The organism is Luteimonas panaciterrae (assembly GCF_020511115.1).
In the GTDB taxonomy this organism is placed as follows: Bacteria; Pseudomonadota; Gammaproteobacteria; order Xanthomonadales; family Xanthomonadaceae; genus Luteimonas; species Luteimonas panaciterrae.
The window spans coordinates 57,672-104,144 of the sequence record NZ_JAJAVH010000002.1; the positions used below are offsets into that span (position 1 = coordinate 57,672).

Annotated in this window: 41 protein-coding genes, 1 tRNA gene and 1 pseudogene; 36 read left to right on the plus strand and 7 right to left on the minus strand. The window is 64.9% G+C overall.

Translation table 11 applies throughout. From position 1 onward, the window contains the following. Position 1: 1 nt before the first annotated feature. The 3 genes from ybaL to LG367_RS04450 all read right to left on the minus strand — a co-directional run bounded on the left by ybaL (position 2) and on the right by LG367_RS04450 (position 6,820). On the minus strand, positions 2 to 1,678 hold the full coding sequence (ybaL, locus tag LG367_RS04440; protein WP_226468025.1) for a YbaL family putative K(+) efflux transporter: 1,677 nt from the start codon (positions 1,676 to 1,678) through the stop codon (positions 2 to 4). Between the two features lie 149 nt (positions 1,679 to 1,827). Next, positions 1,828 to 4,227: a TonB-dependent receptor plug domain-containing protein gene (locus LG367_RS04445; RefSeq protein ID WP_226468026.1), complete on the minus strand. Its 2,400-nt coding sequence runs from the start codon at positions 4,225 to 4,227 to the stop codon at positions 1,828 to 1,830. A gap of 199 nt (positions 4,228 to 4,426) precedes the next feature. Beyond that, positions 4,427 to 6,820, minus strand: a complete 2,394-nt coding sequence (locus LG367_RS04450; RefSeq protein WP_425490908.1) for a TonB-dependent receptor plug domain-containing protein — start codon at positions 6,818 to 6,820, stop codon at positions 4,427 to 4,429. Positions 6,821 to 6,961: 141 nt separating this feature from the next. On the opposite strand from LG367_RS04450, the gene LG367_RS04455 reads away from it, so the two are divergent. Further along, a complete protein-coding gene (locus LG367_RS04455) occupies positions 6,962 to 8,830 on the plus strand; it encodes an ABC-F family ATP-binding cassette domain-containing protein (RefSeq protein ID WP_226468028.1) in 1,869 nt (622 codons plus the stop codon). Between the two features lie 89 nt (positions 8,831 to 8,919). On the opposite strand, the gene LG367_RS04460 is transcribed toward LG367_RS04455, so the two are convergent. Continuing rightward, positions 8,920 to 11,241 (minus strand): glycogen debranching protein, encoded by a 2,322-nt coding sequence (locus LG367_RS04460; RefSeq protein WP_226468029.1) that lies wholly within the window; start codon positions 11,239 to 11,241, stop codon positions 8,920 to 8,922. A 267-nt stretch (positions 11,242 to 11,508) separates the two neighbouring features. On the opposite strand from LG367_RS04460, the gene LG367_RS04465 reads away from it, so the two are divergent. The 3 genes from LG367_RS04465 (at position 11,509) to LG367_RS04475 (ending at position 14,113) form a co-directional block, all read left to right on the plus strand. Further along, positions 11,509 to 11,844, plus strand: a complete 336-nt coding sequence (locus LG367_RS04465; RefSeq protein ID WP_226468030.1) for an FmdB family zinc ribbon protein — start codon at positions 11,509 to 11,511, stop codon at positions 11,842 to 11,844. 153 nt (positions 11,845 to 11,997) lie between these two features. Further along, positions 11,998 to 13,770, plus strand: a complete 1,773-nt coding sequence (gene aspS, locus LG367_RS04470) for an aspartate--tRNA ligase (RefSeq protein WP_226468031.1) — start codon at positions 11,998 to 12,000, stop codon at positions 13,768 to 13,770. A gap of 103 nt (positions 13,771 to 13,873) precedes the next feature. Next, positions 13,874 to 14,113 (plus strand): DUF6289 family protein, encoded by a 240-nt coding sequence (locus tag LG367_RS04475; RefSeq protein ID WP_226468032.1) that lies wholly within the window; start codon positions 13,874 to 13,876, stop codon positions 14,111 to 14,113. A 55-nt stretch (positions 14,114 to 14,168) separates the two neighbouring features. Here the strand turns inward: LG367_RS04475 and LG367_RS04480 are convergent, their stop codons facing one another. Then, the gene (locus tag LG367_RS04480) at positions 14,169 to 15,101 is read right to left on the minus strand and encodes an AraC family transcriptional regulator (protein WP_226468033.1); all 933 of its coding nucleotides are present in this window, start codon (positions 15,099 to 15,101) and stop codon (positions 14,169 to 14,171) included. 257 nt (positions 15,102 to 15,358) lie between these two features. On the opposite strand from LG367_RS04480, the gene LG367_RS04485 reads away from it, so the two are divergent. The 8 genes from LG367_RS04485 to LG367_RS04520 all read left to right on the plus strand — a co-directional run bounded on the left by LG367_RS04485 (position 15,359) and on the right by LG367_RS04520 (position 25,154). Beyond that, on the plus strand, positions 15,359 to 18,589 hold the full coding sequence (locus tag LG367_RS04485; protein ID WP_226468034.1) for an efflux RND transporter permease subunit: 3,231 nt from the start codon (positions 15,359 to 15,361) through the stop codon (positions 18,587 to 18,589). Further along, positions 18,586 to 19,731 carry an efflux RND transporter periplasmic adaptor subunit gene (locus LG367_RS04490; RefSeq protein WP_226468035.1) on the plus strand — a complete coding sequence of 382 codons (1,146 nt, stop codon included), beginning with the start codon at positions 18,586 to 18,588 and terminating at the stop codon, positions 19,729 to 19,731. The genes LG367_RS04485 and LG367_RS04490 overlap by 4 nt, the downstream gene beginning before the upstream one ends. 152 nt (positions 19,732 to 19,883) lie before the next feature. Then, the gene (locus tag LG367_RS04495) at positions 19,884 to 20,456 is read left to right on the plus strand and encodes a GNAT family N-acetyltransferase (protein ID WP_226468036.1); all 573 of its coding nucleotides are present in this window, start codon (positions 19,884 to 19,886) and stop codon (positions 20,454 to 20,456) included. Next, complete coding sequence (locus LG367_RS04500; protein WP_425490909.1) at positions 20,453 to 21,124, plus strand: esterase/lipase family protein; 672 nt, start codon at positions 20,453 to 20,455, stop codon at positions 21,122 to 21,124. Before LG367_RS04495 ends, LG367_RS04500 begins: the two co-directional genes overlap by 4 nt. Before the next feature lie 104 nt (positions 21,125 to 21,228). Continuing rightward, a complete protein-coding gene (locus LG367_RS04505; RefSeq protein WP_226468037.1) occupies positions 21,229 to 21,960 on the plus strand; it encodes a YebC/PmpR family DNA-binding transcriptional regulator in 732 nt (243 codons plus the stop codon). A gap of 117 nt (positions 21,961 to 22,077) precedes the next feature. After that, positions 22,078 to 22,614, plus strand: a complete 537-nt coding sequence (gene ruvC / locus LG367_RS04510) for a crossover junction endodeoxyribonuclease RuvC (RefSeq protein WP_226468038.1) — start codon at positions 22,078 to 22,080, stop codon at positions 22,612 to 22,614. 4 nt (positions 22,615 to 22,618) lie between these two features. Continuing rightward, on the plus strand, positions 22,619 to 23,206 hold the full coding sequence (ruvA, locus tag LG367_RS04515) for a Holliday junction branch migration protein RuvA (protein WP_226468039.1): 588 nt from the start codon (positions 22,619 to 22,621) through the stop codon (positions 23,204 to 23,206). 25 nt (positions 23,207 to 23,231) lie between these two features. Further along, positions 23,232 to 25,154, plus strand: coding sequence for a potassium transporter Kup (locus LG367_RS04520; RefSeq protein WP_226468040.1), 1,923 nt, complete (start codon positions 23,232 to 23,234; stop codon positions 25,152 to 25,154). Positions 25,155 to 25,328: 174 nt separating this feature from the next. On the opposite strand, the gene LG367_RS04525 is transcribed toward LG367_RS04520, so the two are convergent. Beyond that, complete coding sequence (locus LG367_RS04525; protein ID WP_226468041.1) at positions 25,329 to 25,949, minus strand: hypothetical protein; 621 nt, start codon at positions 25,947 to 25,949, stop codon at positions 25,329 to 25,331. Between the two features lie 81 nt (positions 25,950 to 26,030). On the opposite strand from LG367_RS04525, the gene pdxR reads away from it, so the two are divergent. The 18 genes from pdxR to LG367_RS04615 all read left to right on the plus strand — a co-directional run bounded on the left by pdxR (position 26,031) and on the right by LG367_RS04615 (position 39,619). Further along, positions 26,031 to 27,455, plus strand: a complete 1,425-nt coding sequence (gene pdxR, locus LG367_RS04530; protein ID WP_226468042.1) for a MocR-like pyridoxine biosynthesis transcription factor PdxR — start codon at positions 26,031 to 26,033, stop codon at positions 27,453 to 27,455. Positions 27,456 to 27,596: 141 nt separating this feature from the next. After that, positions 27,597 to 28,589: an LLM class flavin-dependent oxidoreductase gene (locus LG367_RS04535; RefSeq protein ID WP_226468069.1), complete on the plus strand. Its 993-nt coding sequence runs from the start codon at positions 27,597 to 27,599 to the stop codon at positions 28,587 to 28,589. A gap of 42 nt (positions 28,590 to 28,631) precedes the next feature. Continuing rightward, positions 28,632 to 29,669, plus strand: coding sequence for a Holliday junction branch migration DNA helicase RuvB (gene ruvB, locus LG367_RS04540; protein WP_226468043.1), 1,038 nt, complete (start codon positions 28,632 to 28,634; stop codon positions 29,667 to 29,669). Between the two features lie 88 nt (positions 29,670 to 29,757). Continuing rightward, positions 29,758 to 30,180, plus strand: coding sequence for a tol-pal system-associated acyl-CoA thioesterase (gene ybgC, locus LG367_RS04545; RefSeq protein WP_226468044.1), 423 nt, complete (start codon positions 29,758 to 29,760; stop codon positions 30,178 to 30,180). A 6-nt stretch (positions 30,181 to 30,186) separates the two neighbouring features. Next, positions 30,187 to 30,981 carry a protein TolQ gene (tolQ, locus tag LG367_RS04550; protein WP_226468045.1) on the plus strand — a complete coding sequence of 265 codons (795 nt, stop codon included), beginning with the start codon at positions 30,187 to 30,189 and terminating at the stop codon, positions 30,979 to 30,981. A gap of 92 nt (positions 30,982 to 31,073) precedes the next feature. After that, a complete protein-coding gene (tolR, locus tag LG367_RS04555; protein WP_425490915.1) occupies positions 31,074 to 31,517 on the plus strand; it encodes a protein TolR in 444 nt (147 codons plus the stop codon). After that, positions 31,517 to 32,473 (plus strand): cell envelope integrity protein TolA, encoded by a 957-nt coding sequence (tolA, locus tag LG367_RS04560; protein ID WP_226468047.1) that lies wholly within the window; start codon positions 31,517 to 31,519, stop codon positions 32,471 to 32,473. Before tolR ends, tolA begins: the two co-directional genes overlap by 1 nt. Before the next feature lie 180 nt (positions 32,474 to 32,653). After that, positions 32,654 to 32,917 (plus strand): TonB C-terminal domain-containing protein, encoded by a 264-nt coding sequence (locus LG367_RS04565; protein ID WP_226468048.1) that lies wholly within the window; start codon positions 32,654 to 32,656, stop codon positions 32,915 to 32,917. Between the two features lie 156 nt (positions 32,918 to 33,073). Continuing rightward, complete coding sequence (gene tolB / locus LG367_RS04570) at positions 33,074 to 34,393, plus strand: Tol-Pal system beta propeller repeat protein TolB (RefSeq protein WP_226468049.1); 1,320 nt, start codon at positions 33,074 to 33,076, stop codon at positions 34,391 to 34,393. Between the two features lie 64 nt (positions 34,394 to 34,457). Beyond that, complete coding sequence (gene pal / locus LG367_RS04575; RefSeq protein ID WP_226468050.1) at positions 34,458 to 34,979, plus strand: peptidoglycan-associated lipoprotein Pal; 522 nt, start codon at positions 34,458 to 34,460, stop codon at positions 34,977 to 34,979. Positions 34,980 to 34,996: 17 nt separating this feature from the next. Further along, a complete protein-coding gene (gene ybgF, locus LG367_RS04580) occupies positions 34,997 to 35,848 on the plus strand; it encodes a tol-pal system protein YbgF (RefSeq protein WP_226468051.1) in 852 nt (283 codons plus the stop codon). 51 nt (positions 35,849 to 35,899) lie between these two features. Next, on the plus strand, positions 35,900 to 36,577 hold the full coding sequence (gene queE / locus LG367_RS04585) for a 7-carboxy-7-deazaguanine synthase QueE (RefSeq protein WP_226468052.1): 678 nt from the start codon (positions 35,900 to 35,902) through the stop codon (positions 36,575 to 36,577). A 56-nt stretch (positions 36,578 to 36,633) separates the two neighbouring features. Beyond that, positions 36,634 to 37,317 (plus strand): 7-cyano-7-deazaguanine synthase QueC, encoded by a 684-nt coding sequence (gene queC, locus LG367_RS04590; RefSeq protein ID WP_226468053.1) that lies wholly within the window; start codon positions 36,634 to 36,636, stop codon positions 37,315 to 37,317. A 94-nt stretch (positions 37,318 to 37,411) separates the two neighbouring features. Beyond that, a tRNA-Lys gene (locus LG367_RS04595) sits at positions 37,412 to 37,487 on the plus strand. A 433-nt stretch (positions 37,488 to 37,920) separates the two neighbouring features. Beyond that, entirely contained in the window at positions 37,921 to 38,073 is a 153-nt protein-coding gene (locus tag LG367_RS04600) for a hypothetical protein (protein WP_226468054.1), read from the plus strand. Between the two features lie 8 nt (positions 38,074 to 38,081). Continuing rightward, on the plus strand, positions 38,082 to 38,528 hold the full coding sequence (locus LG367_RS04605; RefSeq protein WP_226468055.1) for a hypothetical protein: 447 nt from the start codon (positions 38,082 to 38,084) through the stop codon (positions 38,526 to 38,528). Further along, positions 38,500 to 39,189 (plus strand): rolling circle replication-associated protein, encoded by a 690-nt coding sequence (locus LG367_RS04610; RefSeq protein ID WP_425490913.1) that lies wholly within the window; start codon positions 38,500 to 38,502, stop codon positions 39,187 to 39,189. The genes LG367_RS04605 and LG367_RS04610 overlap by 29 nt, the downstream gene beginning before the upstream one ends. A gap of 139 nt (positions 39,190 to 39,328) precedes the next feature. Further along, positions 39,329 to 39,619 carry a hypothetical protein gene (locus LG367_RS04615; protein WP_226468056.1) on the plus strand — a complete coding sequence of 97 codons (291 nt, stop codon included), beginning with the start codon at positions 39,329 to 39,331 and terminating at the stop codon, positions 39,617 to 39,619. Between the two features lie 47 nt (positions 39,620 to 39,666). On the opposite strand, the gene LG367_RS04620 is transcribed toward LG367_RS04615, so the two are convergent. Next, positions 39,667 to 39,813 (minus strand): hypothetical protein, encoded by a 147-nt coding sequence (locus tag LG367_RS04620; RefSeq protein WP_226468057.1) that lies wholly within the window; start codon positions 39,811 to 39,813, stop codon positions 39,667 to 39,669. 27 nt (positions 39,814 to 39,840) lie between these two features. On the opposite strand from LG367_RS04620, the gene LG367_RS04625 reads away from it, so the two are divergent. From LG367_RS04625 to LG367_RS04650, 6 genes and pseudogenes are all read left to right on the plus strand, one after another. Next, positions 39,841 to 40,080: a hypothetical protein gene (locus tag LG367_RS04625; protein WP_226468058.1), complete on the plus strand. Its 240-nt coding sequence runs from the start codon at positions 39,841 to 39,843 to the stop codon at positions 40,078 to 40,080. Between the two features lie 120 nt (positions 40,081 to 40,200). Beyond that, entirely contained in the window at positions 40,201 to 41,556 is a 1,356-nt protein-coding gene (locus tag LG367_RS04630) for a hypothetical protein (RefSeq protein WP_226468059.1), read from the plus strand. 1 nt (position 41,557) lies between these two features. Next, positions 41,558 to 41,851, plus strand: a complete 294-nt coding sequence (locus tag LG367_RS04635; RefSeq protein ID WP_226468060.1) for a DUF2523 family protein — start codon at positions 41,558 to 41,560, stop codon at positions 41,849 to 41,851. After that, positions 41,848 to 43,023 (plus strand): zonular occludens toxin domain-containing protein, encoded by a 1,176-nt coding sequence (locus LG367_RS04640; protein WP_226468061.1) that lies wholly within the window; start codon positions 41,848 to 41,850, stop codon positions 43,021 to 43,023. Before LG367_RS04635 ends, LG367_RS04640 begins: the two co-directional genes overlap by 4 nt. 160 nt (positions 43,024 to 43,183) lie before the next feature. Further along, positions 43,184 to 44,041: a tyrosine-type recombinase/integrase gene (locus tag LG367_RS04645; protein WP_226468062.1), complete on the plus strand. Its 858-nt coding sequence runs from the start codon at positions 43,184 to 43,186 to the stop codon at positions 44,039 to 44,041. 398 nt (positions 44,042 to 44,439) lie between these two features. Further along, positions 44,440 to 46,473: pseudogene (locus LG367_RS04650) on the plus strand (DUF11 domain-containing protein); the annotation flags it as partial.

Here is a 46,473-nt window from a genome sequence, read left to right on the forward strand (position 1 = left end):
TTCAGGCGGGATGCGTCCGCAGCTGTCTGTAAGGCGGCGTTGCCATCACCATTTCGGCCAGCGAGTAGGCAAGCTCGCGTTCGGCCAATACCGCGCCATCGGCGCCGTGCGCGAGCAGATGTTTCACTTCGGCATCGCTGTGCGCGCGTGCGAGCACGGTGATCTCCGGGTTCAGCGCCTTGAGTCGCGCGATGGTCTCGCCGGCCTCCAGCGCTTGCGGAATGGCGAACACCGCGAGCTTGGCGCGTTCCGGCGCGGCTTCCAGCAACACGCGCTCGACGGCGGCATTGCCACGGATCGTCGGCATGCCCATCGCGCGCGCATGCGCGACGCGATCGGTTTCGTCCTCGATCACGACGACCGGCACGCCACGTTCCTGCAGCAGCTTGGCGAGCTGGCTGCCCACGCGCCCGAAGCCGACCACGATGGCGTGGTCGACGATGTTGTCCGGCAGCTTCACCGGCTCGTCGACGGGATCGACGGTCTTTGCGGCGTTGCGTGCCTCCCAGCGATCGAGCAGCGTGAACAGGAATGGATTCGCCACGATCGAGAGCAGGGCGCCGGCGAGGATCAGGTCGCGCGCGTTTTCCGTGAGAACTCCCATGTCGACGCCGAGCGAGGCGAGGATGAAGGAGAACTCGCCGATCTGCGACAGGCTCACCGCGATCGTCAGTGCGGTCAGCTTCGGCAGCTTCAGCATGCGCACGATCAGCAGCGCGACCGAGGCATTGCCAAGAATGATGATCGCGAAGGTGGCCAGCACCAGCCAGGGATGATCCACCAGGATCGAGGGATTGAACAGCATGCCCACCGAGACGAAGAACAGCACCGCGAAGGCATCGCGCATCGGCAGCGAATCATTGGCGGCCTTGTGGCCGAACTCCGACTCGTTGAGCAGCATGCCGGCGAAGAACGCGCCGAGTGCGAACGACACGCCGAACAGTTCGGCGGCGCCGAACGCCACGCCCATCGCCAGCGCCAGCACGCACAGGGTGAACAGTTCGCGCGAGCCGGTGCCGGCGACGCGTTCCAGTGTCCACGGGATCGCGCGCTTGCCGACGACGAGCATCACCGCGATGAAGGCGCAGACCTTCAGCAGCGTGAGGCCGAGCGCTGCGAGGATGCTGCCGATTCCCTGGCTTTCGCCGCCATTCATCGCACCGGCCAGGGCGGGCAGCAACACCAGCGCCAGCACCATCGCCAAGTCTTCGACGATCAACCAGCCGATCGCGATGCGGCCGCGGCGTGTCTCCAGCAGCCGCCGTTCTTCGAGCGCGCGCAACACGACCACGGTGCTCGCCACCGAAAGTGCGAGGCCGTAGACGACTCCGTTCATCGCCGGCCAACCCATCGCCAGCGACAGGCCAAGGCCAAGCAATGTCACCACCGTGATTTGCGCGACCGCGCCGGGGATGGCGACGGCCTTTACCTCCATCAGATCCTTCAGCGAGAAATGCAAACCGACCCCGAACATCAGCAGAATCACGCCGATTTCCGCCAATTGCGGCGCCAGCGTCTGATCAGCGACAAAACCGGGTGTGAACGGCCCGGCGATGATGCCCGCGACCAGATAGCCGACTAGTGGTGACAGCCGCAATCGCTGCGCGATCAGCCCCAGCACGAAGGCCAGGACGAAACCGATGCAGAGAATGGCGATGAGGGAAGTGTGGTGCGGCATCGGCGACTCCGTCGTGCGATTACGTCGATGATGACGGGCGCATGCGAATCATGCAAATCCGTCGGTGTGGGGTGTATCCGTAATGACAGAAAAAAGAAACCCCGCGAAGGCGGGGTTTCCATGCGAAACGGGTGACGCGGTGTGTGGCATCACCATTTGTATCCGATCTTGCCGTAGACGTAGGCACCGTTGAAGCCGAAGGGCGAATTGCGCGGATATACCAGCTGGCCGAAGTTGGAGGTCGCGAACATGTACTCGTCCGGATACTCGTCGGTGACGTTGTCGCCGCCGAGCGTGAAGCTCCAGGGGCCGGTCTTGTAGGTCGCGGACAAATCCAGCAGCCATTTCGCGCCGAACGTCTGGTCGAGGGCCGGATTGGTGTTGAGCACGGTGAACTCGCCGTAGCGGGTGAGGCCGGCGGTGAAGTTCCAGTGCTCGCTGGTCCAGTTGCCGCCGAGGAACAGCTTGTCACGCGGGGCGCCCTTGGTGATGCGGCCCTGTTCGACACGTCCGATGCGCTGCAAGTTCAGTCCGCCCGCCGTCAGCTCCGGCGGATTCGGCGCGATCTTCTCGATCGTGGTCTTGTTGTAGTTGTAGCCCAGCGTGAAGTCCAGCTTGCCGGCGTCGAGATTCCAGCTGTAAGTACCGACGATGTCGATGCCCTTGGTGCTGGTGTCGACGGCGTTGGTGAAATAGCGGCCGCCGGTGACGCCGAAGATGCCGCGGTTCTCGAGGAATGCGGTGACTGCGGGGCCGATCAGGTTTTCGGAAAGGATGATGCGATCGTCGATGTCGATGCGATAGGCATCGGCGGTGATGTAGAGATTCTCGATCGGTTGCAGCACCAGTCCGAGGCCGTAGTTGTTCGACTCCTCGGCCTTCAGCGGTTCGGCGCCGAGGGCGATCGCCACCGGATTGTTGACGGCGAAGGTACGCAGGTCGAAGGGAACGCCGCCGATGAAGTTGGTCGCGGTCGACTGGAAGAACTGTTGCTGCAGCGAAGGCGCGCGGAAGCCGGTGGATACGGTGCCGCGCAGCGCCACCTTGTCGGTGAAGGCATAGCGTGCCGAGAGCTTGCCGGTGGTGATGTCGCCGAAGTCGCTGTACTTCTCGTAGCGCGTGGCGAGACCGGCGGAGAACTTCTCGGTCAGGTCCGCTTCCAGGTCGAGGTAGGCGGAGTAGCTGTGACGATCGTGATCGCCGCTGTCACCGGGCGTGAATCCCGGGAACACCTGCGCACCTGGTGCCGCGCGGCCGCCGTTGGGCAGGGGCACCAGTCCGTCGAGATACGAAGCCGGTTCGCCCGCCGTCTGCTTGAAGCGCTCGCCGCGCCACTCGACGCCGAAGGCGAAGGTGAGCGGATACTGCAAGCCCACATCGAAGTTGCGATTGACGTCGAGGTTCAGCACGTTCTGGGTGACGGACAAGGCGCCGGCATAGAAATCACGCGGCGAGGCATTCCCCATGCTGCGGTTGAGGCTGTTCTCGACCTCGAAGCTGAGATGGTTGTAGCCATAGTTGTAGCTGAGATCGACGTTCCAGTCGTCGGCGATCACGCCGCGCATGCCGAGCACGAGGGCGCGGTCCTTGGCGACGTTCCGAATCAATGGCAGGAAGCCGTCGGGATAGATTTCCGGGTTGTTGCGCGCATCGCCTGCGGGGCGGTAGAAGCCGTTGGAGAGCGCGTCGCGATTGCTGGCCGTGCCGAAGGAATAGAAGCTCACGCCTTCGGCGGCGTCGAATTCGGTGTTGTAGGAGACCGCGCCCTGGTCGATCTCGGGATCGCCATAGCGCTGTACGACGCGACCGAACGGCGGCGCGGAAGTCGAATAGGCACCGGTGTAGGGGCGTGCGCGATTAGTGTAGTCCTCGTGCTTGCCTTCCGCGGCGAGATGCAGCTTGCCGCGCTCGCCGGCATAACCGAGACCGATGTCGCCGGTGAGCCCGTACTGCTTGCCGTCGCCGGCACTGTATTGGCCCGCCTGCACAGCGATGCTGCCGCCGGAGCCGCTGCCTTTCAGCACCACGTTGATCACGCCGGCGATGGCATCGGAGCCGTACTGCGCCGAGGCGCCGTCGCGCAGCACTTCGACGCGCTCCACGGCGGCGACCGGAATCGCATTGAGATCGACCGGAGAGGAGCCACGCCCCTGCGTGTCGTTGAGGTTGATCAGCGCGGTGGAGTGGCGGCGCTTGCCGTTGACCAGCACGAGTACCTGATCCGGTGCGAGTCCGCGCAACTGCGCCGGGCGCACGGCGTTGCTGCCATCGCTGATCGCAGGTCGCGGAAAATTGAGCGAGGGCACGGCCCGTGCCAGTGCGGTGGCGAGTTCGCTGCTGCCGGTGGCTTGCAGCGTCTCGGGCGTGATGATGTCAATTGGTGATTGCGATTCGGCGACGGTGCGGTCGCTCACGCGAGTACCGGTGACAACAAGAGTGTCGAGCGTATTGGTGGTCTTGGGCTGGCTTTCGGCGGGGGCTGTCTGGGCCAGTGCGGGGGAGGAAACGAGGGCAAACAACAGTGCTGCTGACAACGGAGTACGGCGCATGGAACGACTCCTGAACAGGGTGGCGTCCCGTGTTTAACACGGCCGTAACAAATGCGTCAATTCGCGCTTGGTCTGGATTTGACCCGAAATGCCCGGAAATGGGACTCCGTTGGATGTTCCACTCCGGACATCGGCGACGCTTCGATGCGCATCCGCCATTCCGTCGCCGCGGAATGGCGGATCGAGATCAGCGATCAGCTCACCATTTGTAGCCGACCTTGCCGTAGACGAACGCGCCATTGAAACCGAACGGGGAATAGCTACTGTAGGGCAGCTGGCCGCTCTCGCTGTTGGCGTAGATGGCTTCGTCCGGATATTCGTCGAGGATGTTGTCGGCGCCGAGGGTGAAGGTCCAGCCGCTGATGGCGTAGGTGGCGGCGAGATCGAGGGTCCACTTGGCACCGAAGGTCTGGTCGCGCACGCCGCTGGGGTCGTCGTTGAAGGTGTGGAATTCGCCGTAGCGCGTGGCGGTGGCGTCGAAGCGCCACGGGCCGGTATTCCAGGTGCCGCCGACGAAGAACTTGTCACGCGGCGCGCCCTCGGTGATGCGGCCCCGTTCGACGCGACCGATGCGCTGCAGGTTGAGACCACCGGCGGTCAGCTCCGGTGGATTCGCCGCGATGCGTTCGAGCGTGGTCTTGTTGCGGTTGTAGCCCGAGGTGAGGTTGAGCGTGCCGTTGCCCAAGTCCCAGCGATAGCTGCCGACGATGTCGATGCCCCGCGTGCGCGTGTCGACCGCGTTGGTGAAATAGCGCCCGCCGGTGATGCCGGGATAGCCGCGCGCGGTGAGGAAGGCTTCCACCGCCGGACCGCGCAGATTCTCGGACAGGATGATGCGATCGTCGATGTCGATCTGATAGGCATCGACGGTGATGTAGAGCGCATCGATCGGCTGCAGCACCAGACCCAGGCCGAGGTTGGTCGATTCCTCCGCCTTGAGCGGTTCGGCGCCGAGCGCGACCGCGGCCGGATCGTCGACGGCGAAGGTGCGGATCTCGTAGGGCGTGGGATCGCCGAGCACGATTACCGTCTGCGTGGATTGATAGAACTGCTGCTGTAGCGAAGGCGCGCGGAAACCGGTCGAGATCGTGCCGCGCAATGCCACCTTGTCGTTGAAGGCGTAGCGCGCGGACAGTTTTCCGGACGTGGTTTCGCCGAAATCACTGTATTTCTCGTAGCGGCCGGCGAGACCGAGCGAGAGCTTCTCGGTGACGTTCGCCTCGAGATCGGCATAGAACGAATAGCTGTTGCGATCGCGATTGCTGGCATCGGAGGGCGTGAAGCCCGGGAACACCTGCGCGCCCGGCGCTCCGGGTTCGGGGCCGGTGATGTAGGAAGCGGGTTCGCCAGCCGCTTGCACGAAGCGTTCGCCGCGCCATTCCGCGCCGAAGGCGAGAGTGAGCGGATAGGCCAGCCAGCCGACGTCGAAGCTCTTGTTGAAGTCGGCGTTGAGTAGGTTCTGTGTCGTTTCCAGCGAGCCGATGTAGAAGCTGCGTGGCGAGGCTTCGCCGAGCGTGCGATTGAGGCTGTGACGCACATCGAAGTCGAGCTGGTTCTGTCCGCGGTTGTAGCTCAGGTCGATGTTCCAGCCGCCGGCCGTCTTGCCGCGCAGGCCGAGCACGAAGGCACGGTCATAGCTGTGGTTGTCGATCTGCGGCAGGAAGCCGTCGGGGTAGATCGAGGGGATATTGTTGGGGTTGCCGGGCGCGCGGTAGTAGCCGTTGGAGATGGCGCGACGGCGGCTGAAGGTACCGAAGGAATAGAACTCGATGCCTTCGCGCGGGCTCCAGTCGGCGTTGTACGAGAACGCCGCATCGTCTACTTCCGGATCGCCGTAACGGTGCACGACGCGGCCGGGCGGATTGCTGGTGGGCGTGACCGTGCCGAGATAGGGCCGCGCGCGGTTGGTGTTGTCCTGATGGCCGGCCTGCGCCGCCAGATGGATCGCGCCGTTCTCGCCGAGCTTGAAGCCGGCATCGCCGGAGAGCTGATACTGCTCGCCGTCGCCCGCGCTGTACTGGCCGTAGCGTCCGGCGATGCTGCCGCCTTCGCCGCTGCCCTTGAGCACGATGTTGATCACGCCGGCGATGGCGTCGGAGCCGTACTGCGCCGAGGCGCCGTCGCGCAGCACTTCGACGCGCTCGATGGCCGCGATCGGGATCGCGTTGAGATCGACGGGCGAGGAGCCACGGCCGATGCTGTCGTTGAGATTCAGCAGTGACGTGGTGTGGCGGCGCTTGCCGTTCACCAGCACCAGCACCTGGTCGGGCGCCAGTCCGCGCAGTTGCGCCGGACGGATGGCATCGGTGGCGTCGGTGATCGCCGGGCGCGGGAAATTCAGCGAGGGTAGGGCGCGCGCGAGCGCGGTGGCGAGCTCCGTGGTGCCGGTGGCATCGAGGGCTTCGGGCGTGATGATGTCGATCGGTGCCGTGGATTCGGCGACGGTGCGATCGCTGACGTGCGTGCCGGTGACGATCACCGCATCGAGATTGGTGGCATTCGAGGGTTTCTCGGACGTGGCTTCCTGGGCGGCCGCGGGCAGGGCGGCGAGGGCGGCCAGGATCGCACTGAGTAAGGGCGTGGTACGGGGCATCAACAGCTCCGGCAAAGACGAGGGGGAGGACGGCATAGGCCGTTGATCTGATTATTCGTCGCCGTCGCGGGGCGCGGTCCAACTTCTGTTCATGACCTGATGCCCATCGGTCATGCGGCCGGTTCGTGCGATCATAGATGCATGATTTCGTTCCGTGATTTCGCCCTGCGGCGCGGCGAGCGCCTGCTGCTGTCCAATGTCGATCTGGCCCTGCACTCCGGCTGGCGTTGCGGCGTGGTCGGGCGCAATGGCACCGGAAAATCCTCGCTGTTCGCGGCGATCCGTGGTGAGGTGGAAGCCGATCGCGGCGATCTGGATGTGCCCAATCGCGTGCGCATTGCCAGCATCGCGCAGGAAATGCCGTCGCTGCCCGATCCGGCGATCGACTTCGTGCTGTCCGGCGACGCCGCCGTGCATGCCGCCCTGCAGGACGAGGCCAACGCCTTCGCCAACGAGGATTGGGAAGCGGTGGCCGAAGCGCACCACCGGCTCGAGGAACTCAATGGCTACGACGCCAGCGCGCGTGCCGGCAAGTTGCTGCATGGCCTCGGCTTTTCGGCGGAGACGCACCAGCAGCCGGTGAGCGCCTTCTCCGGAGGCTGGCGCGTGCGCCTGAACCTGGCGCGTGCGCTGATGACGCCGAGCGATCTGTTGCTGCTCGACGAGCCGACCAACCACCTCGATCTCGACGCGGTGCTGTGGCTGGAACAGTGGCTGCTGAAATATCCGGGCACGCTGCTGCTGATCAGCCATGACCGCGAGTTCCTCGACAACGTCTGCACCCATACCCTGCATCTGAACGAGGGCAAGGCGAAGCTGTACGCCGGCAACTATACGGCCTTCGAACGTCAGCGCGCCGAGCACCTGCGTCAGCAGCAGATCGCGTTCGAGAAGGAACAGACCGAGCGCGCGCATCTGCAGAAGTTCATCGACCGCTTCAAGGCCAAGGCCAGCAAGGCGCGTCAGGCGCAGTCGCGCATGAAACGTCTGGCCAAGCTGGCCGGCACCGAGGCGGTGCGCGCCGAGCGCGAGTTCCGCATCGATTTCCCGCAGCCGCAGAAGCTGCCGCATGCACTGTTGCGGCTCAACGATGCCGTCTGTGGTTATGGCGCCGACGTGCGCATTCTCGACAATGTCGGCTTCGGGCTGGAGGCGGGCGATCGTATCGGCCTGCTCGGGCCCAACGGTGCCGGCAAGTCGACGCTTGTGAAATCACTGGTCGGTGAACTGCCGCTGATCGACGGCGAGCGCTACGCGCATCCGGACTTGCGCATCGGCTACTTCGCCCAGCACACGGTGGAAGCGCTGGTCGCCGGTACGTCACCGATCGACCACTTGCGCGAACTGTCGCCGAACACATCGATGCAGGCCTTCCGCGACTTCCTCGGCAAGTGGTATTTCCCGGGCGATCGTGCCTTCGAAAGCATCGACGGTTTCTCCGGCGGCGAACGCGCGCGATTGGCACTGGCATTGATCGCATGGCGACAGCCGAACGTGCTGCTGCTCGACGAGCCGACCAACCACCTCGATCTCGACATGCGCGAGGCCCTGGCCGAAGCGCTCAGCGATTTCGACGGCGCCATCGTGCTGGTGTCGCACGATCGTCATCTCATTGGCCTGGTCAGCGACAGTTTCTGGCGCGTGGCCGACGGCGTGGTCAAGCCTTTCGACGGCGATCTCGACGAATACGCGGCCTGGTTGCGTACTCGCGCGAGCGGCAGCGAAGGCAAGCCGCCGACATCAGCGCCCGCGCCGGCAGCGCCGGCGCCCGCCGCGCCGACGAAGGCGGCGAAGTCCGTCAAGGTCAATCCGCACAAGCTGGCGAAGGCGGAAGCGCGCGTGGCGGAACTGGAAGCGCGTCTGGCCGAGATCGAAACCGAGCTTGCCGATCCCGCGGCGTATGCCGATGGCGGCAAGCGCGCGGCCGATCTCGGGCGCGAGCAGCAGACGCTGCGCGCCGAGCTGGAAACGGTCGAGCAGGAATTGCTGGCGCTTTACGAATCGACTTGAAGATGGGCGCCCTTACATGGGCGCCGTCTGCTGTGGATTTGTATGTCGTCATTCCCGCGGAAGCGGGAACGACGAGCGAAAAGGCACCGTTATTTGGCGATCAGTAGGAGCACCGAGCGTGCTTCCAGCCCATAGACGGTGTTCTCACCGCCGATCAACGTTTCCGAGCCTGGCGTCACCACGGTGTTCGCACCTTCATTCCACGTCGCCGTGTCGGCGACGCGGTACCACTGCTTGCCCGTTCCCGGCCAGGGCAGGGTGAAGTTCACGCTGCCCGACCAGCCGTTGTAGGCGATGTAGATCGCGCTGGCGCCGTCGCCGAGTTCGCTGCCGTCGATGCGCCAGGCGATGGCGTGGTTGTTGGCATCGTTGAAGTACGCCGAATCCGCTTGCGCGCCGTTCGGTTTGAACCAGCGCAACTGCTCCATCACGTTGCCGTTGTTGTCGACGCCGGAATAGAAGTTGGCCGGGCGCAGGGCGGGATGCGCCTTGCGGAAGGCGATCAGGCGCTTGCTGTAGGTTTCGAAGTCGGCCTCGTAGCTGTCGCGGGTCCAGTACAGCCAGTTGGCCGCCGAATCGAGGTTGTAGGCGTTGTTGTTGCCGAACTGGGTGCGCAGGGCTTCGTCGCCGCCGTTGAACATCGGCACGCCGGCACTGAGCATGAGGAATGCCATGCCCGTGCGCGCAGCCTTGCGCTGCTCGGCGAGATTTCCGCCCTGATCCCAACTGTTGTTGTTGTCCTCGCCGCCGTCGGAGGGGCCGTAGGGCCAGGGCTGGTTGTTCTGCTTGCTGTTGTAGGCATACAGATCGTTGAGGGTGAAGCCGTCGTGGGCGACCATGAAATTGATCGAGTGCCAGGGCTTGCGGCCATCGTCGCCGTAAAGATCGCTGGAGCCGGCGAAGCGCGTGGCGAGCGTCCCTGTGGTCACGGTTTCCAGGCCGAGCTTGTTCTGCTTCTTGCGCAGCGCGTCGCGGTAGATGCCGTTCCATTCTGCCCATCCGGAAGGAAAGCCGCCGACCTGATAGGAATTGCCACCGATCGCCCAGGGCTCGGCGATGTGATCGACGCCGCTGCCGCCGCCCGCGGGACGTGAGGGCAATTCGCTGAGGATGCGATTGATCGCGTTGCCGCTGTCATTTTTATCGAAATTGAAGCAGCCGTGCTGGCAGCTGTTGCCGAGCACTGAGCCTAGGTCGTAGCGGAAGCCGTCCACGCCCAATGCGTCGCGCCACCATGCCAGTGAATCGACGATCAGGTTCTGCGCGATGGTGTTGCGCGAATTGTAGTTGCCGCCGACGCCGGTGTTGTCCCAGGGGTGCTGATAGTCGGATGTGAGCGAGTAGTAGGTCGGATTGTCGAGGCCGCGGAACGAATAGAGGTTGTAGACGGTGAGCCCATCGGTGCCGCCCCAGGCGCCGCCTTCGCCGGTGTGGTTGTAGACCACGTCGATGTAGACCTTGATGCCGGCGTCGTGGAAGGCCTTCACCATCGCCTTCCATTCGCGCGTCGGGCCGCCCGGCGTCTTGTCGGAGGCGTAGCGGCGATCCGGGGCGAAGTAGTTCAGGGTCATGTAGCCCCAGTAGTTGTCGTCCGTAGTGGAGTTCGGATCGATGTCGTTCTGGTCGTTGCCGGTTTCCTGCACCGGTAGGAATTCAACGGCGGTGACGCCGAGGCCGGCGAGGTAGGACGCCTTCTGCGCCGCGCCGGCGTAGGTGCCGCGGATCGATGCGGGAAGCGAGGTGTCGTTCATCGTCAGTCCGCGCACATGAACTTCGTAGATGACGTCGTCCTTCAGCGCGCGCGTGGGCTTGGTGCCGATGGACGTGGTGTCCGTGGCCAGCACGATGCTCTTCGGCGCGCAGGCGCCGCTGTCCTTGTTGCGATGGGTGGCACCGGTCGCGTAGAGGCTGCCGTCCTGGCACGTGGCGGTGATCGGATCGTGGCTGATCTCGCGCGTGTAGGGATCGATCAGCAGCTTGTTCGGGTTGAAGCGGTTGCCGTTGGCGTCGACGTCGCTGGCGAAACCGGTGCCGGTGCCCTTGGTCCAGGCGCTGTTGTACGGCCAGTTCGGGCCCCAGGCGCGGTAACCGTAGAAGACGGTGCCGGTGATGCCGTAGGTGCCGGACAGCGTGGCGACGGAGACGGTCTTCGACCAGATGTTGGTCGTGGTGTCCTTGGTCAGCACGTAGCTGACCTTCTCCTGCGCGCCCTGCGCGGTCTTGTAGATCCACACCTCGATGCGCGTCGCGCGCGAGGAGTAGACGCGGAAGGTGATGTTGCTGGCGGTGGCGTCGTATTTCGCGCCGAGATTCTGTGCGTCGATCGCCGCGCGCGCGTTCGTCGGCTGCACGAACAGCAGCAGGGCGAACAGCACGAGCAGGTAGGACGAAAGCAGTCCTGTCGATGACATCCGTACTGGCATCCGAAGCGGCATCGCATCCTCCACGCTGGCGATTGAGCAGTGTTTCCCCGTTCGGCAGTATCCCGCCGTGTGCAAATGCACATGGACGGCTGCATTCGTATTCATAGCCACGCCCGTCCCGCTTTGGAGGCTCGGGCGGGAGACGGCGATGGCCGGTTCGAAGGGCGGGGCGGCCCCTTTCGGCCTGCCCCGTGCTTGGATTTGGTCGCGCCAGTCCCCAGAATTCCTGGGTATTTCCTCGACAACGATTGCCCGATGCCGATCTACGCCTTCCATTGCACCGCCTGCGGCCATGCCTTCGACCGGCTGCAAAAGCTGTCCGACCCCGACCCCGAGACCTGCCCGGCCTGCGGCGCCCAGGCCATCAAGCGCCAGCTGACCGCCCCCGCGTTCCGGCTCGCCGGCAGCGGCTGGTACGAGACCGATTTCAAGAAGGACGGCGACAAGAAGCGCAATCTGGTCGAGGGCGGCGAGGGCGGAAAGGCTGGCGGCGAGAGCAAGCCGGCCGAGAACAAGCCCGCTGGCGACGCCAAGCCAGCGGCGAAGACCGAGACGACATCCACGCCCGCGGCCGCCAAAGCGGCGGACTGAGCGCGTTTCACCAAAGATGGCGTCCTCCAAGGCGCCATCGAAGCCCCGGTGGCCCGTCGATGACGCGCCCCGATGCCGGAACGGCGCGGCCGGCCCGTTAAACTAGTCCTCTTTGACCGCGCCCGACCCGGGCCGGATTGGCTTGGAATCCCTATGCGTACCCATTTCTGCGGCCTGATCGACGAAAGCCTGATCGGCCAAACCGTGACCCTGTGCGGCTGGGCGGATGTCGCCCGCAACCTCGGCGGCCTGTGCTTCATCGATCTGCGCGACCACGAGGGCATCGTCCAGATCGTCGCCGAGCCCTCGGACGCCGCCGGCAATGCCGAGGTGGTCGCCAAGGCCGCGCACGTGGGCTACGAGGACTGCCTGCGCGTGACGGGCACGGTGCGCGCGCGCCAGAGCGTGAACGACAAGATCAAGACCGGCCGCGTCGAGATTGTCGCGACCAAGATCGAAGTGTTGAACAAGGCCGAGCCGCTGCCGTTCCACGCGCACGAGAATCCGGGCGAGGACATCCGCCTGAAGTACCGCTACCTCGACCTGCGCACGCCGCCGATGCAGCGCATGATGCGCACGCGTATCCGCCTCGTGCAGGCGCTGCGCCGCTGGCTCGACACGCGCGGCTTCCAGGACATCGAGACGCCGATCCTCACCAAGGCCACGCCGGAGGGCGCGCGCGACTTCCTGGTGCCGGCACGCATGCATCCGGGCGAGTTCTACGCATTGCCGCAGTCGCCGCAGCTGTTCAAGCAGATCCTGATGATGGCCGGCTTCGACCGCTATTACCAAATCGCGCGCTGCTTCCGCGACGAGGCGCTGCGCGCCGATCGCCAGCTCGAATTCACTCAGCTCGACATGGAATTCGCCTGGGTGGAGGAGCACGACGTGCAGGACACGGTCGAGACGATGATCCGTGACGTGTTCCGCGAAGTGATGCAGGTTGAACTCGCCGATCCGTTCCCGCGCATGACTTATGCCGAGGCGATGCGTCGCTATGGTTCCGACAAGCCGGACCTGCGCATCGCGTTGGAGCTGGTCGACGTCGCCGAGCTGGTGAAGTCGTCCGAGTTCAAGGTGTTCACCGATTGGGCGAACCACGAAGATGGTCGCGTCGTGGCGCTGCGCGTGCCTGGCGGCGCGGCGCTGTCGCGCAAGCAGATCGACGATCTCGCCGCGCATGCGGCCAAGTTTGGCGCCAAGGGCCTGGCGTGGATGAAGGTCGAGGACGCGGGCAAGGGACGCGAAGGCGTCAACTCGCCGATCGCCAAATTCCTCGACGACGCCACGCTCGCCGCGATCCTGCAGGCGACGCAGGCCGGCAGCGGCGATCTGCTGCTGTTCGGCGCGGCCGACTACAAGACCGCCAGCGACTTCATGGGCGCGCTGCGCCTGAAGCTCGGCCGCGATCTCGGCCTGGTCGAGAACGGCTGGAAACCGCTGTGGGTGACCGACTTCCCGATGTTCGAATGGGATGCGGAAGAGAACCGTTACGTGGCGTTGCATCATCCGTTCACCGCGCCCGCGGTCGATGACGAGGCCGATCTGCGCGCCAACGCCAGGACCGCGGTCTCGCGCGGCTACGACATGGTGCTCAACGGCAACGAGATCGGCGGCGGTTCGATCCGCATCCATCGCTCGTCGATGCAGTCGGCGGTGTTCGAGCTGCTCGGCATCGGCGCGGAGGAGGCCGAGGCGAAGTTCGGCTTCCTGCTCGAAGCCTTGCGCTATGGCGCGCCGCCGCACGGCGGCATCGCCTTCGGCATCGATCGCATCGCCGCGCTGATGGCGGGCACCGAGTCGATCCGCGATGTGATCGCGTTCCCGAAGACCACCACCGCGCAGTGCCTGATGACCGGTGCGCCGTCGCCGATTCCGGACGCGCAGCTGGCGGAAGTGCACGTCATGGTGCGGCCCAAGGCCTGAAATCGCGACGCGTCCGGCGTTGCGACGGCATCGGCAAAATGCCGTCGCGGCCGATGCTATGGTCGATCGGCGGAAATGGATCCGCGTCGATCATGGAGGGGGTATGCGCATTCGCAGGAAAACCGCGGTCAGGCTCATGCTGGTCGCAACGCTGATCACGATCTCGGGGCTGGTGTCCGCCCGATGGCCCATCCTCGGAGAAGAGTGGGCCGAGATCACCTTCTACAACAGCAATGGCGACAAGATTGGCGGGATGCGGGTCGAGTGCGACGGCACCATTCTCACCTGGGGCAAAGACACAGGGCAGCGCAACTTCACGCTCCATCCGTGCAACCCTTGGTGAAGTGAATCTGTTGAAGTGAATCCTGCGGGAGCGGCCACGGCCGCTCCCGTTCACGTCATCCGGCCTGTGAGGCTCTCACCTGTCCGATGTCCGAGCGCGGCGGCGCGCCGAACAGGCGCTTGTATTCGCGACTGAACTGCGAGGGGCTTTCGTAGCCGACGCGATGCGCGGCGGTGTTGGCCTCCAATCCTTCCATCAACATCAGCCTGCGCGCTTCGTGCAGGCGCATCTGCTTCTGGAACTGCAGCGGCGACATCGACGTGGCCGCCTTGAACTGGTGGTGCAGGGACGACACGCTCATGTGCACCGAATCCGCCAGCTCGTCGATGCGCAGCGGCTGCGCGTAATGCTCGCGCAGCTGCGCCACCGCCCTGGCGATGCGATTGGAGCGGGTGCCGGAGGTGGCGAGATCGCGCAGACGGTGACCGAGGTCACCTGTCAGCACGCGGTAATAGATTTCGCGTTTCATGGATGCGGAGAGCACCGGCACGTCCTGCGGGTTGTCCAGCAGGCGCATCAGGCGCAGCACGGCGTCGAGCAATTGCGCGTCGGCGCGCGCGGCGTACAGGCCGCGATCGACCTGGGTCGGTGCCGGCGGCGGCTCGACATCGCGCAACAGAGAAGAAATTTCATCCAGCTCGATGTCCAGCCGCAGCGCCAGATACGGCTTCTCGGGCGTGGCATCGATCACGCCGCTGGCGGCCGGCAGCGGCATCGAGACGACCAGGAAGTGCAGGGGGTCGTAGCGATACGTGTCGCCGGAGAGCATGACGATCTTGGTGCCCTGCGCCACGAACGCCAGCCGCGGCTCGTACACCGACGGGATGCAGGGCCCGGGCACGCTGGCGCGGTAGGCGAAAAGCTTGGACACGGGCGTGGTGTGATTGCCGTCCTCGGGCGTCAATCGGGCAATCCGGTCGGCAAGCTCGGCCTGCTGCGCGTGTTGCGCGCGGGCGGCGATGGAGTCGGCGGAAACGCTTGAATGCATGACGGAATACCTTGTTCTGCCGTTGCGGCGATTATGCGCGCCGGTTCCGGGTATCGTGAGCACATCTCGGCACGGATTGCAGGATTAGGCAATTCTCTGACAGCAATGAACTAACGCCGGTGAATACGACGGGCGTAGCTTGATCGGCAACGCTCGGCGCACCATCCGCCTCCTCCCGATTTGTCGATTTCACGGGCGGGGGTCGAAGTTGTTTCCGTGGCGAGATGTCCCGCCTCCCCCACACCGGGATTCTCATCATGTGGATCGTCCAATACGCGTTGGCGCGCCGTTACACCATCGGCGTGCTAGCGATCCTGATCCTGCTGTTCGGCACGCTGGCGGCACGGCGCATGCCGACCGACATCCTGCCGGCGGTCAACATCCCCTCGGTTAATGTGGTCTGGACCTACAACGGTCTGCCGGCCACCGAGATGGCGGCCAAGCTGGCCTCGTTCTCCGAGATCGCCATTCTCAACAATGTCGACGACCTCAAAGAGGTTCGCTCGGAGACCATCGCCGGCATCACCACCATCCGCGTCGATTTCCAGCCCAACGTCAGCATCGATCGCGCGCTGGGTCAGATCACCGCGATTTCGCAGACCATCCTGCGACGCATGCCGACGGGCACCTCGCCGCCGATCATCCTGCGCAACAATCTGTCGAATACGCCGGTGCTGCAGCTGGTGCTGTCGTCGGATTCGCTGAGCCAGTCGCAATTGCAGGATTACGCGCGGCTGCAGCTGCGCTCGCAGATCCAGACGATCCCGGGCATCCTGATGACCGCGCCCTACGGCGGCGCCGCGCGCCAGATCATGGTCGATCTGAATCCGGGCGCGCTGCAGACCTACGGCCTGACCCCGGCCGAGGTGACCACCGCACTCGAACGCGGCAGTCCCACGCTGCCCTCGGGCACGATCCGCGAGGGGGCGCGCGAGATGCAGATCGCGATGGACGTGAGCCCCACCACCATCGCCGAATTCCTCGACCTGCCGGTCGCCAACCGCGATGGCAGCATCGTCTACGTTCGCGACGTGGCCTCGGTGCGCGATGGCAGCGCCTTGCAGACCAATATCGCGCGCATGGACGGCGCTAACGCGGTGGCGGTGTCGCTGATCAAGCTCGGTGGCGCCTCGGCGGTGGAACTGGTGCGCCAGGTGCGGGCCAAGCTGCCGGAAATCATTGCCTCGGCCCCGCCGGGCATGCGCATCGAACCAATCTTCGACCAGTCGGTTTTCGTCAACAACGCCATCACCGCGATCGAGCACGAAGTGGTGCTGGTGGGCTTGCTGGTGGCGTTCGTGGTGTTGCTGTTCATCGGTTCCTGGCGTTCGAGTCTGATCGTGCTGTCGGCGATTCCGCTGGCGCTGCTGTCGTCGGTGATGATGCTCAATCTGCTCGGCTACACCTTCAACGTGATGACCCTGGGGGGGCTGGCGCTGGCGATCGGCATCCTGGTGGACAACGCCGTGGTGGACGTGGAGAACACCAACCGCAACATCGCTCTCGGCAAGGACGTACACACGGCGATCCTGGACAGCGCGAAGGAAGTGGTGTTCCCGGAAATGGTATCGACGATCGCGATCTGCATCGTACTGATGCCGATCCTGCTGATGACCGGATTGTCGGCCTGGGTGTTCACGCCGCTAGCGCTGGCGGTGATTTTCGCGATGCTGTCTTCGTTCCTGCTTTCGCGCACGCTGATTCCGGTGTTGTGCCTGTTGCTGCTGCCAGCCGACATCGAGAGCCGCAAGCGTCCGCGCTGGGCGGCGGAGCGGTGGCTGCTGGCGCTCAATCATCGCGTCGAGCACACCCTGGAGAGCTTGGGCGAACGCCATCACGCTCTGTTGGTACGGCTAGGCCACCACGGCGGCGTGCTGACGCTGGCGGCGTTGCTGGCACTGGGCGCGGGAGCGGGTTCGGCGCTGCTGCTGGGGCGCGAGTACTTCCCGCAGGTGGACGCCGGCCAACTGCGCATGCAACTGCGCCTACCCACCGGCACTCGGCTGGAGCAGACCGCCGCGCGCCTGGGCGAGATCCAGGACGAGATCCGCAAGATCGTCCCCGCCGCCGAGCTACAGACCGTCTACGAACAGATCGGCGTGCCCGAGCCCTACAACCTGTCGCTGGTGAACAGTGCCGTGGTCGGGGCATTCGAGGCGGAGGTGCAGCTGCAGCTGCGCGCGCCGCATGCGCCGACCCATGGCTACCTGACGCAGATCCGCAGCATGCTGGCGTCGAAATTCCCGGACGTGAAACTGTTCGAACTGCCGCCCGATGCCACCAGCCGCACGCTGGCTGGTTCGGCCGTGGCGGCCTTCGAGGTACGACTGATCGGCCGTGACCGCGAAGGCAATCTGGCGGCCGCGCGCGAGATCGAGCGCGAGTTGCGCGAAGTGCCAGGCGCAGTCGACGTGGCGTTGCGGCAGGTGCTGGATCTGCCGGAATATCAAGTGAAGATCGATCGCACCCGCGCCGCCCAGCTCGGTCTCGACGCGCAGCAGGCCAGTCGCGCCGTCCTCGCCGTGCTCGGTTCCGCGGGCACGGTCACGCCGGTTTACTGGACCGATCCGGTCAATGCCATCGCCTACACCGTGCAGGTGCAGGCGCCGCTGGCAAGACTGACCAACATCGAGACCCTGCTCAACACCCCGCTGCGCGTGGCCGGCAGTGGCGAGGTGGTGTTGTTGCGAACCATCGCCAACGTGACTGCACGCAAGGTGCCGGCCAGCATCGGCCGCACCACGCTGGCACCGACGCTCAGCGTGCTGGCCAATGTGCAAGGTGTCGATCTCGGTTCGGTCTACGATCGCCTGAGCGTGATCACCGCCGCGCAGCAGGCCAACCTCAAACCCGGCAACCGCATCGAGATCGTCGGCCAGGCCGGCGAGATGCAGAGCGCCTACGGAGAACTCGCCGCCGGCCTGCTGATGTCCGCGGTGCTGGTGTTCCTGGTGCTGGTGGTGAACTTCCAGTCGTGGATCCAGCCGTTGGTGGCGATGTCGGGTCTGCCGATCGCGATCGCCGGTGCCGCTGTCGCGCTGTTCGTCACCGGCACGCCGCTCAGCGTGCCGGCGCTGATGGGCGTGATGATGGTGATCGGTGTGTCGACCGCCAACTCGGTGCTGGTCACCAGCTTCGCCCGCAATCTGATCGCGGGAGGTCATGATCCCGAGGTGGCCGCCTACGAATCCGCCGCCGTGCGTTTGCGCCCGGTGCTGATGACGGCCAGCGCGATGGTGCTCGGCATCATTCCGATGGCGCTCGGCCTTGGCGAAGGCGGCGAGCAGAACGCGCCGCTCGGTCGCGCGGTGATCGGCGGCCTGTTGTTCGGTACGCCGGCCACGCTGGTCGTGGTGCCGTCGATCCTGGCCGTGCTCGGCCGCCGCCTGAAGCGCCACGCCGCGGCGGCGCGGGCTGCGGTGACACAAACCGATTCCCCTTCTTCTTCCTCCAGCGGCGAAACCGCTGACGCCGGAGTTCCGCTATGAGTTCCGCCACCTTCATCCCATCCGCTCCTGCTCGTGTGCTGCTCGCGGTGGTCTGCGCCGCCGCGCTGGCAACCCTTGCCGGATGCACGCGCAGCGACGCCGAGGAAACCAAGCCCGGCGCGAGCGCATTGCCGCAAGTGCTCGTGGCCAATGCCCGCGCTGCGGATGCGGCCTACGATCTGAGCCTGCCTGCGCGCGCGCTCGCCGGTGAATCGGCGCAGTTGTACGCACGCGCCACCGGTCTCGTGTCCGAACGCCGTGCTGATCTCGGCGACAAGGTTGTCGCGGGACAGGTGCTGGCGGTGATCTCCACGCCCGAAGTCGATTCGTCGGTGCGCGAAGCGCAGGCCGACGTGGTCAGCGCACGCACGAACGAGGAATTGGCGAGGACCAACTTCGACCGCGCCGCGGTGCTGGTGCAGTCCAACGCGATCTCCAAGGAGATGTACACCGACCGCAAGGCCGCCCACGATGCCGCCGCCGCGAGCCGCGCCGCCGCGGAGGCGCGTCTGGTCAGCGCGCGAGAACGCCAGGGCTTCCAGGTGGTGCGCGCGCCGTTCGCCGGCGTGATCGCCGCGCGTAATATCGAACGCGGCGATCGCGTGGTCGGTGATTCGGCCGCCTCGGCAACGCCGATGTTCACCGTCAACGTGCTCGATCCGCTGCGCGTGGTGGTGGACGTGCCGCAGAGCGCCGCCTTGCAGGTGCGTCCCGGATTGCGCGCCGAGGTGAGCTTCCCGGAACTGCCGGGCGAAACCTTCCAGGCCGAAGTGATCCGCAGCGCGCAGAGCATCTCCAGCAGCATCGGTGCGATGCGCGTGGAGCTGCGTCTGCCCAATCCCGACAATCGCATTCCCGCCGGCATGGTCGGCGAGGTGAAACTGTCGGTGCCGCGCACCGCGGCCGCGGTGATCGTGCCGGAATCGGCGGTGATCACCGATGCCGACGGCACGCGGGTCGCGCTTCTGGGGCCTGCGTCGAAACTCGATTACCGCCGCGTCAAAGTCGGACGCAATCTCGGTGGCGAGATCGAGATCCTCGACGGCATCGCCGCCGGCGATCAGATCGTGCTGGCGCCGAACGCCTTGCTGAAGGCGGGCACGCGCGTGACCGCCAAGAAGAATCCGCCGCCGGCGGCGTAAGCCGGCGTGCGATGACGCCTGTCCGATCGCGCGGTTGCCGCGCGATCGCTTCGCGTCACATCTCATTCTTGAGAAGAAAGCGATGGCGTTGCGCGTCACGGAGAGCCGATGCTAGCCTCCGGCTGTAACTGCGTCATGACATGCCTGCGCGAATGACCGAACAGCGACCGAATCTGATGATCCGCCGTGCCGTGCTTGCCGATGCGCAGGCATTGTCGGCGCTGTCGGCACAGACCTTCACCGAAACTTTCGGGCATCTGTATCCGCCGGAGGATCTGGAATTCTTCCTGCGCCAAACGTATTCGGTTGAAGCGCACGCCGAGTTGCTGAACGATCCCGCCTACGCGTTCTGGCTGCTGGAGCGTGACGGCTCCGAAGCCATCGGCTACGCGCTGGCCGGCCCTTGCGGCCTGCCGCATGACGAAGTCGCGCCCGGCGATGGCGAACTCAAGCGCCTGTACGTGCGGCAGTCGTTGCAGAACGGCGGCTGGGGCGGACAGTTGTTCCGCGCCGTGATCGACTGGCTGGAGCGAGATGGCCCGCGCACGCTGTGGATCGGCGTGTGGTCCGAGAACCTCGGCGCGCAACGCTTCTACGAACGCCACGGCTTCCGGCGCGTCGGCGAATACGAGTTTCCGGTCGGACGCGTGCGCGATCTCGAATTCATCCTCCGCCGAGAAGCTGCGGCGCAACCGGCCGACCGGCCGCGGAGCGAGGCGGCATGAGCGGCCCGGCATGGGCAGGCCGGCATGAGCAGGCCGGCACGAGCAAACCGGCATTGAGCCAACATGTCGTGTTGCTGCACGGCATCTGGAACGCGCGCGCCTGGCTGACGCCGCTGGCGGTGCGATTGCGGGAGGCGGGATTCACGCCGCGCATCCTCGGCTACGCCAGCGTGGTCGGCGGCCCGGAAGCGGCGCTGCCGGCGCTGATCGAAACCTTGCGCGCATCGCCCCAGACCACCATCGTCGGACATAGCCTCGGCGGCATGATGGCGCTGGAAGCCCTGCGCCGCGCGCCGGACCTGCCGGTCACGCGCGTGGTCTGCCTGGGCTCGCCATTGCGCGGCAGTACGACCGCGCGGCACCTGGCGGCGCTGCCTTGGGCATTGCCGGTGCTGGGCAGGAGCGCGGAGTTCCTGCAGCGCGGATTCGAGGCCTGGGAGGGCGTGGCCGAGGTCGGCATGGTGGCCGGCAACGTGCCGCACGGCCTCGGGCGCCTGTTTCCGGACTTCGATCTGGCCTCGGACGGCACGGTGGCGCTGGAGGAAACGCGCTTGCCGGGCCTGCGCGACCATTGCATCGTCGCTTCCAGCCACAGTGGCCTGGTGTTCTCGGCGCAGGCGGCGCAGCAGGCGGCCGCCTTCCTGCGCGAGGGGCGTTTCCTGCACTGAAGCGGTTGATACGGCCCGTCCGGCCCATATGGGCCCGTCCGGCACCTCCGGTGGGCATCAGGTAAAATGCGCGGTTCCGTCCATTTGCGCCGCCTGAACAGCCCATGGGTAGAGGTCCTTCCATCGAAGCCCGCAAGAACGCCGAGGATGCCCGGCGCGGGAAAATCTTCACCAAGATCATCCGCGAGATTTCGGTCGCGGCGCGCAGCGGCGGCGGCGATCCGGGCAGCAATCCGCGTCTGCGCACCGCCATCGACAAGGGCCTGTCGGCGAACATGTCCAAGGACGTGATCGAACGCGCGATCAAGAAGGCCACCGGCGCGCTGGAAGGCGTCGAATTCGAGGAAATCCGCTACGAGGGCTACGCCCCCGGCGGCGTCGCGGTGATCGTGGACTGCCTCACCGACAACAAGGTGCGCACCGTGTCCGACGTGCGCCATGCCTTCGGCAAGTTCGGCGGCAATCTCGGCACCGACGGCTCGGTCGCCTTCATGTTCAAGAAGCTCGGCGTGCTGAGCTACGCGCCCGGTGCGAACGAGGACAAGGTCACCGAGGCCGCCATCGAAGCAGGCGCCGACGACGTGGTGGTGTATGCGGACGACGGCTCGATCGACGTGGTGACGGCGCCTGAAAATTTCGCGGAAGTGCGCGATGCGATGACCGCCGCGGGACTGGCGCCCGGCCACGCCGAGGTGACGATGCGCGCCGACAACGATATCGCCGTGGAGGGCGAGACCGCGCAACAGGTGGCCAAGCTGCTGAATTGGCTGGAAGACCTCGACGACGTGCAGAACGTGTATTCGAACGCCGATCTCGGCGATGCGGCATATGCGTAGCAGGGAGACGGGAGAAGGGAGAGGGGAGACGTGCAAGGCACTTGGCCTGCATTCCCTTCGCCGTTTCGCCCTGGTTTCTCGGTTTTCCCGTCTCCCGTCTCCCGTCTCTCATCTCCCGTGACCCGCATCCTCGGCATCGATCCGGGCTCGCAGCGCACCGGCGTCGGCATCATCGACGTCGACGCCACGGGCAAGACGACGCACGTCTTTCACGCGCCCTTGAATCTGTTGAGCGGCGATACGGGGCCGGAAGGCGGCTTCCCGGCACGATTAAAGCGATTGCTCCAAGGATTGTCTGAGATCATTGACAGGCATCGACCCGACGAAGTCGCGATCGAGCAGGTGTTCATGGCCCGCAATCCGGATTCCGCATTGAAGCTGGGACAGGCGCGAGGCGCGGCGTTGTGCGCGGCGGTGATGCGCGATCTGCCGATCCACGAATATGCCGCGAAAGAGATCAAGCTGGCATTGGTGGGAAAGGGCGGCGCCGACAAGGTGCAGGTGCAGCGCATGGTAGGGGTCATGCTCAATCTGAAAGGCAAGCTGCAAGCCGACGCCGCCGACGCCCTGGCCGTGGCCATCACGCATGCGCACGTGCGCGCGACCGCGCGCAAGCTGGGCGTGAACACGCGCGAAGCCTGGAGCAGGAAGTGATCCGATGATCGGACGGCTCAAGGGCATCCTCATCCACAAGCAGCCGCCCTGGCTGGTGGTGGACGTGCATGGCGTCGGCTACGAGCTGGAAGCGCCGATGAGCACGTTCTACGACCTGCCGGAGGCCGGACGCGAAGTGGCGCTGTTCACGCACTACGCGCAGAAAGAGGATTCGGTGTCGCTGTACGGCTTCCTGAGCGAGGCCGAGCGCCAGCTGTTCCGCGACGTGCAGCGCGTGAGCGGCATCGGCGCCAAGATCGCGCTGGCGGTGCTGTCGGGCGCGTCGGTGGACGAGTTCGCCCGCCTGGTGCAGGCCGGCGACGTACAGGCGCTCACGCGCATCCCGGGCATCGGCAAGAAAACGGCGGAGCGCATGGTGGTTGAATTACGCGATCGCGTCGCCAACATGGGTTCCACCACCCCCGCTATTGCCGGCAAGGCGCCGGCCGATCCTCTTTCGGAAGCGACCATCGCCCTGCAGCAGCTCGGCTACAAGCCGGCTGAAGCGCAGCGCATGGCCAAGCAGGCGTACGCCGACGGCGACGCCGCCGAAACCATCATCCGCAAGGCGCTACAGTCCGCGCTGCGCTGAGCAGCGGCACGGCGACCGGAGAGTCATGGGCAATTCTTCCAACAATCATAATTCCGACGCGCACGCATCGAATCACGGTCACAGCAAGATCGGATTGCCGGCACTGGTGATCGGCGCGATCGGCGTGGTGTTCGGCGACATCGGCACCAGCCCGCTGTACACGCTGAAGGAAGCGTTCTCCGAGCACTACGGACTGGTCGCCGACCACGACACCGTGCTCGGTATCCTGTCGCTCGTGTTCTGGGCGCTGATGATCATGGTCACGTTGAAGTACGTGCTGATCATCATGCGCGCCGACAACGAGGGCGAGGGCGGCATCATGGCGCTGATGACGCTGGCACAGCGCACGCTCGCCAAGGGCGGGCGCTCGGCGTACGCGGTCGGCATCCTCGGCATCTTCGGCGCGTCGCTGTTCTTCGGCGACGGTGTGATCACGCCCGCGATCTCGGTGCTGTCGGCGGTGGAAGGCCTGGAAGTGATCGAGCCGAAGCTGCATCCGTTCATCGTGCCGGTGACGGTGGCGATTTTGTTGGTGCTGTTTCTCGTGCAGCGCCATGGCACGGAGCGGGTCGGCCGCATCTTCGGACCGATCACGATCCTGTGGTTCCTGTCGCTGGCGGTGATCGGCGTGATGAACATCTTCCACAACCCGGAAGTGATCAAGGCGATCAATCCGTGGTGGGCGGCGAAATTCTTCATCGATCACAGCTGGCACGGCATCTTCATCCTCGGCGCGATCGTGCTGGCGGTGACGGGCGGCGAAGCGCTGTACGCGGACATGGGCCATTTCGGCCGCTTCCCGATCCAGGTGGCGTGGAATTTCTTCGTGCTGCCGGCGCTGATGCTCAACTATCTGGGGCAGGGCGCGCTCGTGCTGGAATTCCCGGAGGCTGCGAAGAACCCGTTCTATCTCGGCGTGCCGGAGTGGGCGCGCTGGCCGATGATCGCGCTCGCCACCGCGGCGACGGTGATCGCCTCGCAGGCGGTGATCACGGGTGCGTATTCGGTGGCGCGTCAGGCGATGCAGCTGGGTTACATCCCGCGCATGCAGATCCGTCATACCTCGCGCGAGACCATCGGCCAGATCTACATTCCGTGGATCAACTGGGTGCTGATGATCGCGGTGATCGCGCTGGTGCTGGCGTTCCGCACTTCGACCTCGCTGGCCTCGGCCTACGGTGTTTCGGTGGCCGGCACCATGTTGATCGACACCCTGCTGCTTGCCCTGCTGGTGCGCGCGCAGTGGAAGCGCGCCAGGATCTGGGTGCTGCCGGTGTGCGCGGTGGTGGTGGTCATCGACATCGGCTTCCTCATCGCCAACGGCGTGAAGTTCTTCCACGGCGCTTGGTTCCCGGTGGTGTTGGGCATCATCGTGTTCACGATGCTGCGCACCTGGCGCCGCGGCCGCGAGCTGCTGCATGAGGAAGTGCGCAAGGAAGGCATCCAGCTCGACAGCTTCCTGCCCGGCCTGATGCTGGCGCCGCCGGTGCGCGTGCCGGGTACGGCGATCTTCATGACCGCCGATCAGGGCGTGGTGCCGCATGCGCTGCTGCACAATCTCAAGCACAACAAGGTGCTGCACGAGCGCAACGTCTTCCTGACCGTGGAGACGCTGGGCGTTCCGCATGCGCCTAGCGAAAAGCGTTTGAAGATCGAAGCGATCGGCAACGATTTCTATCGCGTGCTGATTCGCTTCGGCTTCATGGAAACGCCGGACGTGCCGCTGGCGCTGATGCGCTCCTGCGATCAGGGCGGCGTGTATTTCGATCCGATGGACACCACGTACTTCGCCAGCCGCGAGACCATCGTGGCCAGCCGCCACCGCGGCATGCCGGTCTGGCGCGACAAGCTGTTCGCCTTCATGCATCGCAATGCGGCGCCGGCGACGGGGTTCTTCCGCATCCCCGGCAACCGCCTGGTCGAGTTGGGCGCGCAGGTCGAGATCTGATTGCGCACAAAGTGCTCGTCATCCCGGTCTCATCGCGCCCTCTCAACGCGATGAAACCGGGATCCAGCCTTGTCCACGGAGCGTTTCAAAAGAGCTGGGTTCCGGCTTGATCAGCCATCGGCTGTCGCCAAGTCGCCGGAATGACGAGCAAAAACAAAAATTCCGGACTGGCGTTTAGGGATTGCCCATCACGCGGGTATCGGTCGCGATCCAGTTGACCTCCCACGTCTTGCCGCCGTCGCCGGAGTAGGACTGCACGAAGCGATATTTGTCCGGCGTGATCGGCGTGATCACGAAGCGGACCAGCACCGCGCGGCCGTCGTTGAAGTCCTGGCCGTAGAACACGCCGACGCCGTCCTTGAATTCGCCGTACATCGGCGGCGTCAATGTGCCGACGCGGCTGTTGGAGAAATTGAGACTCCACTGCCGCGTCTTCGGATCGTACAGACGCCAGCTGGCGCCTTCGATGTGCAGGCCCGCGCCGTCGGCGACCAGTTCCACCAGGTTCGAGCGGCCGTTCCACACCTTGCGGATCACGGATGTCCCCGTGAGTTCGGTCCAATTGGGCGGGTCGCCGCTGAGGGGATTCAGCAGCAGCTTCAGATGCGTCTTCCAGGTGCCGATTTCCCAGTCGAAGTCGTGCTGACCGTCGGGCAGGCTGGCCGTGGGCGAGGGGGCTGACGCGGTTTGCGCGAGCGCGGGTTGCAGGACGGCGCAGCCGCAGGTCAGCAGGCAGGCCAGCACGGAATTGCGAACACGCGGAAGCTTCGGGCGACGTCTCGGACGTGCGGACATGAGGGCTCTCCCGATGGGTGGTCGCGGGGACTCTAGGTCCGGAGTGGTAATGTGCCTATCGCCACTTCGGGGACGAATGCCATGACCACTTTGCATCTGCCCCTCGACCGGTCCAGCGGCGTTGCGATCCATCGCCAGATCTATGACGGCCTGCGCCGCGCCATCCTCGATGGCGTGCTGCGGCCGGGCCAGCGCATCCCTTCGACGCGCACGCTGGCGGCGGAGCTGGCCGTCTCGCGTCTGCCGGTGCTGACGGCCTACGAGCAGCTGTTGCACGAGTGCTATCTCGAAGGGCGGGCGGGGTCGGGGACGTTCGTCAGCGCGGCGCTTCCGGACGATCTCCTGCAGTCCAAAACGACGGCACGGCCCGAGCGGATAGGCCATCCCCCGCCACCGGTCCTGGACGAGGGCGGACTTGGCCCGTTCCGCATGAGCCTGCCGGCATTGGATCAGTTCCCGCATGCGGCGTGGTCACGGCTGGTGGCGCGGCATGCGCAGGCGCTGCCGCTCGCGCAGATGGCCTATGGCGATCCCGCGGGAGTGGCGGCGCTGCGCATGGCGATCGCCGAGCACCTGCGCGCCGCGCGCGGCGTGCGCTGCGAGGCGGAACAGGTGCTGATCGTGTCCGGCTCGCAGGCGGCATTGCGTCTGGCCGCGGCGGTGTTGCTGGCGCATGGCGATCGCGTGGCGATGGAGGAACCGGGCTATCCGGGCGCGCGCGACGCGTTGGGCACGGGCGGGGCCGAGATCCTGCCGGTGCCCGTGGACGAAGAGGGGATCGACGTGGCCGCGTTGCAGCGGCACGGTGAGCAGGTGCGCGCGGTGTACGTCACGCCCTCGCATCAGTATCCGCTCGGCATGTCGATGACGGCGGCGCGGCGGCTGGCGTTGCTGGACTGGGCTTTCCGGCACGACGCCTGGGTGCTGGAGGACGATTACGACAGCGAATACCGCTACGTCAGCCGTCCGCTCGGTGCGTTGCAGGGCATGGATGCACACGAACGCGTGGTGTACATCGGTACCTTCAGCAAGGTGATGTTTCCCGCATTGCGCATCGGATATCTGGTGGTGCCGCCGGCCTTGTGGCAGCGCTTCGTGGAAGCGCGCCTGGCGCTGGATCTGTTTTCCCCGACGTTATATCAACTGGCGTTGGCGGAATTTTTGCGCGAAGGTCATTTCGCGCGACACCTGCGCCGCATGCGCGGCGTGTATCTGAAACGACGAGACGCACTGCTGGCTGGATTGGAGCGGCATTGTGGCGACACGCTCACCGTGCATAACGCCGATGCCGGATTGCACGTCGCCGTGTTGCTGGCAGCCGGGATCGATGATATCGCCACCGTGCAGCGCATGCGCACGATCGGACTGGTGGCGACGGCGTTGTCGACTTGCTATGCGGGCGACGATCGCCGCAGCGGCTTGCTGCTCGGCTTTGGTGGCTCGGACGAAACGCGATTGCTCGCGGCGACGAAGCGTCTGGGCGAGATGCTGCGTAATCCAGCATAGGCGCCCATCTGCAAGCGCATCTGACCGAATCTGAGTGCCTCGGTCCGGGCATCGAGTCCGGATCGCAGTATCCCGCCGGTGTGGCTGGAAACCGCCGCGGATCGTCGCAAGATGCATAGCATCCCCAGCCCGGGCTTTTTGATGCTCCCGTACTCGCTTCTCGATCTCGCCCCGGTCACCGAAGGCAGCGATCCCAGCCAGGCCTTCGCCAATTCGCTCGATCTGGCCCGCCATGCCGAGGCGCTCGGTTACCGCCGCTACTGGCTCGCCGAACACCACAACATGCCGGGCATCGCCAGCGCGGCGACCGCGGTGCTGATCGGGCATATCGCCGGCGGTACGCACACGATCCGCGTCGGCGCCGGCGGCATCATGCTGCCCAACCACGCGCCGCTGCAGGTGGCCGAGCAGTTCGGCACGCTCGCGTCGCTGTATCCCGATCGCATCGACCTCGGTCTCGGTCGCGCGCCTGGCACCGATCAGGCCACGGCACGCGCGTTGCGTCGCTATTTCGATAGCGCCGACGCTTTCCCGCACGATGTGGCCGAGCTGCTGCGCTATTTCGAACCGGCGCAGCCGGGACAGGCCGTGCGCGCGGTGCCTGGCGCCGGTATCGACGTGCCGGTGTGGCTGCTCGGCTCCAGCTTGTTCAGTGCTCAGCTGGCGGCGATGCTGGGATTGCGTTTCGCCTTCGCCTCGCATTTCGCTCCCGCGGCGATGGAAGAGGCGCTGGCGTTGTACCGGCGCGACTTCAAGCCGTCGAAATACCTGCAAGCGCCCTACGCCATGCTGGCCTTGAACGTGGTGGCCGCCGACAGCAGTGCCGAGGCGCGACGCCTGTTCACCACCCAGCAGCAGAGCTTCGTGCGCCTGCGCCGTGGACAGCCGGGTCTGATCCCGCCGCCGATCGACGACATCGAGGCCTACTGGACGCCGCCGGAGAAGGCGATGACCGAGGCGGCGCTGGCCTGCGCCGTGGTCGGCGATGCGGCCGAGGTGCGGGAAGGCATCGCGGCGTTCGCGAGCCGCCATCGGCCGGATGAGCTGATGCTGACGGCCAACGTCTTCGATCACACCGCGCGCAAGTATTCCTTCGCCTTGGCGGCGCAAGCGTTCCAGGACTTGGCGCCCTGACCGAAAGCGGTCTTCCGGGCGCCGTCGTGAGAACATAGGCGCATGACAGAAGATCGCCTCATCACCGCCGGCGCCACGCGCGAGGACGACGCCGTCGACGCCTCGATCCGCCCCCGGAATCTGGCCGAATATCTCGGCCAGCAGCCGGTGCGCGAGCAGCTGTCGATCTACATCGAAGCGGCCAAGCAGCGCCGCGAGGCGCTCGACCACGTGCTGATCTTCGGGCCGCCCGGACTCGGCAAGACCACGCTCTCGCACGTCATCGCCAACGAGCTCGGCGTCAACCTGCGCATCACGTCCGGTCCCGTAATCGAGAAGGCCGGTGATCTGGCCGCGCTGCTGACCAACCTGCAGCCGCACGACGTGCTCTTCATCGACGAGATCCACCGCCTTTCGCCGGTCGTGGAAGAGGTGCTGTATCCGGCGATGGAGGATTTCCAGATCGACATCATGATCGGCGAGGGCCCGGCCGCGCGCTCGATCAAGCTCGACCTGCCGCCCTTCACCCTGATCGGCGCCACCACGCGCGCGGGCCTGCTCACCGCGCCGCTGCGCGACCGCTTCGGCATCGTGCAGCGATTGGAGTTCTACAGCGCGGAAGAACTGACGCGCATCGTGCGCCGCTCGGCGCAGATTCTCGGCATCGATTGCGTCGCCGAGGGCGCCGGCGAGATCGCGCGACGTTCGCGCGGCACGCCGCGCATCGCCAATCGCCTGTTGCGGCGCGTGCGCGACTACGCGCAGGTGAAGGCGAGCGGCCACATCGATCACGAGGTCGCCCACGCGGCAATGCAGATGCTCAAGGTCGATCCCGAAGGCTTCGACGATCTCGACCGTCGTCTGCTGCATCTGATCATCGACAGTTTCGACGGCGGCCCGGTCGGCGTGGAATCGCTCGCCGCGGCGCTGAGCGAGGAGCGCGGCACGCTCGAGGACGTGATCGAGCCCTATCTCATCCAGCAGGGATTCCTCGTGCGCACCGCGCGCGGACGCATGGCCTCGCACAAGGCCTATCGGCATCTCGGCCTGCAGCCGAAGGGCCGGGAGCCGGGTGCCGGGGAGCCGGAGGCGCTGTTTTGAGGCGTTTTTGCTTGTCATTCCCGCAAAGCCGGGAATCAGTGACTTTGAGACGCGGTGGCAGTGCGGGAATGACAGGTAAGAGGCCTTCATGAACGATACATTCAGCCACCCCGTCCGCATTTACTGGGAAGATACCGACGCCGGTGGCGTGGTCTATCACGCGCAATATCTGGCGTTTCTGGAACGCGCGCGCACCGAATGGCTGCGCGCGCGCGGATACGGTCAGGAACTTTTGCGCGAAGCCCACGATCTGGTGTTCGTGGTCCGGGCGATGCGGATCGATTTCCGCAAGCCCGCGCGTCTGGATGACGCGCTCGACGTGACGGTGAGCTTGCGCCAGTGCCGCCGCGCCAGCCTGGTGATCGCGCAGGCGATCCGTCGCGGCGACGACACGCTGCTCGATGCGGAGGTGCGGGTCGCGGCGGTGGGCGCCGGCGATTTCCGCCCGCGCGGCATTCCCGAACCTTTGTACGACCAACTCAAACTTCTCGAAGACAAGATTGCGGAGTAACAACGGATGAGTGCATTGCCCATGCTGCTGCAAACCACGGCCGAGCCGCTGCCGGAGCAAGCCGCCACCGCCGCGACCGAGCTCGCCGCCGATCCCGCGACCGCCAACACGGCCGCCGCCGCGGGCAATCATCTCGACATCGTCCAGCTGGTGCTGCACGCCTCGATCCCGGTGCAGTTCGTGATGTTGCTGCTGCTGGCCGCCTCGATCGTGTCGTGGGTGATCATCTTCCGCAAACGCAGCGTGCTCGCGCGCGCCGAGAAGGAAGCCGATCGTTTCGAGGAGCGCTTCTGGTCGGGCGCCGACCTGTCCAAGCTCTACACCGGCGCCACCGAGCGCAGCCGTGATATCGGTGGCCTGGAAGCGATCTTCGAGGGTGGCTTTCGCGAGTTCAACCGCATCCGCCAGCGCCGCGGCGTCGACAGCCGCATCCAGCTGGAAGGCGCACAGCGCGCGATGCGCGTGACCACCTCGCGCGAACTGGACGGCCTGGAACGCAATCTCGAATTCCTCGCCAACGTCGGCTCGATCAGTCCCTACGTCGGCCTGTTCGGCACGGTGTGGGGCATCATGATTTCGTTTCAGGGCCTGGCCAACGTGAAGGAGGCCACCATCGCCAGCGTCGCGCCCGGCATCTCCGAGGCGCTGATCGCCACCGCGATGGGCCTGTTCGCGGCGATTCCGGCGGTGTGGGCCTACAACCGCTTCGCCACCAAGGTGGAGCGCATCGGCGTGCGTTACGACGCCTTCGCCGAGGAGTTCTCTTCGATCCTGCAGCGTCAGTCGCATCTGGATGACTGACCGGTGTGTCGATCGGCTGGCTCCGAAACAGCTAGCCCCGAAGCATCGCCACGCACGTTGAAGAGACAAGACACGAGGATTCCGACATGGCCCTGACCGCCACCGGCCGCCGCATCCGCAAGCGCAAGCTCAAAGCCGAGATCAACGTCGTGCCCTACATCGACGTGATGCTGGTGCTGTTGATCATCTTCATGGTGACCGCGCCGCTGATGAACCTGGGCGTGGACATCGACCTGCCGCAATCCAACGCCAAGTCGATCGAGGAGAAGAAGGACCCGATCGTGGTCAGCGTCGACACCGATGGCAATTACTTCCTCGCGGTGAAGGCCGGCAGCAACGAGGCCATCGGCAGTTCCGAGCTGGAAGCGAAGGTCGGCGCGATCGTGCGCCAGAATCCGAAGCAGGCGGTGTTCGTCGCCGGTGACGGCAGCGCCAATTACCAGAAGGTGATGGACGCGATGGTGCTGCTGCAGCGCGCCGGCGTGGAGAAGGTTGGCTTGATGAGCCAGCCCAAGAACGGCGGTGGTGGCAAGTAATGCGCGAGACCCGCGCCGACACTACCCAAGGCGTAATTCTTGCGCTGCTGCTGCATGCGCTGCTGTTCGCGTTGATGTTCGTCGGGCTGTGGTGGTCGGGTAGCTCGTCTCCGGCGGGAGCGGCCGGCGCGCCGGTGAGCGCGGAGCTGATGGAGTTCAGCGATTTGTCGGCGGCGATGCGCCGCACGCTGCAGAAGCGTCCCGAGCCGGTGCAGGAGCCGGAGCCGCCGCAGAAGCAGCCGATCGAAGTCGATGCGACGCCGCTGCCGCAGCCGCTGCCCGAACCGAATCCGCAGGACTCGCAGGTGGAACCGCAGTTCCAGGCACAGGAGCGCATTCCCGAGCCGTCCGACATCGACCAGGAGAAGGTCGAGCGTGACGCGATCTCGGCCGAGACGCGCGAGCGCGAGCAGGAAGAGAAGCGCCGTCAGGAGCAGATCGATCTGACCGAACGTCAGCGCCAGGAAGAGATCGAGAAGAAACAGCGCCTGGCCCAGCAGCAGAAGGATCAGGAAGAGCTGAAGAAGATCCAGGCCGAGATGGCCAAGGCCAAGCGCGAGGCGGATCTGGCGGAGCAGAAGCTCAAGCAGATCGCCAATCTTCGTGCTTCGCAGGCGTCGCAGCAGGCGGCGACGAGTGCGCAGCCGCCCGGTCAGCCGCAAGGCACCGACAGTGGATTGCTGGCGCGCTATCAGGCGGCACTGCAGGAAGCGATCCTGCGCAACTGGACGCGTCCGGACAATGTGCCGATCGGCCAGCGCTGCCGCATCACCATCCGTCAGCTGCCGGGTGGCGAGGTGATCGATGCCAAGGTCGACGCCAGCTGTCCTTACGATGAGCTCGGCCGGCGTTCGGTCGAGGCGGCCGTGCTCAAGGCGCAGCCGTTGCCGTATGCCGGTTTCGAATCGGTTTTCAGCCGCACACTGCTATTGAATTTCGAAGCGCAGGATCGCTAGGTTCTTGCGCGCGGGTTTTCACTATCGCGCCCTATCGCAATGATCCGATTCGCATGCCGAGCGATTGCAGGAGTCATGCTTGCACTTCTGTGTGCAGGATTATTTCCGAAGGACAGTTTTGGGGCTGAGCCTCCATCGCCAGTGCCTGCGACCACTGATACCGAGCTCTTGAAGCGTTATATGACCGCTCTTCAAGACAGGATCTTTCGCCAATGGATGCGTCCGGAATCTGTTCCATCCGGGAAACGCTGTCTGGTCAGGATCCAGCTACGACCTGGTGGCGAAGTGCTCAGTGTCGACATCGACCCAAACTGCCCCTACGACGAAGCCGGTCGGCGCTCGGTCAAGGCAGCCGTGCTCAAAGCACAGCCGCTGCCCTATGCCGGTTTTGAGCCCGTTTTCACCCGCACCGTGCTTCTGAACTTTCAGGCGCAGGACGACTGAAAGCTGGCTTTAGCCGCTGGATGGCGGCTATTCGAGGGTGAAAACCCCGCTTTCGCGGAAAATGGCCCAGGAAGGCATCACTTTCTGTTCAGCTTTGAAGCCTTGTTCATGAACACCCTGTCACGCTTCCGCATCCCCCGGATTCTCGTCCTGCCCATGACCCGATCCCTGCGACGCCTTGCCGCACTCTTCGCCCTGTTGCTGCCATTGGCGGCCTTTGCCCAAGAGAAGGGCCTGGAAATCGATATCGTCGGCGGCAACGCCTCGGCCCTGCCGATCGCCGTGGTGCCGATGCCGTACCAGGGCAGCGGGGCGGCGCCGGATACCGACGTCGCCAGCGTCGTGCGCGCCGACCTCGACCGCTCCGGCCAGTTCCGCGGCCTGCCCGTGAACGACATGGTCGAGAAGCCCACCAAGGGCAGCGAGATCCAGTACCCGACCTGGCGCCTGCTCAAGCAGGACTATCTGGTGGTCGGCCGCGTCGTCGATGGCGGCAGCGGTAGCTATCGCGTCGAGTACGAACTGTTCGATGTCGCCAAACAGGAACGTCTGCTCGGCTTCGCCATGACCGCGCGCAGCAATGCGATGCGTGACGTCGCGCATCAGATCGCCGATGCGATCTACGAAAAGATTCTCGGCGTGCGCGGCGCATTCTGGACCCGCATCGCCTACATCACCGCGGTCGGCACCGGCAAGGGCAGCCGCTATGCGCTGATGGTGGCCGACTCCGATGGCTACAACCCGCAGACCGTGGTGCGTTCGCCGGAGCCGCTGCTGTCGCCTTCGTGGAGTCCCGATGGCCGCCGTCTCGCCTACGTGAGTTTCGAGCGCGGCAATTCGTCCATCTACATCCAGGACATCACCACCGGCGGTCGCGAACTGGTGGCCAGCTTCCGCGGCATCAACGGCGCGCCGTCGTTCTCGCCTGATGGTCGCAAGCTGGCGCTGACGCTCTCGCGCAGCGGCAATCCCGAGATCTACGTGATGGACCTCGGCAGCAAGGCGCTGACCCAGATCACCAACCAGTTCGGCATCGATACCGAGCCGACCTGGAGCGCCGATGGCGGCTCCCTCTATTTCACCTCCGATCGCGGCGGCAAGCCGCAGATCTACCAGGCACCGGCCAGTGGTGGCGGCGCTACACGCGTGACGTTCCAGGGCAGTTACAACGCCAGTGCCACGGTGTCCTATGACGGCAAGAAGATCGCCGTGGCGCAGGGAAGCGGCAACGTGTACCGTATTGCACTGCTGGATCGCAGCCTCGGGTCGCCGCGCTGGTCCACGCTGTCGCCGGGTTCGCTCGACGAATCGCCGAGTTTCGCCCCCAACGCCAGCATGATCCTGTACGCGGCCCGTGAAGGCAGGCGCGGAGTGTTGTACGCAGTCTCGGCCGATGGTCGGGTGCGTCAACGCCTCGTGCTTGCCGACGGTGACGTGCGCGAGCCGGCCTGGGGACCGTATCGCACGCAACGCTGATCTGACCTGCACGCCAACCAACGCATTCTGCAACACCCCTCTTCACTGCTAAGGATTCGACGAGATGAACACCACCACCCGCGTCCTGCTTACCGCGCTGCTGTGCACTGCCGCCGTAGCCTGTTCTAAGAAGGTCAAGGAAACGCCGACCACCGGAACCGAACCCGGCTCGACCACCGGCGGCGTGACCGACACCGGCCCGACCGCGCCGGGCGCCTACGGCCCGAGCGATCTCGATACCGACGCCTGCCTGCGTCAGCGCGTGGTGTACTTCGATTTCGATCAGGACGGACTGCGTCCTGAATTCCAGGCCGCGATGGCCTGCCACGCCAAGTACCTGCGTGACCGTCCGTCCGCGCGCATCACGCTGGAAGGCAACGCCGACGAACGCGGCAGCCGCGAGTACAACCTCGGCCTGGGCGAGCGCCGCGGCAATGCGGTCTCCTCCGCGCTGCAGGCCAACGGTGGCTCGGGCAGCCAGCTCACCGTCGTCAGCTATGGCGAAGAGCGTCCGACCTGCACCGAATCGACCGAAGATTGCTGGGCCAAGAATCGTCGCGTCGAGATCGTCTACACCGCCAAGTAAGTTGTAGCGGCTGAAACATGAAGTACCGCATCGTTTGCACGATGACGTTCGCGGCGGCCCTCGTGGCCGCCGCGCCCGCGTTTGCGCAACGCGCCAGCCTTGCCGATCGCGTCGCCGCGCTCGAGCAGCAGGCCGCCAACAACCAGGGCAACGTCGATCTGCTCAACCAGATCACGCAGCTGCGCAGCGACCAGCAGGCATTGCGTTCGCAGATCGAGGATCTGCAGCAGCAGGTCGAACAGCTGAAGTCGACCAACCGCAGCCAGTACCTGGATCTCGACGGCCGCCTTAATCGTCTCGAGGGTGGGGCGCCGGCGTCGCCCGGCCAGCCCGCGCTCGATTCCAATTCGGTTCCCGCCACTTCGGTTCCCAGTACGCCGTCGCAGCCGGCCGCTGCAGCGCCCACGGTACCGGCGGCACCGGCTCCGGCCGACAGCGCGCCCGCGATCCACGGCGATGCCGGCGCGATCGCCAACCGCGCCGACGAACGCGGCGCCTACGAAACCGCGTTCAACGCCCTGAAGGGCGGGCAGTACGCCGATTCGGCGCAGCTGTTCCAGAGCTTCCTGCAGTCCTATCCGAACGGTGCCTACGCGCCGAACGCGCTGTACTGGCTGGGCGAGAGCTACTACGTCACCCAGAACTACGCGCTGGCGCAGCAGCAGTTCCAGGCGCTGCTCGACCGCTATCCGACCCACGACAAGGCGCCGGGCGCGCTGCTCAAGGTCGGCCTGTCGCAGTACGGGCAGAAGCAGTACGACGCCGCCGAAAAGACGCTGTCCGATGTCTCCGCGCGCTTCCCGGGCACCGATGCCGCCCGTACCGCCGAGGATCGGCTGCGCGCGATCCAGCTGTCCCAAGTAAAATAACCGTCCCGCCTCAAGAATCCGCGGCTCAATACGCGGATTTCCGACAAGCATATGCACGCCGTAACGATAGATGCGGCCGCCGCCGCGGCGCAGCGGCTGCGCATCACCGAAATCTTCCTCTCGCTGCAGGGCGAAGCCCGCGACGCGGGATGGCCGACCGTGTTCGTGCGCCTGACCGGCTGCCCGTTGCGCTGCCAGTATTGCGATACCGCCTATGCCTTCCACGGCGGCGAGTGGCGCGAGATCGACGCCATTCTCGAAGAGGTCGCCAGCCATGGCGTGCGCCACGTCTGCGTCACCGGTGGTGAGCCGCTCGCGCAGAAGCGCTGCCTGCAATTGCTGCAACGCCTGTGCGATGCCGGCTACGAGGTCTCGCTGGAAACTTCGGGCGCGATCGACATCGCCCAGGTCGATCCGCGCGTCTCGCGCGTGCTCGACATCAAGACGCCCGGCTCGCGCGAAGTGGAGCGCAATCGCTGGGAAAACCTGCCGCTGCTCACCGCGCATGACCAGATCAAGTTCGTCCTGTGCGGGCGCGAGGACTACGAATGGGCGCGTGACCTGATCGCCGGGCGGAAGCTGCACGAGCGCTGCGACGTGCTGTTCTCGCCCAGCAAGTCCGAACTCGATGCCCGCGCGCTTGCGGACTGGATCGTTGCCGACCGCCTGCCGGTAAAATTCCAGCTGCAGCTGCACAAGATCCTCTGGAACGACGAGCCAGGGCGCTGAAGCGCGATTGTCCGAACCAGTTTCCGAATTTCGAATTTTCGACCCCGGTTTTTCCGATGAAAAAAGCAGTCGTCCTCGTCTCCGGCGGCATGGATTCCGCCGTCGTCCTGGCCATCGCCCGCGAGCAGGGGTTCATCACCCACGCGCTCAGCGTCGCCTATGGCCAGCGGCATACCTCCGAACTGGCCGCCGCCGCGCGCGTGTCCAAGGTACTCGGCGCCGTGCAGCACAAGACCGTCGACGTCGACCTGCGCAGCATCGGCGGCTCCGCGCTCACCGACGACATCGACGTGCCCGTGGACTCCCATTTGAACCCGGACGGTCCCGCCATCCCCGTCACCTACGTGCCCGCGCGCAACACCATCATGTTGTCGGTCGCGCTCGGCTGGGCCGAGGTGCTGGGCGCCGCGGACCTGTTCTGTGGCGTCAACGCGGTCGATTATTCCGGCTATCCGGACTGCCGTCCCGAGTTCATCGCCGCTTTCGAGCGGCTGGCCAATCTCGCCACGAAGGCGGGCGTGGAGGGCGCCGGGCTGCGCGTCCAGGCGCCGCTCCAGCAGATGAGCAAGGCCGACATCGTGCGCGAGGGCCTGCGCCTGGGCGTGGACTTCTCGCAGACGGTGTCCTGCTATCGCGCCGACGCCGAAGGCCGCGCCTGCGGCCATTGCGATGCCTGCCGCCTGCGGGCCGAAGGCTTCGCCGCCGCCGGCGTCGACGACCCCACGCGCTACGTCGGTTGAGTCACTTGAGGCTGGGGAAACGCGCGGAGGATGTGCGTTTCCCGACAGGTTGCTAGAATGCGCGTCCCCGGTGCAACGCCGGGCGCAACAACTTGGGTCGTTAGCTCAGTCGGTAGAGCATCGGACTTTTAATCCGCTGGTCGATGGTTCGAATCCATCACGACCCACCACATTCCCCATCACGATTATCAGGCAGGCCGCTGCGCCGAGCTGGCGGGCGATGCGTGCCCATGCGCGGGCGGTCTCGCCCTTCGACTGTTCCTTCATGGCCAGAGCGGCCCATGCGGCGGGGTTCTCGCCCAAGTCTTCGGCCATACGCTCGATCACGTCGGCTCCGGCGTTTTGCCCTTTCTTCCACCACGTCACGCTCGAGGGGTGAGCTCCTAGCGCGAGCACGGCCTGCCGCTCGCTCGGGAAGTTCTTGAGCACCATCCACCGCTGGAAGAGGGTCCAAGTCGCGCTCATGTACAGGGGTCCTGTTGACGTGGGTGTACAGACCCAGTATATAGCGCCTTGTGTACAGGATTCCTGTACGCCGCCCGCGCCCCCGGCAGCCCTGTCCGGGGCAGGGCGTTACAGGGCGACGGGGCAGGGGACAGGGGTATGGCGCTTATCCAGATCATCGCCGGGCTTTGCTTGGTGTTTCTCGCGTTCTACGTGCCGCAGCCGTCGCAGGGCGTCGCTGTCGTGCAGGCATTCATCGGGATCACGTTGGTGCTGCTCGGCTGGTTTCGCGCCGGGAGGGATTCCCTATGAGCCTGTCAATGCTCAGTCTCACAGGCGATCAGAAGCTCGCTATCTTCGGAAGCTTGGTCGGCGGCCTGTTTCTCATCGCAGTGTATGCCGGTGCGATACGTGCGTTGATTTACTTCGTGTGTGATCGCGTGCGGCAACCGCAGCGTGAAGCTGCGTTCCTGCAGGAGCAAATCCGGGGTGTAGGGGCGTCAGCCCCTACGGTGACGCTTCCCCTCGACGAAGTTTCCGAAGCAACTATCTGCTCACCACTCGGGCATCCCGACCTCGTTCCGACACCACTTCCTGTTGACCGCTTTTCCCACTGTGATCTGTGCGGGCGGTCTGATGTCCATCGCACGGTATGGCTCGACGCCTCTTATGAGGAAGGTTTGTCCGGTGCGTTCGTTGACGTGTGCGCCGCTTGCTACGCCGATGTGGAGCACAGCCGTGGCGTTTTTGCGGACGAGCAGCGGTGAGGCCGTGGATGAAGCGCCAGCGCCTTCCAAAGTACGCGGCCACGTCGAGCTTCTGGATCAGCCGGAGTTGTACGGTGTCGCGGATACGGCCACAGGCGACGCATGGTCTGAGTTTCTCCGGCGATACCCCGCACACGTGTTCGCAACTCTCACTTTTCGAAGAGAGAAGTTCTACACCGATCGAACAGGACAGGTGCGTGCGATCAACCGCACCGGCTCCAACGGTTCTATGCATCCGGAAGCGGCCGACAAAGCGTTCCGCTACTTCGTCCGCTGCATCAACGAAAGTGTCTACGGCAACAACTGGCAACGCCAGTGGCATCGCGGCCTCCAATGGGCGCGAGGGCAAGAGTTCCACAAAGACGGACGCCTCCACTTCCACGCGCTGCTCGCAGCGCCGACTGCCGACCTCAATCACCTTATCTCGCGCTACCAGTGGCACGAATGGTGGTATCGCGAGTTCGGACGCAATCAGATCGAACAGCCGCGCAGCCAGCACGACGTCGCGGCCTACGTCAGCAAATACGTCGTCAAAGACGGCACCGTCGATTTTTCACCCAATTTCGGAGCATGGCGACCGCCACGCCCCGATTTCAGCGTAGTACCGCAGCAAAGAGACCTGCCGGGGTCTCGCACCACAGATCCGGCACCCGTGGACTGAAGACACTTCGGGCACAGGGTAGGGCACACGCGGGGGGCGCCAGCAGGCACCCCTTAGCTTGACCCTACCAGTGCGTCTGAAATTTGCGGGTATTTCAAAGAAAACCATTGACCACCACGACGACAACGAGGAAATGAAAATGAGCAAGCAACCGACTGTGACGATTCGCGGCGAAGCCCTTCCGAACAACGTCACGACGAAAAACGGGGCAGTGAAGACGGTGTATCGACAGGCGGCAACGCTCGATGCCGAACAGGTCCGCATGAATTTCGACTTGGAAGTCGACGGGCCAAACGTGGCGTACCGCGTCGGTGCGGTCTACGACTGGGATGTGTTTGCCGATCTTGTCGCAGGCCAGTACCAGCGCGTCGAGTTGTCGCGGCGCATGACGTTGCGTCCGCAGGACAAGCAGGCAGCGAAGGCGGCCTGATCAATGTCCGACACGGTGACCATGCAGCAGTTTTGCGATGCCGCGAACTACGTGGCGGAGACGAACACCTGCACGGCACCGTATTGGGCTGTGGCATACGGCGGAGTTCCGCCGCTCTCCGTCGATGACGCCTTGCTCATCGCCTCGGCAACGTGGGCGTTGTGGGCAGCGGCGTGGATAGTGCGGCCTTTCATCAAAACTCTACTGCGAGGTAACTCAACATGAAGCAACTCACCGCGTTCATCAGCAAGACGCGAGGCAAGGTAGCGGTCGCCATGACCGCGCTGCTCGGTTCGTTGTTCAGCGCCGCTGCGTTCGCGCAGTCCACCGGCATGGGCTCGACCGCTGCGGGCAAGATCGACTCTGCGCTCCCTCAGATCGAGCTCGTTCAAACGGCGATGCTCGCCATCCTGATCGCTCTCGTCGTGTTCTCGCTGATCCGCCGTTCTTTCGGTAAGTAACCGAGGGGAGGGCGGGGCAACCCGCCCCCTCTTTTGGAGGTAGGCAATGTACACAGGGTATTTCGTGCTGTTCGCGCTGTTGGTCGCTGGCTACATCATGTTCGCGCCGGGGGACTGGTGATGAAGCTCACCACAGTTTTTGCGCACGCCATCGTTCGTCGTCTCGCGGTGGTGCTGGTGGCGTGCGTGCTTGGGTTGATCGCGCAATGTGCGCATGCTCAGTATGAAGGCTGCCTCGATCCGTTGTCTGTCAATGCGTTTTGCCAGGACGAAGGCATGGCGAACTTGGGTGCCAATAAGGTTGCGGATCGCATCATCAGTAGTAACCCGTCCATATCGTTGTCGAAATGTGCGGCAGTCTATTCACCGTCGACGAATTATTCGAACGCGACCAATATCCGAATTGCGATTCGCACGGCATCGGGCACGTGCGCGCAGCCGTTTAGCAGCGGCAATCGTGCGTTTCCGAACACGAACATGTGCGCGGCGCGGCAGACGCGCAATTCCAACTTGATCAAGGAAAGCGACGCGCTTTCAGGATCAATGTGCGACAACGGCTGTAAAGCAGAGTTGGTAGATATCTCACTCGACATGTCGCTCTCTGGTCCGATCAGTCCAACTGAGCATTACATGAAGGGTACGATCAAACCCACGGGGCAACCGTGTAACGATCCGAACGTGCCCGACGAACCGATGAAGTGCCATCAGGTCAACGGTGGCTATCAAATGTGCTTGAAAGCCAACAAAGATCTGTGCGTCAAGACGCCCCGCGGCAAGACTTATTGCTGGACACCATCGAACGCGGGGCCGCAAGTTGGCGACGATCGCAAGGATGGTGGTGTTAAGAGCGCACCGAACACGCAACCGAATCCGCCGCAGAATCGTGAAGGCGAAGATTGGCAGGAAGGTGGGCGTGGCACGGTGACCGATCATCAGGGCGGCGGCGTGACGGTCGTGACTGGCGTTAACAACGGTGGTACGCCTAACACGGGAACACCAGTTCCCGGCGATGGCACGGGCGGTGGTGACGGCGATGGTGGTACAGACGGCGGTGATGGCGATGATGAGGAGGGTAGTGCCAGCGGCGGCGGCGACTGCACTGCGCCACCGACGTGTAGCGGTGACCCGATCATGTGTGCTGTGCTCGATCAGCAGTGGCGCACGCGTTGCGGTAACAACAAGGGCGACGAGAACGGCAACGGTCGCCCGGATTGGACGGAACCCGGCGAGGGGGAGGGTGATACACCCCTTGAAGGCGACGGTACAGAGAAGATCAAGGAATTCGATTTCGGCATCGACATGATCGATGACAGTGGGTTTATCTCTGCCGATTGTCCGGAGCTACCGACGTGGGACCTAGGGCCGCTTGGCTCGTTTGATTTAAACACAGCGTGGTGGTGTGACATGCTGGCCACGCTCGGCTACGTGTTCTTGTTCATTGCGGCCTGCGTGTCGCTTGCGATCTTGGTGAGCTGACATGTTCGACATCATTACTCGTGCGTTTAACTTCTTCACCACGCAGTTTTCCACGATCGGGCACATCATCGTGTTCCGCGTGCTGGCTGCGCTCGGCATCGGACTTGGAACGTATATGCTCGCGTTGCCGATCATGGTCGACTTTATTCAGCAGTACCTCAACGGGCTGTCGGACTCGGTGACGGGCATGCTCGCGACGTTGCGGATCGACAAAGGGCTCACGATGATTTTCAGCGCCTACGGCGCGAAGCTCGGCATTCGCGTGCGTGCGATCAAGCTGGCGGCGAATCCATGATCTACCTCCGCACAGGGCAACCGGGACATGGCAAGACGTTGTTCTCGTTGGAGGAAGCGCTAGCGGAGGCAGAGAAGGGCCGCACGGTTGCCGTGCATGGCGTGCCTGGACTCAATTACGCCAAGTGCGGGTTTGTCGAGATAACCGATCCTAAGGACTGGCAGAATTTGCCGGACAACACCCTGATCTTCATCGACGAGTGCTACACGGTCTTTCCGAACCGTGTCGCCAATAGCGTTGTGCCGCCACACGTCGAAGCGTTGGCACGCCATCGCCATCGCGGGTTCGACTTCATTCTCGTCTGCCAGTTGGGCAATCAGATTGATCCGTTCGTGCGTGGTTTGGTCGACACACACACGCACTATCGAAAGAAGTTCGGCTCGCCGTTCGTGGTGCAAAAGAAGTGGGATCATTACGCTACGAACGTGCTCGCGCGTGACTCGGATAACAAGCTCACGCGACTGCCGAAGTCGCTAATTAAGCGGCAGCTTTACCATTCCACGACCAAGGACAGCACCAAGCGCCATTTGCCGTGGTACTTCATCGTCGGCCCGATCGTGGTCGCGTATGCGGCGTATGTCTTCTGGCGTGTCGGCACCGGGCGGCTTTTCGGGGAGGAGCACACGACCGCGCCAACGGAACAGGCGGCAGCGGCGACGACTGCGCCTGCTGCGCAAGCAGCTGGCGCTGCGGCGCCGCAGTCCGACAAGGACAAGCCGATGAGCAAGGAGGAGTATTTCGACCGGTTCAAGCCGCGTGATGCCGCCGCGCCGTGGTCGGCACCTGCTTACGACAATCGTCGCATCGTCGCTGAGCCTCGCGTGTTCTGCGTCACCAGTGGCGCGGGGCTTGATGCTGATGGTGTGGAGCGTGGTGACAGCTGTCGCTGCCTCACTGAGCAGAACACGCCTTACGAGATGCCGAAGGATCGCTGCGAATACATCGCCAAGAATGGCGCGGTGTACAACCCGTACCAGCGGCCTGACGCGTTTGAGAAACGGCGGGCGGGGATGACGCGTGAGCAAGCGCCGGAGACCGTGCGGCCTGTTCGCTTTGCCGATGGTGCGGTTGCTGCAGGCGACAGCAGCGTGCCGCCGCTGCAAGCCCGCTACGGCCAAATGCGCACCGATCCGGACGGGGAAGACCCGCCCTACGAGCCGATTAGCTTTTAAGGCTATGGGGCAGGATGCCCCGCTTGTGATCCTTAGCGATTGGATCGCGCATGCCGACGTGCATCGGTCGACGAAGGCCGAATCCCACTCACTGTGACGTACCCCCTTCCCTGCTGACCCGCTTTTCGCGGAACCTTCGGTTTTTCCGGTGGGGACCGTGGTGAAGTCGTGGGAGGAGGCTGCACAGCGCTGGCTCAGGGAAAAGAAGCGCAAAAAGACCATCGACGAAGACCGGCAAAAGCTGGAATGGCTCGCCCCCTACTTGGCACACCGACCGTTGTCGGACATCGATGCTGAGCGCATCGCCGCTGTCGCAGAACTCAAGGCCACCGAGGCCTCCCCGTCGACGGCCAATCGGTATCTCTCGCTGATTCGCTCCATCCTGCGGCGTGCATGCCTGCGCTGGGAGTGGGTGCCTCGGGTGCCGGTGATCGAGCTATACCCTGAACCGAAGCGCCGTGTGCGCTGGCTGACGCGTCGGCAAGTGGTGCGGCTGTTCCAAGAGTTACCGGAGCACCAACGCCCCGTGGTGGCCTTCGCCCTGGCTACTGGCCTACGTCAGGCCAATGTGGTCCGGATCGAGTGGAGTCAGGTCGACTTGCCGCGCCGACGGGCATGGGTTCACGGCGACCAGGCCAAGGGCCAGCTACCGATCGCGGTCCCGCTCAACCAGGTCGCGGTGCAGGTGTTACAGGAGGCCGAGGGTAAGCACCCTCGGCGGGTGTTCACTTATCGGGGTCGACCGTTCAATGCGGCCAACACGCGGGCTTGGCGGCGGGCGCTGGCTCGGGCCGGGATCGAGGACTTCCGGTGGCATGATCTGCGCCACACGTGGGCTTCGTGGCACGTGCAGGAGGGGACGCCGCTGTTCGTCCTGCAGGAGCTAGGCGCGTGGCGCAGTGAGGCAATGGTGAAGCGCTACGCCCATCTCGCCCCGCATCAGTTCGCCGAGCACGCGGAGACCGTATCGCAGCTGCTGTTGCCACTTCCGGACCTTGATGGCCCCCCGGACTTTTAATCCGCTGGTCGATGGTTCGAATCCATCACGACCCACCATCTCTTCGCGCCGCTCCCATCCCGCCTGCTCCAGGCCGGGGGGCGCTGCTTCACATTCCCGCCACGCGACCGGCGGCCAAATTCCCCCGTCAAACGGTGATGCCATTCACGTGCTTTGTGCGATATATCGGTTTTCAGGAATTGCAAGTCCTAGGGGTCATTTCCTGAACGATTTATCAGTTCAAACCTGTCGTTTGCCTGCGTGAAATGTGACAGACATCCAGATTGGTGTTAGATTGGTGTAAGTACGGAGCACCATTTCTCACATCGTTGAGAGATTTCGTGCTAGGGAAGTGGTAGTTGGGGGAGACAGTCGGTTACTTGCCGCTGTCGAAAAAACGTCTCTGGGGAGCAGTCAGCGTGTTCGCATTCGGTCATGGCTTTGCCGCGGCAAGTCGTCGCGTCGTCCTGTCTCTGGGATTCTGCCTGGCAGCGCTTGGGGCACCCCTCGCTTTCGCACAGACAGCGACCAACGTTGCGACCATCACGCCGCCATCGGGTGTCACCAATACCGGCGCCGCCTGTATCGCCGCCAATGGTTCCGGCGCGTTCAACAGCACGACCGGCGTTTGCACCGCGACCGATACCGATACGGTCGTTACCCCGCAGCTGACCTTCACCAAGACCCATACCGGCAATTTCGTCGTCGGCACCAACGGCACGTACACGCTGACCGTCAGCAACACCGGCACCGCGCCGACTTCGGGCACGATCACCGTCACTGACACACTGCCGACCGGCTTGACCTTCGTGTCGGCCACGGGCACCGGCTGGACCTGTTCCTTCGCCTCGCCGACGGTGACGTGTACCAGCACGACCGTGATCCCGGCGGGCTCGGCGGGATCGCCGATCACGCTAACCGTGGCCGTGGGCGCGGCTGCCGCACCGAGCGTGACCAACACCGCGCGCGCCAGCGGCGGCGGCGATCTGACCTGTCCGGCTTCGGGCACGACCGATCCGCGCTGCACCCCGAGCGATCCGACGACGGTCAACACCCCGGCGAACATCGCGGTGGCGAAGACCGGCCCGGCCACGGTGACGGCGGGCACGAGCTATCAGTACACGCTGGCCGTGAGCAACAGCGGCCAGACCGCGAGCGGCACGAATGTGATCGTGCAGGATCAGCTGCCGGCCGGCGTGATCGCCACGGCGGTGACGGGCGCGAACTGCGGCACGCTGCCGAGCGCGGCGGGTGCGCTGCTGACCTGTACGATCCCGGGCCCGATCGCGGCCGGCGGATCGGTGAACGTGGTGCTGACAGTGACCGCGCCGGCGACGGGCGGATCGATCACCAACTACGCCGCGACCAACCCGACCGGCACCGGCAATCCGGGTACGCCGCCGGGTCCAGGCTGTACGAACAACGCGACGACCAACTGCAGCAGCGCAGCCACCACGGTCAATGCGCCGCAGCTGTCGTTCACCAAGACGCACACCGGCAACTTCGTTGTCGGCACCAACGGCACCTACACGCTGACCGTCAGCAACACCGGCACGGCGCCGACCACGGGCACGATCACCGTGACCGATACGCTGCCGACCGGGCTGACCTTCGTGTCGGCCACGGGCACCGGCTGGACCTGTTCCTTCACCTCGCCGACGGTAACGTGTACCAGCACGACCGCGATCGCGGCCGGCGCGACGGGTTCGCCGATCACGCTGACGGTGGCGGTGGGCGCGGCTGCTGCGCCGAGCGTGACCAATACCGCGCGTGCCAGCGGCGGTGGTGACACCACCTGCCCAGCTTCGGGCGGAACGCAGGCACGCTGTAATCCGAGCGATCCGACCACGGTCAACACGCCGGCGAACATCGCGGTGGCGAAGACCGGCCCGGCCACGGTGACGGCGGGCACGAGCTATCAGTACACGCTGGCCGTGAGCAACAGCGGCCAGACCGCGAGCGGCACGAATGTGATCGTGCAGGATCAGCTGCCGGCCGGCGTGATCGCCACGGCGGTGACGGGCGCGAACTGCGGCACGCTGCCGAGCGCGGCGGGTGCGCTGCTGACCTGTACGATCCCGGGCCCGATCGCGGCCGGCGGATCGGTGAACGTGGTGCTGACAGTGACCGCGCCGGCGACGGGCGGATCGATCACCAACTACGCCGCGACCAACCCGACCGGCACCGGCAATCCGGGTACGCCGCCGGGTCCAGGCTGCACGAACAACGCGACGACCAACTGCAGCAGCGCAGCCACCACGGTCAATGCGCCGCAGCTGTCGTTCACCAAGACGCACACCGGCAACTTCGTTGTCGGCACCAACGGCACGTACACGCTGACCGTCAGCAACACCGGCACCGCACCGACCACGGGCACGATCACCGTGACCGACACGCTGCCGACGGGCCTGACCTTCGTGTCGGCCACGGGCACCGGCTGGACCTGTTCCTTC

What these genes read in the sequence shown, in the direction of transcription:
- ybaL (WP_226468025.1), bottom strand. Translation starts at nt 1,678, where the DNA reads ATGCCGCACCACACTTCCCTCATCGCCATTCTCTGCATCGGTTTCGTC.
- LG367_RS04445 (WP_226468026.1), bottom strand. Translation starts at nt 4,227, where the DNA reads ATGCGCCGTACTCCGTTGTCAGCAGCACTGTTGTTTGCCCTCGTTTCC.
- LG367_RS04450 (WP_425490908.1), bottom strand. Translation starts at nt 6,820, where the DNA reads ATGCCCCGTACCACGCCCTTACTCAGTGCGATCCTGGCCGCCCTCGCC.
- LG367_RS04455 (WP_226468028.1), top strand. Translation starts at nt 6,962, where the DNA reads ATGATTTCGTTCCGTGATTTCGCCCTGCGGCGCGGCGAGCGCCTGCTG.
- LG367_RS04460 (WP_226468029.1), bottom strand. Translation starts at nt 11,241, where the DNA reads ATGTCATCGACAGGACTGCTTTCGTCCTACCTGCTCGTGCTGTTCGCC.
- LG367_RS04465 (WP_226468030.1), top strand. Translation starts at nt 11,509, where the DNA reads ATGCCGATCTACGCCTTCCATTGCACCGCCTGCGGCCATGCCTTCGAC.
- aspS (WP_226468031.1), top strand. Translation starts at nt 11,998, where the DNA reads ATGCGTACCCATTTCTGCGGCCTGATCGACGAAAGCCTGATCGGCCAA.
- LG367_RS04475 (WP_226468032.1), top strand. Translation starts at nt 13,874, where the DNA reads ATGCGCATTCGCAGGAAAACCGCGGTCAGGCTCATGCTGGTCGCAACG.
- LG367_RS04480 (WP_226468033.1), bottom strand. Translation starts at nt 15,101, where the DNA reads ATGCATTCAAGCGTTTCCGCCGACTCCATCGCCGCCCGCGCGCAACAC.
- LG367_RS04485 (WP_226468034.1), top strand. Translation starts at nt 15,359, where the DNA reads ATGTGGATCGTCCAATACGCGTTGGCGCGCCGTTACACCATCGGCGTG.
- LG367_RS04490 (WP_226468035.1), top strand. Translation starts at nt 18,586, where the DNA reads ATGAGTTCCGCCACCTTCATCCCATCCGCTCCTGCTCGTGTGCTGCTC.
- LG367_RS04495 (WP_226468036.1), top strand. Translation starts at nt 19,884, where the DNA reads ATGACCGAACAGCGACCGAATCTGATGATCCGCCGTGCCGTGCTTGCC.
- LG367_RS04500 (WP_425490909.1), top strand. Translation starts at nt 20,453, where the DNA reads ATGAGCGGCCCGGCATGGGCAGGCCGGCATGAGCAGGCCGGCACGAGC.
- LG367_RS04505 (WP_226468037.1), top strand. Translation starts at nt 21,229, where the DNA reads ATGGGTAGAGGTCCTTCCATCGAAGCCCGCAAGAACGCCGAGGATGCC.
- ruvA (WP_226468039.1), top strand. Translation starts at nt 22,619, where the DNA reads ATGATCGGACGGCTCAAGGGCATCCTCATCCACAAGCAGCCGCCCTGG.
- LG367_RS04520 (WP_226468040.1), top strand. Translation starts at nt 23,232, where the DNA reads ATGGGCAATTCTTCCAACAATCATAATTCCGACGCGCACGCATCGAAT.
- LG367_RS04525 (WP_226468041.1), bottom strand. Translation starts at nt 25,949, where the DNA reads ATGTCCGCACGTCCGAGACGTCGCCCGAAGCTTCCGCGTGTTCGCAAT.
- pdxR (WP_226468042.1), top strand. Translation starts at nt 26,031, where the DNA reads ATGACCACTTTGCATCTGCCCCTCGACCGGTCCAGCGGCGTTGCGATC.
- LG367_RS04535 (WP_226468069.1), top strand. Translation starts at nt 27,597, where the DNA reads ATGCTCCCGTACTCGCTTCTCGATCTCGCCCCGGTCACCGAAGGCAGC.
- ruvB (WP_226468043.1), top strand. Translation starts at nt 28,632, where the DNA reads ATGACAGAAGATCGCCTCATCACCGCCGGCGCCACGCGCGAGGACGAC.
- ybgC (WP_226468044.1), top strand. Translation starts at nt 29,758, where the DNA reads ATGAACGATACATTCAGCCACCCCGTCCGCATTTACTGGGAAGATACC.
- tolQ (WP_226468045.1), top strand. Translation starts at nt 30,187, where the DNA reads ATGAGTGCATTGCCCATGCTGCTGCAAACCACGGCCGAGCCGCTGCCG.
- tolA (WP_226468047.1), top strand. Translation starts at nt 31,517, where the DNA reads ATGCGCGAGACCCGCGCCGACACTACCCAAGGCGTAATTCTTGCGCTG.
- LG367_RS04565 (WP_226468048.1), top strand. Translation starts at nt 32,654, where the DNA reads ATGACCGCTCTTCAAGACAGGATCTTTCGCCAATGGATGCGTCCGGAA.
- tolB (WP_226468049.1), top strand. Translation starts at nt 33,074, where the DNA reads ATGACCCGATCCCTGCGACGCCTTGCCGCACTCTTCGCCCTGTTGCTG.
- pal (WP_226468050.1), top strand. Translation starts at nt 34,458, where the DNA reads ATGAACACCACCACCCGCGTCCTGCTTACCGCGCTGCTGTGCACTGCC.
- ybgF (WP_226468051.1), top strand. Translation starts at nt 34,997, where the DNA reads ATGAAGTACCGCATCGTTTGCACGATGACGTTCGCGGCGGCCCTCGTG.
- queE (WP_226468052.1), top strand. Translation starts at nt 35,900, where the DNA reads ATGCACGCCGTAACGATAGATGCGGCCGCCGCCGCGGCGCAGCGGCTG.
- queC (WP_226468053.1), top strand. Translation starts at nt 36,634, where the DNA reads ATGAAAAAAGCAGTCGTCCTCGTCTCCGGCGGCATGGATTCCGCCGTC.
- LG367_RS04600 (WP_226468054.1), top strand. Translation starts at nt 37,921, where the DNA reads ATGGCGCTTATCCAGATCATCGCCGGGCTTTGCTTGGTGTTTCTCGCG.
- LG367_RS04605 (WP_226468055.1), top strand. Translation starts at nt 38,082, where the DNA reads ATGCTCAGTCTCACAGGCGATCAGAAGCTCGCTATCTTCGGAAGCTTG.
- LG367_RS04615 (WP_226468056.1), top strand. Translation starts at nt 39,329, where the DNA reads ATGAGCAAGCAACCGACTGTGACGATTCGCGGCGAAGCCCTTCCGAAC.
- LG367_RS04620 (WP_226468057.1), bottom strand. Translation starts at nt 39,813, where the DNA reads ATGAAAGGCCGCACTATCCACGCCGCTGCCCACAACGCCCACGTTGCC.
- LG367_RS04625 (WP_226468058.1), top strand. Translation starts at nt 39,841, where the DNA reads ATGAAGCAACTCACCGCGTTCATCAGCAAGACGCGAGGCAAGGTAGCG.
- LG367_RS04630 (WP_226468059.1), top strand. Translation starts at nt 40,201, where the DNA reads ATGAAGCTCACCACAGTTTTTGCGCACGCCATCGTTCGTCGTCTCGCG.
- LG367_RS04635 (WP_226468060.1), top strand. Translation starts at nt 41,558, where the DNA reads ATGTTCGACATCATTACTCGTGCGTTTAACTTCTTCACCACGCAGTTT.
- LG367_RS04640 (WP_226468061.1), top strand. Translation starts at nt 41,848, where the DNA reads ATGATCTACCTCCGCACAGGGCAACCGGGACATGGCAAGACGTTGTTC.